63 protein-coding genes (1 of these 63 cut by a window edge) are annotated in these 57,671 nt (G+C 42.5%); 28 read left to right on the top strand and 35 right to left on the bottom strand.

All coding sequences use genetic code 11. The features are described 5' to 3' along the window. Positions 1-31: 31 nt before the first annotated feature. Together J7E57_RS08710 and J7E57_RS08715 are read left to right on the top strand one after the other, a co-directional pair. Entirely contained in the window at positions 32-1,342 is a 1,311-nt protein-coding gene (locus tag J7E57_RS08710; protein WP_215127092.1) for a site-specific integrase, read from the top strand. Positions 1,343-1,439: 97 nt separating this feature from the next. Then, positions 1,440-2,210: a metallophosphoesterase gene (locus tag J7E57_RS08715; RefSeq protein WP_215127094.1), complete on the top strand. Its 771-nt coding sequence runs from the start codon at positions 1,440-1,442 to the stop codon at positions 2,208-2,210. Between the two features lie 70 nt (positions 2,211-2,280). Here J7E57_RS08715 and J7E57_RS08720 read toward each other — a convergent pair whose 3' ends face one another. The 20 genes from J7E57_RS08720 to J7E57_RS08815 all read right to left on the bottom strand — a co-directional run bounded on the left by J7E57_RS08720 (position 2,281) and on the right by J7E57_RS08815 (position 18,810). Next, positions 2,281-2,487: a hypothetical protein gene (locus J7E57_RS08720; RefSeq protein WP_215127096.1), complete on the bottom strand. Its 207-nt coding sequence runs from the start codon at positions 2,485-2,487 to the stop codon at positions 2,281-2,283. After that, the gene (locus J7E57_RS08725) at positions 2,484-2,795 is read right to left on the bottom strand and encodes a helix-turn-helix domain-containing protein (protein ID WP_215127098.1); all 312 of its coding nucleotides are present in this window, start codon (positions 2,793-2,795) and stop codon (positions 2,484-2,486) included. Before J7E57_RS08725 ends, J7E57_RS08720 begins: the two co-directional genes overlap by 4 nt. A gap of 320 nt (positions 2,796-3,115) precedes the next feature. After that, positions 3,116-4,126 (bottom strand): hypothetical protein, encoded by a 1,011-nt coding sequence (locus tag J7E57_RS08730; protein WP_215127102.1) that lies wholly within the window; start codon positions 4,124-4,126, stop codon positions 3,116-3,118. A gap of 37 nt (positions 4,127-4,163) precedes the next feature. Then, a complete protein-coding gene (locus J7E57_RS08735; RefSeq protein ID WP_215127104.1) occupies positions 4,164-5,036 on the bottom strand; it encodes a hypothetical protein in 873 nt (290 codons plus the stop codon). Positions 5,037-5,106: 70 nt separating this feature from the next. Further along, positions 5,107-5,949, bottom strand: a complete 843-nt coding sequence (traN, locus tag J7E57_RS08740; protein ID WP_215127106.1) for a conjugative transposon protein TraN — start codon at positions 5,947-5,949, stop codon at positions 5,107-5,109. Between the two features lie 34 nt (positions 5,950-5,983). After that, on the bottom strand, positions 5,984-7,240 hold the full coding sequence (gene traM / locus J7E57_RS08745) for a conjugative transposon protein TraM (RefSeq protein ID WP_215127108.1): 1,257 nt from the start codon (positions 7,238-7,240) through the stop codon (positions 5,984-5,986). Positions 7,241-7,268: 28 nt separating this feature from the next. Beyond that, positions 7,269-8,081 (bottom strand): DNA-methyltransferase, encoded by an 813-nt coding sequence (locus tag J7E57_RS08750; protein ID WP_215127110.1) that lies wholly within the window; start codon positions 8,079-8,081, stop codon positions 7,269-7,271. Positions 8,082-8,102: 21 nt separating this feature from the next. Next, the gene (locus J7E57_RS08755; protein WP_215127113.1) at positions 8,103-8,558 is read right to left on the bottom strand and encodes a hypothetical protein; all 456 of its coding nucleotides are present in this window, start codon (positions 8,556-8,558) and stop codon (positions 8,103-8,105) included. Positions 8,559-8,561: 3 nt separating this feature from the next. Continuing rightward, a complete protein-coding gene (gene traK, locus J7E57_RS08760; RefSeq protein ID WP_215127115.1) occupies positions 8,562-9,179 on the bottom strand; it encodes a conjugative transposon protein TraK in 618 nt (205 codons plus the stop codon). 11 nt (positions 9,180-9,190) lie between these two features. Further along, complete coding sequence (gene traJ, locus J7E57_RS08765; RefSeq protein WP_215127117.1) at positions 9,191-10,435, bottom strand: conjugative transposon protein TraJ; 1,245 nt, start codon at positions 10,433-10,435, stop codon at positions 9,191-9,193. 10 nt (positions 10,436-10,445) lie between these two features. Beyond that, entirely contained in the window at positions 10,446-11,084 is a 639-nt protein-coding gene (locus J7E57_RS08770; protein ID WP_215127119.1) for a TerB family tellurite resistance protein, read from the bottom strand. A 22-nt stretch (positions 11,085-11,106) separates the two neighbouring features. Further along, positions 11,107-11,748: a hypothetical protein gene (locus tag J7E57_RS08775; RefSeq protein WP_215127121.1), complete on the bottom strand. Its 642-nt coding sequence runs from the start codon at positions 11,746-11,748 to the stop codon at positions 11,107-11,109. Positions 11,749-11,775: 27 nt separating this feature from the next. Further along, positions 11,776-12,453, bottom strand: coding sequence for a conjugal transfer protein TraI (locus J7E57_RS08780; protein WP_251029863.1), 678 nt, complete (start codon positions 12,451-12,453; stop codon positions 11,776-11,778). Between the two features lie 10 nt (positions 12,454-12,463). Next, positions 12,464-14,920 carry a TraG family conjugative transposon ATPase gene (locus J7E57_RS08785; protein ID WP_215127123.1) on the bottom strand — a complete coding sequence of 819 codons (2,457 nt, stop codon included), beginning with the start codon at positions 14,918-14,920 and terminating at the stop codon, positions 12,464-12,466. A 22-nt stretch (positions 14,921-14,942) separates the two neighbouring features. Next, positions 14,943-15,701: a hypothetical protein gene (locus tag J7E57_RS08790; RefSeq protein WP_215127125.1), complete on the bottom strand. Its 759-nt coding sequence runs from the start codon at positions 15,699-15,701 to the stop codon at positions 14,943-14,945. A gap of 1 nt (position 15,702) precedes the next feature. Next, a complete protein-coding gene (locus J7E57_RS08795) occupies positions 15,703-16,023 on the bottom strand; it encodes a DUF4133 domain-containing protein (protein ID WP_215127127.1) in 321 nt (106 codons plus the stop codon). An 18-nt stretch (positions 16,024-16,041) separates the two neighbouring features. After that, entirely contained in the window at positions 16,042-16,491 is a 450-nt protein-coding gene (locus tag J7E57_RS08800) for a hypothetical protein (protein ID WP_215127129.1), read from the bottom strand. An 8-nt stretch (positions 16,492-16,499) separates the two neighbouring features. Then, a complete protein-coding gene (locus J7E57_RS08805; RefSeq protein WP_215127131.1) occupies positions 16,500-16,835 on the bottom strand; it encodes a DUF4134 domain-containing protein in 336 nt (111 codons plus the stop codon). Between the two features lie 279 nt (positions 16,836-17,114). After that, positions 17,115-18,251 carry a hypothetical protein gene (locus tag J7E57_RS08810; protein WP_215127133.1) on the bottom strand — a complete coding sequence of 379 codons (1,137 nt, stop codon included), beginning with the start codon at positions 18,249-18,251 and terminating at the stop codon, positions 17,115-17,117. A 70-nt stretch (positions 18,252-18,321) separates the two neighbouring features. Continuing rightward, on the bottom strand, positions 18,322-18,810 hold the full coding sequence (locus J7E57_RS08815) for a hypothetical protein (protein ID WP_215127135.1): 489 nt from the start codon (positions 18,808-18,810) through the stop codon (positions 18,322-18,324). 76 nt (positions 18,811-18,886) lie between these two features. Between J7E57_RS08815 and J7E57_RS08820 the strand changes: the two genes are divergently transcribed. Continuing rightward, positions 18,887-19,048, top strand: a complete 162-nt coding sequence (locus J7E57_RS08820) for a hypothetical protein (RefSeq protein ID WP_215164958.1) — start codon at positions 18,887-18,889, stop codon at positions 19,046-19,048. 125 nt (positions 19,049-19,173) lie between these two features. Here J7E57_RS08820 and J7E57_RS08825 read toward each other — a convergent pair whose 3' ends face one another. The 3 genes from J7E57_RS08825 to J7E57_RS08835 all read right to left on the bottom strand — a co-directional run bounded on the left by J7E57_RS08825 (position 19,174) and on the right by J7E57_RS08835 (position 21,892). Next, the gene (locus tag J7E57_RS08825) at positions 19,174-20,007 is read right to left on the bottom strand and encodes an RteC domain-containing protein (protein WP_215127137.1); all 834 of its coding nucleotides are present in this window, start codon (positions 20,005-20,007) and stop codon (positions 19,174-19,176) included. A gap of 298 nt (positions 20,008-20,305) precedes the next feature. Next, positions 20,306-20,956, bottom strand: a complete 651-nt coding sequence (locus J7E57_RS08830; protein ID WP_215127139.1) for a Crp/Fnr family transcriptional regulator — start codon at positions 20,954-20,956, stop codon at positions 20,306-20,308. Positions 20,957-21,061: 105 nt separating this feature from the next. Next, positions 21,062-21,892, bottom strand: coding sequence for a hypothetical protein (locus J7E57_RS08835; protein ID WP_215127141.1), 831 nt, complete (start codon positions 21,890-21,892; stop codon positions 21,062-21,064). Between the two features lie 277 nt (positions 21,893-22,169). Between J7E57_RS08835 and J7E57_RS08840 the strand changes: the two genes are divergently transcribed. Both J7E57_RS08840 and J7E57_RS08845 read left to right on the top strand, forming a co-directional pair. Then, on the top strand, positions 22,170-23,213 hold the full coding sequence (locus J7E57_RS08840) for a Fic family protein (RefSeq protein ID WP_215127143.1): 1,044 nt from the start codon (positions 22,170-22,172) through the stop codon (positions 23,211-23,213). Between the two features lie 167 nt (positions 23,214-23,380). After that, positions 23,381-26,152 (top strand): lantibiotic dehydratase, encoded by a 2,772-nt coding sequence (locus J7E57_RS08845; protein WP_215127145.1) that lies wholly within the window; start codon positions 23,381-23,383, stop codon positions 26,150-26,152. 14 nt (positions 26,153-26,166) lie between these two features. Here J7E57_RS08845 and J7E57_RS08850 read toward each other — a convergent pair whose 3' ends face one another. Continuing rightward, on the bottom strand, positions 26,167-26,865 hold the full coding sequence (locus J7E57_RS08850; RefSeq protein WP_215127147.1) for a LytR/AlgR family response regulator transcription factor: 699 nt from the start codon (positions 26,863-26,865) through the stop codon (positions 26,167-26,169). Further along, positions 26,862-27,881: a histidine kinase gene (locus J7E57_RS08855; RefSeq protein WP_215127149.1), complete on the bottom strand. Its 1,020-nt coding sequence runs from the start codon at positions 27,879-27,881 to the stop codon at positions 26,862-26,864. Before J7E57_RS08855 ends, J7E57_RS08850 begins: the two co-directional genes overlap by 4 nt. A 138-nt stretch (positions 27,882-28,019) precedes the next feature. Between J7E57_RS08855 and J7E57_RS08860 the strand changes: the two genes are divergently transcribed. Further along, entirely contained in the window at positions 28,020-28,157 is a 138-nt protein-coding gene (locus J7E57_RS08860; RefSeq protein ID WP_215127151.1) for a hypothetical protein, read from the top strand. A 260-nt stretch (positions 28,158-28,417) separates the two neighbouring features. After that, positions 28,418-28,768, top strand: coding sequence for a hypothetical protein (locus J7E57_RS08865; protein WP_215127153.1), 351 nt, complete (start codon positions 28,418-28,420; stop codon positions 28,766-28,768). 47 nt (positions 28,769-28,815) lie between these two features. On the opposite strand, the gene J7E57_RS08870 is transcribed toward J7E57_RS08865, so the two are convergent. The 6 genes from J7E57_RS08870 to J7E57_RS08895 all read right to left on the bottom strand — a co-directional run bounded on the left by J7E57_RS08870 (position 28,816) and on the right by J7E57_RS08895 (position 36,876). After that, a complete protein-coding gene (locus tag J7E57_RS08870) occupies positions 28,816-29,406 on the bottom strand; it encodes a TlpA family protein disulfide reductase (protein WP_215127155.1) in 591 nt (196 codons plus the stop codon). A 9-nt stretch (positions 29,407-29,415) separates the two neighbouring features. After that, positions 29,416-30,810, bottom strand: coding sequence for a RagB/SusD family nutrient uptake outer membrane protein (locus J7E57_RS08875; protein WP_215127158.1), 1,395 nt, complete (start codon positions 30,808-30,810; stop codon positions 29,416-29,418). 4 nt (positions 30,811-30,814) lie between these two features. Then, positions 30,815-34,207: a SusC/RagA family TonB-linked outer membrane protein gene (locus J7E57_RS08880; RefSeq protein ID WP_215127160.1), complete on the bottom strand. Its 3,393-nt coding sequence runs from the start codon at positions 34,205-34,207 to the stop codon at positions 30,815-30,817. A 180-nt stretch (positions 34,208-34,387) separates the two neighbouring features. After that, positions 34,388-35,581 carry a FecR family protein gene (locus J7E57_RS08885; protein ID WP_215127162.1) on the bottom strand — a complete coding sequence of 398 codons (1,194 nt, stop codon included), beginning with the start codon at positions 35,579-35,581 and terminating at the stop codon, positions 34,388-34,390. Positions 35,582-35,798: 217 nt separating this feature from the next. Then, the gene (locus J7E57_RS08890; protein ID WP_215127164.1) at positions 35,799-36,398 is read right to left on the bottom strand and encodes an RNA polymerase sigma-70 factor; all 600 of its coding nucleotides are present in this window, start codon (positions 36,396-36,398) and stop codon (positions 35,799-35,801) included. 106 nt (positions 36,399-36,504) lie between these two features. After that, entirely contained in the window at positions 36,505-36,876 is a 372-nt protein-coding gene (locus tag J7E57_RS08895) for a hypothetical protein (RefSeq protein ID WP_215127166.1), read from the bottom strand. Between the two features lie 84 nt (positions 36,877-36,960). On the opposite strand from J7E57_RS08895, the gene J7E57_RS08900 reads away from it, so the two are divergent. Continuing rightward, positions 36,961-37,830 carry a LytTR family DNA-binding domain-containing protein gene (locus tag J7E57_RS08900; protein WP_215127168.1) on the top strand — a complete coding sequence of 290 codons (870 nt, stop codon included), beginning with the start codon at positions 36,961-36,963 and terminating at the stop codon, positions 37,828-37,830. A 2-nt stretch (positions 37,831-37,832) separates the two neighbouring features. On the opposite strand, the gene J7E57_RS08905 is transcribed toward J7E57_RS08900, so the two are convergent. Continuing rightward, positions 37,833-37,997, bottom strand: a complete 165-nt coding sequence (locus J7E57_RS08905; protein ID WP_215127170.1) for a hypothetical protein — start codon at positions 37,995-37,997, stop codon at positions 37,833-37,835. Between the two features lie 405 nt (positions 37,998-38,402). On the opposite strand from J7E57_RS08905, the gene J7E57_RS08910 reads away from it, so the two are divergent. The 12 genes from J7E57_RS08910 (at position 38,403) to J7E57_RS08965 (ending at position 45,463) form a co-directional block, all read left to right on the top strand. Then, complete coding sequence (locus J7E57_RS08910) at positions 38,403-38,870, top strand: JAB domain-containing protein (protein WP_215127172.1); 468 nt, start codon at positions 38,403-38,405, stop codon at positions 38,868-38,870. Positions 38,871-39,250: 380 nt separating this feature from the next. Next, positions 39,251-39,667 carry a single-stranded DNA-binding protein gene (locus J7E57_RS08915; RefSeq protein WP_215127173.1) on the top strand — a complete coding sequence of 139 codons (417 nt, stop codon included), beginning with the start codon at positions 39,251-39,253 and terminating at the stop codon, positions 39,665-39,667. An 18-nt stretch (positions 39,668-39,685) separates the two neighbouring features. Beyond that, positions 39,686-40,177: a J domain-containing protein gene (locus J7E57_RS08920; protein ID WP_215127175.1), complete on the top strand. Its 492-nt coding sequence runs from the start codon at positions 39,686-39,688 to the stop codon at positions 40,175-40,177. Between the two features lie 264 nt (positions 40,178-40,441). Further along, the gene (locus J7E57_RS08925) at positions 40,442-40,753 is read left to right on the top strand and encodes a J domain-containing protein (RefSeq protein WP_215127177.1); all 312 of its coding nucleotides are present in this window, start codon (positions 40,442-40,444) and stop codon (positions 40,751-40,753) included. Positions 40,754-40,785: 32 nt separating this feature from the next. Next, on the top strand, positions 40,786-41,574 hold the full coding sequence (locus J7E57_RS08930; protein WP_215127179.1) for a DUF3560 domain-containing protein: 789 nt from the start codon (positions 40,786-40,788) through the stop codon (positions 41,572-41,574). A 71-nt stretch (positions 41,575-41,645) separates the two neighbouring features. Beyond that, complete coding sequence (locus tag J7E57_RS08935; RefSeq protein ID WP_215127181.1) at positions 41,646-42,062, top strand: hypothetical protein; 417 nt, start codon at positions 41,646-41,648, stop codon at positions 42,060-42,062. Between the two features lie 45 nt (positions 42,063-42,107). Next, on the top strand, positions 42,108-42,548 hold the full coding sequence (locus J7E57_RS08940; protein WP_215127183.1) for a DUF6908 domain-containing protein: 441 nt from the start codon (positions 42,108-42,110) through the stop codon (positions 42,546-42,548). Between the two features lie 2 nt (positions 42,549-42,550). Beyond that, a complete protein-coding gene (locus J7E57_RS08945; protein ID WP_215127185.1) occupies positions 42,551-42,763 on the top strand; it encodes a hypothetical protein in 213 nt (70 codons plus the stop codon). A gap of 72 nt (positions 42,764-42,835) precedes the next feature. After that, the gene (locus J7E57_RS08950; protein ID WP_215127187.1) at positions 42,836-44,662 is read left to right on the top strand and encodes a ParB/RepB/Spo0J family partition protein; all 1,827 of its coding nucleotides are present in this window, start codon (positions 42,836-42,838) and stop codon (positions 44,660-44,662) included. 65 nt (positions 44,663-44,727) lie between these two features. Beyond that, positions 44,728-44,925, top strand: a complete 198-nt coding sequence (locus tag J7E57_RS08955; RefSeq protein ID WP_215127189.1) for a hypothetical protein — start codon at positions 44,728-44,730, stop codon at positions 44,923-44,925. A 10-nt stretch (positions 44,926-44,935) separates the two neighbouring features. After that, positions 44,936-45,223 (top strand): molybdenum ABC transporter permease, encoded by a 288-nt coding sequence (locus J7E57_RS08960; protein WP_215127190.1) that lies wholly within the window; start codon positions 44,936-44,938, stop codon positions 45,221-45,223. Between the two features lie 69 nt (positions 45,224-45,292). Further along, positions 45,293-45,463 carry a hypothetical protein gene (locus J7E57_RS08965; protein WP_215127192.1) on the top strand — a complete coding sequence of 57 codons (171 nt, stop codon included), beginning with the start codon at positions 45,293-45,295 and terminating at the stop codon, positions 45,461-45,463. Between the two features lie 92 nt (positions 45,464-45,555). Here the strand turns inward: J7E57_RS08965 and J7E57_RS08970 are convergent, their stop codons facing one another. Next, the gene (locus J7E57_RS08970; protein ID WP_215127194.1) at positions 45,556-45,816 is read right to left on the bottom strand and encodes a DUF6965 family protein; all 261 of its coding nucleotides are present in this window, start codon (positions 45,814-45,816) and stop codon (positions 45,556-45,558) included. A gap of 61 nt (positions 45,817-45,877) precedes the next feature. Beyond that, positions 45,878-46,162, bottom strand: coding sequence for a hypothetical protein (locus tag J7E57_RS08975; protein ID WP_215127196.1), 285 nt, complete (start codon positions 46,160-46,162; stop codon positions 45,878-45,880). A 147-nt stretch (positions 46,163-46,309) separates the two neighbouring features. Here J7E57_RS08975 and J7E57_RS08980 point away from each other — a divergent pair, with 147 nt between their 5' ends. From J7E57_RS08980 to mobC, 4 genes are all read left to right on the top strand, one after another. Continuing rightward, positions 46,310-47,218: a toprim domain-containing protein gene (locus tag J7E57_RS08980; protein ID WP_215127198.1), complete on the top strand. Its 909-nt coding sequence runs from the start codon at positions 46,310-46,312 to the stop codon at positions 47,216-47,218. A gap of 187 nt (positions 47,219-47,405) precedes the next feature. Further along, positions 47,406-47,795: a plasmid mobilization protein gene (locus tag J7E57_RS08985; RefSeq protein ID WP_215127200.1), complete on the top strand. Its 390-nt coding sequence runs from the start codon at positions 47,406-47,408 to the stop codon at positions 47,793-47,795. Further along, positions 47,783-49,069, top strand: a complete 1,287-nt coding sequence (locus tag J7E57_RS08990; RefSeq protein ID WP_215127202.1) for a relaxase/mobilization nuclease domain-containing protein — start codon at positions 47,783-47,785, stop codon at positions 49,067-49,069. Before J7E57_RS08985 ends, J7E57_RS08990 begins: the two co-directional genes overlap by 13 nt. A 17-nt stretch (positions 49,070-49,086) precedes the next feature. Further along, positions 49,087-51,090 (top strand): conjugal transfer protein MobC, encoded by a 2,004-nt coding sequence (gene mobC, locus J7E57_RS08995; RefSeq protein ID WP_251029864.1) that lies wholly within the window; start codon positions 49,087-49,089, stop codon positions 51,088-51,090. Between the two features lie 118 nt (positions 51,091-51,208). Here the strand turns inward: mobC and J7E57_RS09000 are convergent, their stop codons facing one another. Next, a complete protein-coding gene (locus J7E57_RS09000; protein ID WP_215127204.1) occupies positions 51,209-51,505 on the bottom strand; it encodes a transcriptional regulator in 297 nt (98 codons plus the stop codon). Positions 51,506-51,554: 49 nt separating this feature from the next. Between J7E57_RS09000 and J7E57_RS09005 the strand changes: the two genes are divergently transcribed. The 4 genes from J7E57_RS09005 to J7E57_RS09020 form a co-directional block, all read left to right on the top strand. Beyond that, complete coding sequence (locus J7E57_RS09005; RefSeq protein WP_215127206.1) at positions 51,555-51,974, top strand: hypothetical protein; 420 nt, start codon at positions 51,555-51,557, stop codon at positions 51,972-51,974. A 5-nt stretch (positions 51,975-51,979) separates the two neighbouring features. Continuing rightward, entirely contained in the window at positions 51,980-52,900 is a 921-nt protein-coding gene (locus tag J7E57_RS09010) for an IS3 family transposase (protein ID WP_215127208.1), read from the top strand. Between the two features lie 301 nt (positions 52,901-53,201). After that, entirely contained in the window at positions 53,202-54,656 is a 1,455-nt protein-coding gene (locus tag J7E57_RS09015) for a hypothetical protein (protein WP_215127210.1), read from the top strand. 107 nt (positions 54,657-54,763) lie between these two features. Then, positions 54,764-57,671 carry the 5' portion of a hypothetical protein gene (locus J7E57_RS09020; RefSeq protein ID WP_215127212.1) on the top strand. The gene runs 509 nt beyond the window's last position, so the window shows 2,908 of its 3,417 coding nt (coding positions 1-2,908); it begins with the start codon at positions 54,764-54,766; its stop codon lies beyond the right edge, outside the window.

Consider the following 57,671-nt stretch of genomic DNA (forward strand, 5'->3'; position numbering starts at 1 on the left):
AGAGAATTTTGATCACTTAAAAGTGCAGGAAATGAAAAGCAATCAAAAACTTTTAATCATGTTTTGGCTTAAAAAGTCCAAAACAACCAAAGATGGACAGGCTCCACTTTATGCTAGAATTACAATTGATGGCAAGGACGAAGAAATTGCAGTCAGCCGAAAATGTAAACCTCAATTCTGGGATACCGATATCAAGCGGGTAACTGAATCTTCAGCGGACGCCCGGATAACGAACCTCAGAATTGCCGAGATTGAACTTAATCTCCAAAGGCAATTCATAGTACTTCAAAGCCAACATGATGCAATTACACCATTAATGCTCAAAAACGCATTTCTGGGTCTGCCAGTCAATTTTGATAAGAGCATTGATCCGGTATGTGAGAAGGTTGAGCGAAAGCTATTAGAAGTTTTATCTGACTTCATTGAAAAGTTTGAGAAGCAAGTAGAAAAAAAGAAGCGTTCATACGAAACACTCAAACACTGGCGGTCAACTAAAACGAAAATAGCCGCTTTTATTTCATTTCAATATGCTGTTGAAGATATTCTACTATCTGAAATAAAATATTCATTTGCAGAGAAGTACTATGATTACATGACACTGGAGGTAAACAAACCACTTTCTGAACTTTCAGCTAAAGGCCAAATTAAGAAGTTGAAGCAAATACTTACTGGTTGTGTTACAAAAGAGTATATAAGCAAAAATCCCATCCAAGGGTTTAAATGCAGTGGTGGTGACAAGGACGTTATGCCATTGGAAATGGAACAAATTCAAAGAATTTATTTTAAAGAGTTTTCTGTGAAGAGACTGGAAGAGGTAAAGGACGCGTTTATATTCCAGTGTTTTACAGGCTTTGCATATCAGGATGTTTATGCTTTATCCAAAGATAATATTATAAAAGTAGGCAATAATGGAGAGCTATGGCTGATTAAGGACCGAGGCAAAACGGACGTTTCAGAAATGGTGCCTATACTGCCAATAGCAAAAGAAATTATCGACAAATATGCTGATCATCCATATTGTATAGAAAATAATTGTCTGCTACCTATTAATAGCAACGCGAGATATAACGGTTATTTAAAAGAAATCGCAGATATATGCGGTATTGTTCCCATCAACAAAGATGATCGTGAACTTGGCAGCCATAAAGCACGTCACACATTTGCAGATATGATGTTAAATAATGGTGTTCCATTGGAGGACGTAAGTAAAATGCTCGGCCATAAAAGTATCCGTACAACACAACGATATTGCAGGGTAAGAAAGAATAGAATTAGCGAAAACATGGCAAAAGTTAAGTCAATTTTGTTCACTGTGGACGGTCAATTAAAAGAGGTTAGCTAATTTGAAAATGATAATTAGCCTGTTTCAAAGAGACTTTGGATCTAGTATTCAAAGTCTCAATTGTTAAAACGAGTGATTGATAATTAAGAGAAAAAGTATGAAACGAATAATGGTTATGGGCGATATCCACGGTGCTTTCAATGCACTTGCCCAATGCCTGGAAAGGTCAGGATTTGATTATGAAAATGATATATTAATTCAACTAGGCGATATTACTGATGGATATCCCCATGTGTATGAGTGCGTAGAGGAACTATTGAAGATTAAAAATCTTATTGCGATTATAGGCAATCACGATGCCTGGTTTATGGAATTTATAAATTCAGACTTCCATCCATATTATTGGGGGTATGGGGGCAAAGGAACACTTATATCATACCTGAAAAATTGCTGCAAAGAAGGAATCTATTTTGCCACAGGTAGCGGGTTCAAAACTTCTCTGGTTTCTAAGGATATTCCCCAAACGCATAAGGACTTTTTCAATAATCAAATGCTTTACCATATTGATAAAAAGAGGCGGTGCTTTGTACATGCTGGTTTCAATCGATACCTGTCATTTGGGGAGCAAAGAGAGGCAGATTATTACTGGGACAGAAGTTTATGGAATCAGGCACTGGAACATAAAGCAACCAGCAACAAAAAAGAGCACTTTGAGATAGCCACAAATTTTAGGGAAATTTATATTGGACACTCACCTACAACCCGCTGGGGGCAAAACAAGCCAATGAAAGCATATAACATTATCAACATGGACACAGGGGCAGGTCATTCCGGCCGGTTGACCATTTTAGATGTTGACAGCAAAGAATTCTGGCAATCAGACTCGGTTGAAGAGCTTTACATCGAAATTTCAGGACATGATTATTAATAAATCATATAGCGATTGTTTAAAGAAGCTATTAAGGTATGCAATGTATATATAAAAAGGCCGCCTTAATCTATCTCCAAACCCATTCCCAGGCAGTCATCTTCCAATCCTTAATCGTATTGCCATTCTGGCTTTTCCAAAACCGTTGTGTGTAAAAGCAATAGAATTCTAAAGCCTTTTGCTCAGTTAGTCCCTTCTGTAAAAACCAAATTATAACATGGCTCCGGGCAGGTGGAATGTCCTTTCCGAAGCCATTTTCTTTAACATCCTCTATCATTTAGAATTACTTTTACGCTTTTCAAACATAGTATGTATATCATCGCGGTCATAATAGATTGCACCGCCTACCTTCATAAAGGTAACAACTTTACTATTTCGCAATGTTTGTAAAGTGCCAGGTGATATATCCAGCAATTTCATGACCTCCCTGGATTTCATCCATTTTTTTATAGGTTCGCCTGAAAACTCTTTTATTATTTGTCTGAATTCAAAAACTAATTGTAGCCTGAATTTTTCAAGGTCATCTGCTGTTACCAACCCGTCCTTAAGGAGCCTCCTGTTCTCGCTGTTTTCTTCTTGTCTCATACACTTTCGCTTTCACCTCGTCACCAATTAATTAAAGATTACCCTGCTGCCTTTTCTTTTGAACGAAGGCTCATAAAGTAAATAACCGTACTCACTCAATTCAATGATCGTTCTATAGTAAGTCCTGTTTGAAACTTTAGCAATACTTGTTATGTCATTTGGGAACACCTTCAATTCATCATCAAAAGACGATTTGATCCATAATGAATATACTGCTGTAAACACAGCAATATGTGCCATGCCTATACGCGCATCTGTCTGTATCCTTTCAAAAAAAAATTCATATTTATCACTTTCAACCATCTTACGTTCGATTACTATTAATGGATTTTCATTCCGTTCCTAACTTCATTTTTCTGTTCCTGTACCACCTCATATTTGAATGCTGTAGCAGTCATTGGGAACTGAATGACATTGTTAGCCCCGCCAAACACGCTAAGGGACTGGGTTTGAGGATTTGCTTGTAACTCAATCTTCTTTCTGTTTGTATGAACCTCAACTTTCTCACCGTTCTTCAAATCCTCTATAATTTTATGTTTTACCTGTGGGGATTGAAGTTCATCAATATTCAATTCAGAAAGTTTTCTTTCAATATCAAAACCATAGTCCGGGGGAAAAACTTTCGCACGGAAACTGCCATCCGGATATTTATCATTGAAATCAAGTTGCACCCAATCCTGCCCGTTACAAACTGCCCGCCCGCAAAGTAAATGATACGCCTGTTTAGCTGTCACCTGTTCCAGAGGTCCATCTTTCTTTACTGTTAAGTACCGGTGTTCTATACTATTATCCTCTGTCTTACAGGAGGCATGATAACTATCCATCGTGTACTGTCCTGAGTGGTCCATCTTGAAACTAAGATCGAAGTCCATCCGGTCAGTGGGATTGATGTAATAGGTAGCAGGGATTGTAAACTCCCTGCTACCTTTCTGGATCGCCCGCTCGACAAGATGGAAACTTTTAGCAAAACCGGCAGCGGACACATCTGATCGCAGTTGGTTCATATTATTGCTGATCCCGGCACTGGCCTGTTTATATACTCTTTCCGACATGATACTTCTCATAAACCTATTCAATAGCCTCGAAATAAAACGTGGGTATAGCTGGAGTTCCAAATCATTCCGGTTTTTTCTCAAAACGTTCAAGCCTATCCTTTCGTCCGGATTGGAAGTATGCCTGTATTTTAATAAAAGGCCGTCGTAGTAATCGAGCTTGTCTTTTAGAAATGGCCTACTCTCAATTACTGAAGGCTTGAATAGTCTTGAAAAATTCTGCTCACGGTTTTCCCATCTCAATAAATCCTGTTCAATCCTGCTTAGCTCATGTTCCATATCAGTATGCCTTTTATTGCTTCATTTAATTCACAAGCTATGCCCGAAGGCCCCTGCTATGATTTTGCTTCGTATCTTCTTCCGCTACATCGCCGCCCTTCTTACCTTTCTTTTTACCCACAGTCACCGGATCACTTTGTTTTTGGTCATTTTCCTGCTTCAGTCCTTCAGCAGTTCCTTGCTGCCTTTTCAAGGAAAGAAGAACAGGCTTCATATCCTTGTCATACTGATTGACCATATTGTGCTTTGGATTAGCTTCAAAATACATTTTATCAGTTGTTCCATCAGGCTTGGTATAATCAGCTATCTGAATATTGCCTCTTTTCATAGAATCAAAGAACTGTTTCGCTGTATCTTCATTGTCAAGAACAGGCAATGGAATTCCTTCAAACTTTTTCTCCAGGTCAAAATTGTACTCCTTCACAGCCGGGCATATCCCGTTTGCATCAGGTTTAGTGAAATCTATGTACTCCCATGCATTATACTTCCGATTATTCCTGGGCTCTTTTTCATCAACATACACGTAGTCCTTATTAATCGCCCTTCCTTCCATCTGGTTAAAAGCTTCCTTAAAAGTCAGTGTGCTGTTTATCCACTGTTTATTCTCTTCGCCAGCCTCATTTTTTGTGATTACAGGGTCAGCTCTTTTAAATTTATAATTCCTGCTGTATTCCGGCTTCCCCTCATGTTTTACGGTCAGATCATAATGGTTGGCGAAATAGTTTTTCTGCTTCGACAGGCCGCAGTTTATATTCGCTGTTGCGGTGGCCGTCCCAATGGTTTTTGTTAGCTGAAGGGAAAAAGCATCCTTGCCTTCATTCATATTCCTGATCAATTCTTCACGCGAAATATCTTTCATGTCACTGTAAAAAAACTGCTGCTCCAGGGCCTTCAAATTCTCTTCTTTCATAACCTTTGTTTTTAATTATTCATTTAATAATTGTTATTAACTACTGTACTTAAACTTCAACAGATAAAAATCACCTGATCACTTTTGCCCCTATAATTGACCTGTTCTTAATCTTCAGTTCAAGGTGCCTGCCTCCCTGTTTCTCCATGAGTTGGACAATGAGTATCTTTTTGTCCGGAATCGTAAATTTTGGAATGCTGGCAACAACTGTCTGCCTGCTTTGTCCCCTTATGATCCTGGCATTACCGGTAACCTGCTGTGGCAGCAGTTCGCTCTCCTGCGTTGCAGTACGCTTTGCTTTCTTCTGATCGCGGATATAGAACCGAAGCTGGTCAATATCATAGGCAATATTGGAATTGTTCGCTAATTGCAATTGGAAGTATAACATCTGCCCTTTGATGTAAATCCCTTCGAGCTGCAAACTGATATCATACTTAGCATCCTTAATGCCATTTAACACCGGTGACCTGGTGGACACCTGTTCGGCCAGATCCTGTATGCTCGCTTCATTGTCGGTAGTAACTGAGAACATCGCCTGGCCTGCGGTTGATCCGGCTTTCAATCCGGCCTGAACATTCAGGGCGATGGGCCTGTCTGTATAATTTACGATATAAGAATAAAGCTTTCCATCAGCCGTAATCACAGTAAGGTTCGTTTCCTTGAACCCCTGTACGGCTGCCTTTAGCTGCAAGATGTTTTCTACGCCTTTGGCGATCTGTACCATGATGTCTTTGCTGCCCTTATCCACACTTTTAACCGCATAAGGAAAAATGAGGTTGGTGGTTTTCAAAAAGGTAACTGAAAGCGCCTCCGGCTGTATAACAGCGGATTGAGGTACATTATTCTGTGCATGGGTTAGCACACTTGTTAAAAGGATAATCCCAGTTATCCATACTGCTCTGATCTTTTTCACACTCAGGAATTTTAAATTGTTAATCGGTTATTTATTATTCGTCTTTCTGTTTGTCATCGCGGAGAAGCACTTTGTACCCCGCCTTTACCATAACTTTTATCAGCTTTATTTTTTTACTGAATAAGGTCTTCGCTGCCTCAATGCCTGCACCGGCCGCCTGTGCGCCAAGAGATTGGTCGAAAGTATTCAACCCGATGCCCTGTATCGTCTGTTCGGTTGATTGTTTGGCAACATCCCTGGCTATAGCGCCGGGAATATATATGCCATCCATCCCATCTATATCAAATACCGAAAGCTGGACAGGGAACAAAGACTTTTTATATCTCAGGCTGGTAATTTTAATGATCAGCCTTTCTCCATCGAGTGATACCGTACCGTAGACAAAATTGTCTTTTGGCACCAGGGTGCCTTTAACATGGATGGTATCCAACAGCCTTAACTTTACGGTAGAACCATTAACCAGTGTTTGGTTTTCGTGTACTACTGCTTCAATCGCGTTTTGGGCATCCTCATCGGATAGGCTACTTTCTACCCCGTAAAAGCCAATGCCAGGAAATCCGGAACCGGCAAGCCCATCACTATTTTCCAAAAATGATATGCGGTCTTTTTTCACCCCTGTTAACACAGAATATACCTGTCCCTTCCTGCTGTCTTCGGACTGTTTTATTTTCTCCCTCACCCGTTCCGGGTGTTGTATATCCAGTATCTTTTCGAGCATATTATTGAGCTGCTTTGTCTCCGGATCATCAACACCGCCGTTATCCTGCATACTGTGCATCATCTGTTCGAGGCGATCAATATCGCCCGGATCAATGGCACGCTTTCCATTTGTGGAATTATAATGCTGCCCATCTTGCGTGTTATCATTGATGGGCTGGTTAAGTGCTTTGTTTAACGCTCCGAGCTTTTGATAAATCCTCGCTTCATTGTCAGCGCCATAATTTGGATTTGAACCGTCAGGATAAGCGTTCGAAAAACCTTGCAGGCCAGTGCTGCTTAATTGTCCACCTGTTAACTGCGGATTTTGAGCATAAGGATCATTTACATTCTCTTTCCTGTTTTGCATGGAATCGGAGGATGCCTTATCGTAATAAGCCATCTTATCCATTTCTTTGTTTTCAATATGGGCATCCGGCAGCTCCTGGTTGAGCCCTTTACCTATAACTTCCGTGGCCGGTTTACTTTGTCCACCACCCAGGGCATAAAAACCCATCGTGAGGAATGGAACAACCAAAACCGGCAGTATCAAAAGGAACTTCTGCTTTTTGGTGTAATTTGTTTTTCGTCTCATCTTTTTACTTTTTTGTTTGTTTTAAATATTACCAGTTACCAATATTGCTTGTAGCCTTTTCGGCTGCAGCAATCCTTTCCCTCGCTATTGCTATATAATCAGTTGCTCGTCCCATATGCTGTGACCGATCATTCTTTTCAATTCCTATATACCTACGTTGTTCTAATGCAGCAGCGACAAGGAAGCTTCCACTTCCGCAGGCATTGTCCAAAATAATTTCACCAGGCCGTGAATAGGTACGTATGAGCCATCGCCCAAGAGCAACAGGCTTCTGTGTTGGATGAAAGGTGCCATCTACTTCCGCAGTCGTACAATAAATCCAATCCTGCAAATTTTCTTCAAAGAATAATACGTCTGAGGGAAAGCGTTTACCATCCATATTTTTACAATGAAATGTTCCAAAATTGCCATACGACCCTGATTTATTATCTTTTCGGATTCCTCTGTTATAGGACTTGCCCTGTATTTTCTGAGGATAATAAGTAGCTTGTTTATTGTAGAAAATGCATATATCCTCGTGCCTGCGTAAGGGCTGTTTGTTGGCATTTAAGAAATTGCCTGCCTTTGACTTTATCCAAACAATTTTATACTTAAACCAGGAAGGATTGCTATTAATTAATGTCCCTGTAAACCTGTGCTGACCAGTAAGGGCAATTACTCCATGAGGTTTGATAATCCGCTTATATTGCATCCATAGTTTCTCGAGGTTTATCTCCGTATCCCAATTGTTCTGTGTTATTCCATAGGGCAAATCACAAAGAATCATATCGACACTATGTTCTGGAAGTGATGGCAATACAGTAATGCAGTCCCCTTCAATTATCTTGTTCACAAATTCCATTTCAATTTTTTTATTTAACATCTACTTCAGCAACTCTTCAAGATGGTGCAGACTATCCAATAGCCCGGGTCTTTGTTGCAGGAAACTATCCCTTGCCTTCCTTCCTGACTCCGACTTACCCATGCTATCAAGATATCTATGAAAATTTTTCATCCGCAGTAACATCAGCGTATCATCCTGCTTTTTATAATCATTTTTCCCTACCGGCATTAGCGGCTTCTGTATGCTTTCTATTTTGGGAAACAAATTATCCGACTGCCATAATGCGGCATAAATAATGAACGCAGAGTAGCATGTGGCCAGCACTGCTATATTAATTACCCATACTTTCAATGCCCTGGTGCTTAAACCGGAAGTGAGCCTTTGCATGCCTCCGGCCCATTTGCTCTGTACTTTCAGGACTATAAATGCAATGCATTCAGCCGGTCCTTTCTTTTTCTGTTCCTTCTCCCGCACCTGATCTTTATTCTTCATCATCTTCTATCTGGTTTTAATGTCGATGTCCTTATTCTCTATAATATTCCAGCGTTCAATTAAGAACCCATGCGGGTTGTTATCAGACCTTGAAACCGTTCTGAGTAAACCTTCCGTGATAAGGCTCCTTGTAGCAATGGAAGTTGTGCGGGTTATGACCTGTTTCCCATAGAACCGGAAGGAATAAGGCTGCTGGTCGAGGTTGAGGGTAATGCTGTCCATGCTGACTACCTGGCTTAAGTTACCGCTGATGATGTTGTCGTAATAGTTGCTTTCTTTAAGGTTGTCGTATTGCTTTTTCGCTGATCCATCTGCGAGGTATAAAGCCCTGGTTACATTGGCCTGTATCAGTTTTTCATCAGGCGAAAGGGTGAAAAAGAACTCATGGAAAGTCCGGATATGATCCTTAGCCTCTACCGGGATATTATCTTTTCTTTCAGCAGCATAAGCCTCCAGCACCTTGCCGTTTGCCACCACATACACCTTACTCTGCAATACACTGATCGTTTGAAATGCCTTAAATATGGTAAGCGCACTAAGCAGTACAGAAATGGAAATAACTATAATGGAAAATCTTTTAATGTGCCTGAATGCTGTGTCGATATTTTTTGTTTTAGTGAACATGTGCTCTTTTTTTATCCGTTTGATTTACCTTTTAGTTTGTCTGCCAGGTACGCACCCGACCTTCCGATTCCCGCACCAATACTGCCCGTTGCACCCTGGCCAGCTTCACCATTGTACCCTCTTTGAATATCGTTGGGAATATTTGCAATCGCACCGGCGGTACCTAAAGCCTTATTTACCGCTGCCTTCCCCGTTGATGCGCCAAAGCTGCCTGCGCCGCTGGCCGATGATGAGGTAAGGCTGGTTACTTTCTGTAGCATTGCGCCACCACCACCGGCATTTACAATAGAGTTTGCAACAGAGGGCACCGTGAAATACCCGACGATCCCGATCAGCATAAATATTAAGTATCCTGCATCGCTGGAGCTGAAGAAAGTGTCACCGGTCTGCTGTACCTGCTTCAAATCAAGTTTAAGCATGTGCTCCTGTACCTTGCCGATTATTGCCCCGAAAATATTTGCAACCGGTAGCCATAAAAAGACATTTATGTACTTTGCGATCCATGCGGTAAGGGTGTGTTGAAAGCCGTCAAAGACTGCAATGCCAAAGACAAGAGGCCCCAGGATCGCTAACACGATGAGCTGAAATGTCCTCAGGGTATTTATACATAAGGCCGCAGCCTGGAAGATGACCTGCAAAATCTCGGACATCCATTGCTTAATAGAATTGCGGAACTTATAGTATGCTTTCTCCATTGCAAACTGCATCTCAGCACCAATGCTTCCAAACATACTTGCATCATCGAAATCAGCATTGTTATGCGTGTAACGGTACCAGCGGTCAATATCGCCTTGCTCATTTCCGCCGACAAACATTTTCCATGCCTCAGATTCCTTAACCTTTTTTTCCTTTTCCTTTAATAATTCCGCTACTGCTTTATCAGAGTTTTTAACCATAATAGCGGTACCGGTAACCGTAGGCTGCATAATTCCGTTGATCATCCCAAGCACTGCGGGGAACCACATAACACAGAACCCAAGCACGAACGGACGGAATAAAGGATAAAAATCAATTGGCTCTGCATTTGCAATGTGCCTCCAGACCCTTGATGCGATATACCACGTCGCAGCAAAACCAGCTATTCCCCGTCCGACATCAACAAGGTCGCCGCACATGGGTAACATTTCGTTATATAGATTGTCAAGGACTGATTGAAGGCTTCCTATATCTTCAGCAAGGCCGCTTTGAGCGTGGCTTATTGCAGGGAATAGTATTCCCGTTACCGCAATGATTGCGGCAGCTAAATATTTTTTCATAATAGTAGGATTACTGTTTAATTCCTGATAAGGTCTTTACGGCTTCGATATCGTGCAGTTCACGATCACGTTGCAGGGCCAGCATGGATGTGTTATTATTAAAATGCCGTAGAAAAGACAACTTGTCTTCCATATCCTCGTATATCCGGTCTATGGCTTTTATCCGCTCATCATCACTCATGCGTAACTTGCCCGCCGTTACCACTGTAGTGAGTTCTTCGAGGTTGTCTACGCTCTGCTTAAACAGCTTTTCATAAATGTTTGCCATATACCTGATCTCTGATGCGCTGAAAGCCTTTGAGGACTTGAACCGGCCAAAGGCAGCTTTATATTCTTTTACAAGCCTGAGCTGGTAATTAATAATATCCGGTATCCGTTGGTATTTGCGGACTTCGGGGCTAACGGCAAGCAGCCCGTCAAGGAACAGCTCGTGCATCTGGAAATTCCCTTCTGATATATCTTTAATCTTTCCGTAGCCACTGCTCACAATGGTATAGCCTTTTTTAAGGTCGCTAAGGATTGACTTTAGCTGTGCTAGTTTTTCTATATTAAGTGCTAACTGGGCAATCTCGTCGGCTTGCGCAAAAACCCTTTGCTGCCCTCCGGCCATACAGATTAGCAATGTCATTATTGCAAGTATCTTTTTCATACAGTCTCTTATTGGTAAACTATTAATTGATTTGGTATAACTTTTTCTGTAATTCTATTTCCTTGGCTTCAGCGGTTTTTTCGTTGATAAGGACTGAGATCCCTGAACTGAAATCCTTTATAAAACGGTACTGGTTTTGGGATTGGGCAAAGAGTTTGTCTATACGTTCTATGCGCTCATCATCCTTCATTTCCCGTTTGCCGCTGGTGATCACCGCTTCCAGTTCATCAAGCGTTAACAGGCAATCTCTCTCCAACTTTGCATAAACCCCGTTGAGGTAATTTTTTTCCTCGTTACTTAGCACTTCAGTCTTTGATACTACTTTCCTGCTGTTTTCAGTTTCCCTTCGGATATCGTTCTGAATAGTAATAATGTCCCCGGTTCTTTTGTAGTTCCTGACCGATGGGTTTATATCCTTTAAAGAATTGAAATAAATGCGGTGCAGGTTTATATCCCCGTCTTTTATTTGCCCGATCGTGTTAAGCCCCTTCTGTGCTATCTTGTAGCCCTTTTGAACGTAGCTGCCGTATACCCGGAGCGCGGCAATCTGCTCCAAAAGATATTTCCGCTGCGTGCTTTTCTGCCGGAACCATTCATCAAATGTTTGTGCCTTTGTGGCCGGTACTATGGCCAACGCCAGTATTAATAATATTATCTTTTTCATCCCTGCTGTATTAATTAAAGCCATCACTTACTTAATCCCGTACATTGCTTTGACCACATTTATTTCGTGTTCGCTTTTCGCCCTTTTCAGGCTGAGCAGGGCATTCTGATTATTGAAAATTAAAAGGTCAGTATAGTTTTGCTGTGTCTTCTGCTCTGCTGAGGCGATGATCTCCATCCGCTTTGCATCGGTCATCTGTGTCTTAAAAGAATTGGCGACCATAAGCATCTGGTCAACGTTCTTTACCGTTTCACCAAGGATACCGGCATAAACTTTTCCCATGTACTCAATTTCTTTTACGGTAAAGTGCTTGTCCTTCCTGAGCAGGTTCCATGCGCGGTTATAAGCTTCCACTAACCTGATTTGCTGCTGTGTGATACTTCTTATCTTTTGATAATAACCGATCACAGTCTTTACTTTGCTGAGTTCTTCAAAGTAATTTTTATAGATGTCCCTCTGCTTTTGTGTCCAGTCCGATATATCCTCCAGCCTTGCTTTTGACATCGCGTTTTCCAAAGTTTTTTGTGCATTCTGCAACCAGATCACTTTGTTTTGCTGGCGCTGGATCTTCAGGTCAATGGCTTTGATCACTTTTTTAATCGCTGCCTTTGCGGCATCTATTATAGGTATCTGCGCATGTGACCCTGTTGAGGATACCAACAGTGAAACAAATACCAATGCCATAATTATTCTGCTCGTTTTCATACTATCACTCTTATTTTAATTCATTGACCAATGCGGCGATACCTTTTTGTATGCTGCCGTAGCGGCTTGCGTACTCCGCGACTTTTACTTTTTCTGTTTGCTCAGTGGTATAGGCGTAATATTCTTCTGGTGATACTTCTGTCCGGTAAACCTTGCTTGACATCCCGCCCAGGCTAATGAATACTTCTTTATATTTTCTGAAAGGATCGTTTGCCTTGTTCACCGAAAGCACCAATGCTTTTTCCTTTTCCGTTAAACCTAAAAGCTCCTGTATGGCATCGAACTTATTCTGGTACTTGCTCTGGTCTAAAAGGATTTTGCAATCGGCGTTATTGATGATCGCTTGTTTTACTATAGTTGAACTGATAATATCTTCGATCTCCTGTGTTACCACGATCGCTTCACCAAAGAACTTCCTTACTGTTTTAAACAGGTACTTGATGTATTCCGCAAAGCCCTCTTTCATCAGTGCCTTCCACGCTTCCTCGATCAGGATCATCTTACGGATGCCTTTCAGCTTCCTCATTTTGTTGATGAAGACTTCCATGATAATGATCGTCACCACAGGGAACAAAATCGGGTGGTCTTTTATATTATCCAGCTCGAATACGATCAGCCGTTCCCGGAGCAGGTCCAGGTTCTCCGTTGCATTCAGGAGGTAATCAAATTCACCGCCTTTGTAGTAAGGGCGCAGGACATACAGGAAGTTGTTGATGTCAAAATCCTTTTCCTTTACGTTATCAGCAGCCAGGATTTGCAGGTATTCTTCCTTAAGAAATTCGTAGAATGAATTAAAACACGCAAACACATTCGTGTTCTTTTCCAGAAAGGCGAAATACCCTGATATTGCATTTGATAAGGCAACATATTCGCTACGCTTAAACTGCTCATCGTCTTTTTTCCATAATGCCAGCAGCAAGGTTTTGATACTTTCCTTTTTCTCAGTATCCAGGCTGTCCCCTTTGCCGATATAAAAAGGATTGAAACGGATGGGGTTATTTTCTTCATAAGTGAAGTAGTACCCGCCGACCATATCACACAAGCCTTTGTAGCTATGCCCGACATCGACAAGGACAATATGGGTTCCCTGTTCATAATAGCTACGGACCATATGATTCGTAAAGAATGATTTTCCGCTGCCGGATGGCCCCAGGATAAATTTGTTGCGGTTTGTACAGATGCCCTTTAGTATGGGTTCATCACTGATATCAACATGAACGGGCTTACCGGTAAGCCGGTCACCGAGCCGGATACCGACAGGGCTTAGGGAACTCCTGTAACCTGTTTCCATATTGAAAAAGCAACTGGCCTGTTCTGAAAAAGTATCGAAGGTGTCATTCATCGGGAAATCGGCTTCATTGCCCGGAATACCGCCCCAAAATATCTGTGCCGCACCTGCCGTTTCCTGTTTGGCTACCGCATCCATTTGGGCAAGCGCAGAACTCACCTGGTTTTTCAGGTCTTTTAATTCCTGCTTATCATGGGTCCAGACCAAAAGGTTGTAATGCGCCTTTACCGGTAGCCGTTGCTCCCCAATGGCTTCATTTAAAAAATCATTTGTTGCATCCCTTGATATACTGTTCTCACGGCTGTAGGCCGAAAGCGACTGAAGGCGAAGCCTTTTGCTTTCCAGTTTCTTCAGTGTCTTTTGCGCATCGTCGATAAACACATATTGGTTGTAGATATGATTACAGGGCAGCAACTGGCCAAGGCTTCCGGCAAAACCAATAGAGAATTTTGTCCTGTCCGTACTGTATTTATCGTAATTGATCCTGCTCCCGCATAGGGCAGGCAGGTCCGCCGCATCCCCGAGGGTATATAACTGGCAATGCTGTGCCCCAATCTGTATGTTGTCCCCGAACCGGATATCTTTTACTAAAAAGGTATCCTGCTCTTCTGCGAGGAAGCAATACTGTTCAATGATCCCCATCTTCCTTTTATGGCTGTACAGGTCATTATCATTTAGACGGGTAAGTTTTAGGAACCCGCTGTCTTCAAGTATCTGGCGGAACTGTCCGCAGCAATCCAGAAAATCCTGCAACATACCTGCATTGATTGTCTGCTGCGGTACGATGCTCCTTCTGAGTAAATTGGAGAACAATGAACTTCCGGCTTTTCTGCCGTCCGGTTTCTTTGTCAGGAACAGGTAACAGGAGTGGTCAAGGAATGGCCGTTCATTAAAGAACCGTTCACTGCTCCTTGATAAAAAGCTGTTATCCTTTCCGGAGAAATCCGGCTTGTACTGCGTATCCCTGAACCAATCCTGCTTATGAAGGATACTATGTTTTGGCAGGACTTTAATTGCTTTGACCCATGCCTGGTGAAACGCCTCATATTCATGATCCGATAGGGTAAAAATCTCCGGAAGCTCTGCCTTAAAGGCAACCGTAATATCGCCTTGCTTACTTAATATACAATCGTGTTCTACCCCCATTACAGGTATCAGATCATCCAACCACTTTTCCATCTGCACATTTATTATTAGAAAATTAATTCAAACCCATCCCTTTGCCCATTACGCTCTTTTGCTTCAATAAATTTTCCTCGATCCGTTTGGGTATCCCGGTCACGGATAATGGGTATAATGGTACTTCGACCTTTTGCTGTACCGGATAAAAATTTACGAAAGTCCGCTCATCCAGATCGTGTTCCCTGGCAACTGCTACCGGATCAATGTGAAGTTCGAAGGGCAGTGCTACCAGGATTACATCCAGGGGCATCTGAGTAATGTCCTCCGTCAGGTCCACCTTTGATTTTGAAGGCGGATGATAGAAGAAGAGGTATTTGTCCCCGGTCCTGTTCATATCCAGATCGCGCAGGCTAATGTTTTTCCAGGGTTCTTTAAACAGCCTGATTTCTTTCAGGCGCCAATCAACGGTGTAATCATCCGCCCCGATCTTAACCAGCGGCAGCCTCCCTTGTATCCTTTCCTGGAACAGGGCTTCAGAACACCTTAAGTCCCTGTCAAACTCCGGCAGGTCTGCTACTGCCATGTTATACTTTAAGGCGATGCCTTCCGGGTCTGCATGAACCATTTGCGGAACATGGATCAGGATCGTGTCTTCTCCATACTCTGAAATGCATTTGTGGGCCGGGCTATACTTCGCCTCATAATGCGAACCCATGTTTTTCATATCGTAGAATGATATTGTATTTAACGGATCATCCTTTTGCCTTAATTCTGCGAATGCAACATCAAATAAAAAGATTGTCGCCCCCAGCTCGATTTCCGGTAGTTTCCTTGCCATGTTATGCTCCTCCTTTTCTGAATACTTTACGGCTGTTAACTTTCACAATTTTGGGGACACTGCGCCGGGCCAGTGCCTTCATCATTCCATGCTCCCCGTATTTTCGGCTAAGGCCATAAACTTGATACACAAGCCCTGAGCCTGCGGAGAGTACTACGGCCATGCAGATGTACTGGCTGATGCCGATGATGTACAGCACTGAGAAGAGAATGAGCAATATCAAAATCCCCGCACCGAGGTACCATATATATTGCGCCTTCAAACCTTTGAATTCAATGCTTTTATTAATTCCCTTATTTACCTGGTAAATGCTGATTGCCATGTCCTGATTTTTAAATCGTTATCGTATTCTTATGTTTACCTCTTTTCCTTCTTCCAATGAATCCTCATCCCCGTTTTTGACAACCTTTCTAAGTGACGTCAGTACCAGATCACCACGATTGCGTAAAGCGGTAAAATGATCCTCCCGATATCCGTACCGCCTTGCCAGGCCAACAGGGTCTATGTCTTTAACCGGCGGCACGAGAATGATATCTACATGCTCAGGAATGTTCCCCTTCGGATCGCCTGTATAGATATTCTTTGTCCGGCGGTCAAACAGAAAATGGCTGAAGCCAAATTGCTCTTTAATGCCACCCATTGAGATGCGGTTTGAAGGATTGGAAACCTGGCGGAATTCATGCTTAATGATGTCTGCGTAAAATTGAACCCCTGATATGTCTACAGTTGGCAATACCCCGTCCTGACTGACTACTTTGGCTTCGGCCTTATAGCCCATGTACTTTCCCATGCCCATAACTATACAGCGAAGAAGCTTTTAATTACGGTAACCACAACCACGAGGAACACGCAGCTTCCGAACCACGCAGCGGCCACCTTGCTCGTGTCCGGGTCGCCTGCATTCCATTTCTGGTAGACCTTCACCGCTCCTATCAGCCCAAGCAATGCGCCGACAGCATACATCAGGTTAGTACCCTGAACAAAGTAGCTGCGTACCTGATCGTTGGCTGCTTTAATTCCCGCATTGCCATCCTGGGCGGATGCATATAAACTGAGCGCCGACAGCAGCAGTGTTGCAACAGCGCATTTGATTTCAATTGAGCCTCTGCCCAATACCTTTCTCACAATTCCCATCTTCACGTTTTTAATCTTACACACTATGTTTTATAAATACCGGAAGCAACAGTTCCAACCTCTCCTTTTCACCCGCTACCTGTGCCCCCGGTATATTCTTTTTTCTTTCCCGGGCCCCTGTCTGCTCAGGACAAGGGGCGGGGAAAGCCGCCACCAAAGGAACCATCAACCAAAACCAAACTCACGCTTTGGTGGCAAAAACCTGGCGGGGCAACCGCCTACCTAAAACACCATCTCCCTTACTCAAATCCTGGCTGCCCCGCAATATTTTTATACTGCTTACTGCCTGATATATCTTTCAGCAATCCTGCCCCTGTAATTGACTTTGAAATGGAAGTTGAAATGCTCCAGTATGATTTCGTTGAAAACCCCGCTTGCAGTCCACTTCATCGTCTTTTCAAAATTGTTCTCTGCGTACCTTGCAAAGTTTGGCCAGCCGGGGCTTACCTGCTCATTGAAAGGAATTAAAGGCAATCCTGGTATGAACACCTTACCCTTGCAACATGCATCCATCACCATTTCATCAGCATAGGTGACACTTTGCCATCCTGCAAATCGCGTGTGCTTCAGCATTTTCAGCCTGATACCGGCACTGGCGTAAAAAATGTAACCGACTCTCCAGCGATGATAGTTTAACTTAACCGTCCTGCCATTGTGCTCCGGAAAGTTGGTGCCATCATTGCCTTCGTAAATATCACCTCCGCTTTGCCCCCACCAGTTAGGCATATTGCCTGAAGGGTACTGGCATATCGGAAGGTTTGGTATCACAATAGGATCTCCTGGCTGTGGTACATGCCATTCGTCCGGCCACTGCCATTGTGGAAATTCCAAAAAGTCAAAAGAGATACGGTGAAGTTTCGCACCAGGAATCTGCATAGGCTCCACACCTCTTACCAGCTCAACGGCGTACTTTGCAGGTATAGCATAACCCTCCTGGTTCTTTGGCGTAGCCCGGAAACTATATATAGTATCCGCAATCTGAATATTGCCATCCTTATTCAATACCGCTGCGAACCATGAATCAGGGCAATAAAATAATTGATTGCTTTTGACCAGGGAATCAACGGTAGGCGCCCTCCGGTCTTCGGAGGTATCCGCGTCGATCTGCTCATACAATTTTCTTAGAGACAAAAACCCCTGCCGGTTATACAACTGCTCCCATTCCGCAAGTTGTTTTGGTGCCTCGTATTTACCATGCAAAATGTTCATAGTATTATTAAAGCTTTCCAGTGAAGGGAAGCGGAGCCAGCCGTTATACACATCCGGGCCTCCCTTTTCAATATTCGGGACGGTACTGCTTATGTTTCCAACCAGTTTCTGGTCCGGCTCCATTCCGTCACTTCGTTTACAGGCGTACATCAGGCCCATAGTTGTCGCCAGTACGGCCAACATCATCAGATAAAATTTTCTTTTCATCACGTTTTCTAAAAATTTGAAATAGGTTACTCTTTTTTCTACAGGTTCGGATCATCTCCTGTTGGTTACATTAGCGGGGAAGTGTCGCCCAAGCCTCCTCCAGATCGTCCTCACTGAACACGACCCCGCAAATACTTTCTGCATGCTGTATGATGAAATTGTTCAGGGCAACCCGGTAGGCAGGCTGGCGCAACCCGCCATAGTCTGCCACCCTGGATTTAAGCTGCTCCAGCAGCATATCCTTGTCGGCCCCTTTGCCTGCCCCCTCCAGGATGCTGTGACGTATATCGGTCACGATCTCTTCGAGTTCATCAAATAAATTTTCTGATTTGTCTTCTTCGCCAGCGTCCTTATCTTCGTCTCCATCAGGTGAAATGAAGTATTGTTCTTCATAAGATGGAGCGGAGCCATCCTTTTTCAGACTATCGGAGTCCGGGCTTTTTTTCACCGTAATATTGATCCCGTTCCTGTGGATTAAAAAGCCGATGATAGCATAATAGCCAATGAGAACTATTGCCAATCCTGCGAGGTATTCCTTCCATGTAATTGCTTCCAACATTGCTTTCAATTTTTATTGTTTTTTAAATCAGGGAAACCATTTTCCCCTTTGTTTCTGAAGCAAAATTGCAACGGAAATGAAGGCTGTATTGACAGCATGCAGCAACGTTGCTGAAATTTATTTTTGTAAAAACATTGATAATTTTTTAGGCGTACAAGGTTCTCTTTGTCGCCCGGGACAGCATTTTGTTGGAGATTTCGGAAGTGCCGACAGGAACGATAAGGTATATCGCCCGTAGTGGCAACAACCTTTAGCAAGGTTGCTGTTTACGTTTTTTAGAAATATTTGGCTTAGCAGCAGGGCCTCATCCCGCTGGGGCAAAAAAAAACCGGCGGTCAGCCGGGCTTTTCAAAAATTTTATGATCACAAATCTCTTTCGTCAAAGGTTCGTTCAGTCACTTCTACCAGGGACCGTAAAAACGGTGTCCTTCCTTTTTTGCGATAGCTCATACCCAATACAACCCTGGATACATTACCGACCTTGACATTGAAAAAGTCGCCAAGGTCCAGCATAAACTGCTGAAATCCGCCCGGGCCTTGTGTTACTGCGCCACTTTTCCAGATACCGAGGCCAACCTCAAATAAAGAAACGACCGCTGCCTTCCATACCCTGTTTGGCTTCTTCCGGTTTTCTGCGGGCGAGGACTGCTGCGGCTCATCGCTAAGGGCTTGATTGAGAAAATTATTTAATTCTGCAAAGGCCAGGATTTTACCGAGACGGTTACTGTGGGGCGTGCAAAAACCTGGATCAAGGTCAAGGGTGTATACCGGCTGTTGCGGTGGCAGCGAAACCCGCCGCAGGAAATATATTTCATCCATGTCCGATTTATCGGAACGGTAATAATTGTACAAAAGCCTGTTCTTTTCAAAAAATGCGGCCAACGATTCCAGGATTTTGCTATAGTACCGCTTGACCGAATCGGTGCTGCCTACAGGTTTATTGGATTCAATATAATACAGCTCAGTATAATAAACGAGTTCTTTGAGAAACATAGGTTTGATCTCCTTAAAGAACCTGATCTCCTCTGCTTCGTCTTTAAAATCGTGCGTTGCAACATGGCCTTTTAAATCCCTGATAGCTGATTCCACAGCATAGTAAGATTGTTCTGCCTGTTGCAGATCATTGTCTGTATCTGCTGCGATCCTTTGAAGTTCGGCGTACATACGGCTCAGTAGGTCTTTCGATAATTGATCCATAATTAATTTGGTATTTGGTTCGATAATGTAACTTATACTTATTGTCTCCGGATGATGGACGAAACTAGATATTGAACTGCATCCTTTATAGCATCAGGATATCAAAATACTGCCAGGCAGGAAAATTTGGCCATGAAGTACTTCGCGCAGAAACGGAGTAGAAATATTCATGAGTTTATTGGCAATTTGTGAACTTATACTTTCACAAAAATAGAGGCGGCACTCAAGACGCATGATGATTTAAGTCATCTTTTTAGGGACAAACTGTTAAGGAAAAACGAAAAAAGGGTATGCCAATTCAGGGTTTCCTTCTTTTGCGGGAAATGCGGTTGCGGATGCGGCTGAGCGTTTCGGGGGCAATTCCGAGATAACTGGCGAGTTCCTTAACTGATACATGCTGCACCAGTTTTGGATAGGCGGTAAGTACGTGCCCATACCGCACCTGCGGGCTTTCGTAAAACCAGGTCGCGCGTTCCAGGGCCTGCAGATAATATTGTTCCGTAAGAAGCCTGACCACAACGTTGGCTTCAATGAAATCCCGATATAAAATTTGAAGCTCTTCCCAGGGTAATGCAATGCAGAAAGTATCCATTAAGGCGGTGAGTTTTTCAACGCTCATGGTTTGTTTGTAGAAACTCTTCGGAGAGACCAGTATGTCCCCCTCCGTTAAAAACATGACAGTAGTCTCCCCGCGACCTGTCAGAATCCTTGTCAATCGCACAAGCCCTGAAATTGCGAAGTAGGCATGTTTGCAGATTTCCCCGTAGTCAAGGATTACCTGGTCCTTAGCGAAGCTGATAGGAAAGGTAACCTTCCTGAACCGGTCGTACAAAGCGGCAGGCAGGTCAGGCACAAGAGTAGAGAACATGGTAAATATCCCGTCATAAGCGGCATTGATATCCGTATTCCCCCCGGGTTCAAACGGCTTGTCAAATAATTCGCCTTCCATGAGAATATTATTAATGAAAATAGCAATACGCCAACAAAATCAAGCCATTGAAAAGCATTGGATATTGCCAATGTTCAAAATGCGATGCTACACTTAAGTTTTTCACTAATTACTTAAAAAGATACGGTTGTCTTCCAGGCATTCATTCCTTATTCCGGAAGTATAGCGCTCATCTGTAGACCTGAAAAATTTGTTCCATTTTAATATCTCTGCCTGGGAGTCTATGAACCCAGGCCGGATATAGTCCTCCCAGAATGATAATCGAAAGCGTTTTCCAACTTGATAGTCCTCTCCGTTAGCCATTCTGACAATATCCATACAAAATCCGTCACAATGCCTCATATTGACAACCACTTCCTCCGATATCTGAATGTAATTATCGTCCCTGTAGAGCATGAACAGTTCTGCGAAAGTATGGCTGGAAAGTATAGTTCTATCCAGTAAACCGATATAACATATCCCCCCATGATTCGCAACAGTTACGATGTCCTCCACGGATATGTTTATGAGCGCGTTCTTTTTTAAACCCGCAACCCTTTCAACTCTTTTGGTAAATTTAGGTATGTGGTATATTGAACTTTCAAATGTTGTTATGAAAAGGCTAATCCATTTACAAAAACCTTTATTATTGGTTACAAAAGGAATACTAAAATCCACGTCCTCCAACTGCTCTATTAGCGTTTGCTGCTCATGCCTAAGCAAAACAACCATACTACTTTTTTTGATCAATGTGAATAAGCGGTCGTAATGATTGCGGAAGGTATGATACTCAATAAAGGTAATGTCCGGGCTAAATTCAGTGGGGAACGTCCTGCACGAAATTGCGTTTATGTTTTTTTCAACAGGCATCAGCTTCAGGCGGGGATGCCTGTCGATCAATGATGCGATTTTTAAAAAGGCAGGATCGGAGTGTAGAATAAAACAATTGAACTTCATACTTACTCATTTAGAACCAGAAAAATTCTCTTTAAAAGTAAAATAAATATCGATATTGAATTATAAGTAATATTTATCGTTGCTATAGACGAACATGTATCCGGACAGGGGTACTTTAAGGTTATGGCCGTTCATCAATCTGGGATAATGTGATTTTCATCTTTGATGGCCAACTTATACATTGTTTAATGGCCTACATCAAGCACTTATGGGTGTTTATGGATATCTTTTTGGGTATTTATGTTTTTATGGGTATTTTTGGGTATATTTTTGGATAATGAACATCAACTCACTTAGAATAACACCTGAAATTTTAAGCATAATTTCTGGTATAGATGAATTTAAAGGTACATGGAAGGTATTAGGTAATCTCGCGCCTGAACAATTAACCTCTTTAAGAAGAGTCGCTACTATCGAAAGTATAGGATCGTCAACCCGCATAGAAGGTAGTAAGTTAAATGACAGACAAGTAGAAGTGCTGCTCTCTAATTTGCAGATTCAAAAATTTGAAAATCGCGACGAACAGGAAGTTGCGGGTTATGCCGCAGTAATGAATACCGTTTTTGAGAATTACGAGGAAATTCCTCTTACTGAAAATTATATACGTCAGTTTCACAGAGACTTATTGAAATATAGTGATAAAGACTCCCGTCATCGTGGTGAATATAAAAAACATAGTAATCAGGTAGAGGCGTTTAATGCCAGTGGTAAAAGTGTGGGGGTTATTTTTGTTACAGCGAGCCCTTTTGATACACCATTAAGAATGCAACATTTAATGGAATGGACAAATGAAACTCTGGCTAATAAATCATTACATCCAATATTGATTACGGCTATTTTTGTTGTAGAATTTTTAGCCATACATCCGTTTCAAGATGGCAATGGCAGACTTTCAAGGGTATTGACTACTTATTTATTGTTATCAGCAGGATATGCGTATGTGCCATATAGTTCACTTGAATCAATCATTGAGCATAGCAAAGAAGGATATTATCTGGCACTTCGACAAACTCAGGGAACATTGGAAAACGACGCCCCTGATTGGCAACCTTGGGTATTGTTTTTTTTGAAAGCCTTATTGAAGCAAAAACAAAGATTGGAGACAAAACTGGAGAAGGAATATTTACTCTTGGGGCAACTTCCACAATTGTCAGTAGACATTTTAGAACTGGTAAAATCCAGGGGACAAGTAACTATTAGTAATATTGTTACGATTACCGGGGCTAATAGGAATACGATCAAAAAGCATTTGGAAAATTTGGCCTTACAAAAACAGCTTCAAAAACATGGAGTAGGCAAAGGAACCTTCTATACCCGGTAAAATTCTTTTTAGGAGACCATTCCATTGTCTTTAAATAAATTAATGTAAAAAAATAGGCCCATCATACGATGTAAATGCGGGCCATTAAAAGATGTAAATCACAGATAAATTAAAGAAAAAGGGCTATGGCTAAGGGTTCGTTTCATTTTTACTGACTAAGTATATATATGAAAATAGCCATCCATCCAACCATAATCTACCGTATACCCCGTTTCCCCCTGAATGCTGATCTAAAAAGCAGTTGGCCTGAACTTAAAGAAGCAATTCGCTTATCTTCTACGGATTTCTATGAGGTTATTAAAGACATAACGGCGGATCAATTAGAAAAGTTACCGCAGCCGGTAAAGCAAACGATATGGAAATATTTTAACCGCGCAAAATTCAGGGCTACACCCTATGGTACATTTGCGGCCTTTGGCTGCGCACATCTTGGCAAGCAATCCGTTCCATCAGTTTTAACGATAGATAAAAACCTTATCATCCATCGTTTTCCCGATTGGAGCACTAAGGATAAACTGACAATGGCTTTTAACGAAACACTTGAACAGGATAAATTGCTTTTTGTCAACAGCACATTTTACAGGCTTGGCAGCAACATCAGGTATGTCTACTTTGAAGATGGCGTTTTCCAATTATCGGAAATCCAATACAGCCAGGAACGGACAGCTATTTTGCTGCAATGTTTGAAGCCTGTAAAAATATCCTCATTACTAACAGCCATAGCAACTGAAGACCGGCAGCAGTTCCTTTCCCAAATCGAGTACCTCCTGTCTGTTCAACTGTTATTGCACTCCGGCCAATCCAATATTATTGGCCAGGATTATTTCGAAAGGCAGGGCATCAACCATAGCCTTGCAGCAAATGATTATATTCTTTCAGAACGCAAGCCCATTGCAGGATGCATCGACGCCAGTATATTCCGCCACGTCCCGGCATTGGTAGAACAGCTAAAGTATTTCCTGCCCCCTGCGGAAGATACAGTATTAAGTACTTTTATCTCCCGCTTTGTTAAGCGGTTTGAACAGCAGGAAATCCCGCTCATGCTTGCCCTAGACCCCGAAGCCGGGGTAGGGTACGATGAGCTGGAACAGGCCGGAACAGGTGGGGGACTCATTACAGCCCAGGGCAGGTCTGCACAGCCAAAGACTGAGAACAATTTAGAAAAGCTACTGATCAGATCTGTTGCAGGTGGCGGCAAATCCCGCAGCCCTTCTATAGACCTCGAACAGCTTGACCTTCCATATCCGCAACCACAAATGTCCATTGCCAACACGATAAGCCTGATGTGCACGGTTAGCGGCGGAAAAGTCCGGATAGAAAATTTAGGCGGGGCCACGGCGAACAGTTTAAATGGCAGGTTCACATTAGCAAGTAACCAGGTGCATTGCCTTTGCCGGGAGCTGGCAGATTTAGAGCAACAGGCCAATGCTGAAGTGATATTCTTTGACGTTGGATATACGGCAGAAAATAAAGTAGACAACATCAACCGCAGGGAATCCATTTATCCCTACCAGCTAAATTTATTGAACTATGATACTTCTGAAAACCCCCTGGCACTAACTGATCTTTTAATTTCGGTACGGGGCAAAGATCTTATACTACGGTCAAAACAGATGGGCAAGCGGCTGATGCCAAGGTTATCTTCCGCTTATAATTATCAACGTTCAGATCTACCTGTTTTCCGCCTGCTTTGTGACCTGCAACGCCAGGGATTGCAAGTAAACCTCAATCTGTCCCTGGATTCCCTGTTACCCGATCTGGACTATTACCCCGAACTTCGGTTCCGCAATATCATTTTGTCCCCCAGGAAATGGAAACTACAGGCTAAGCAATTTGGCAGCTATTCAAATTTCAAGCAGTATACAACCGGGTTAGAGGTTTACCGTTATGCCCGGACCGGTACCGGTGACCAGACGCTTTGCTTTGATCTTAGAAGTGAAAACGACCTGGAAATTTTATACCAGCTTCTTGGTAAGGAAAAGTATTTGATAATAGAGGAAACGCCAATTCCAAAACAGAGTATTATCGGCGATATTGAAGGCAACCCTTACCTGGGACAATTCATACTGAACCTAACGCACAAACAAAACATATACCATGCCGTAGTGCCAACACCAAATGCCGCAAACAATGAAATTACCCAGCTATTCCCGCCAGGGGGAGAGTGGCTCTATTATGAGATTTTCTGCCATCCCCACAGGGCAGATGAATTGTTGCAGGAAAAAATACAGCCATTTTTGGATACCAATAAGGCAAACATAAGAACTTGGTTTTTTATACGCTATAATGAAGGAGGCTACCATATCCGCCTGCGCCTGAGATTGAATGATCCCAAATCAGGGCACTCCTTAACCGCTGGCTTATCCGAAGCCCTCAAAGAAGAGATAGAAAGCGGTATAGTTGCTGATGTAAGGATCAATATATACCGCCGGGAAGTTGGCCGGTACGGACCGGCAAATATGGAAGATATCGAAGCGCATTTTGGGCGTGACAGCAGCTTTGTTATGGCGCTGCTTTCTTATGATCCTGATGCACTCACTAAATACAGGCTGTGCATTCAATTATTGGAGATGATTGCTGGTAGCGGCGTATTTGAAGATGAAACGCTGCATCGCATAGTAAGGCATAATTCCGAGTCCTTTAATAAGGAACATCATTTACAGGCGGAAGATTTTAAAAAACTTAACAAGGAATACAACCTGTACCGGGACAATAATTTTGAACCGCTGAATACTGTACTATTAATAGCGAGAAAAGCATTTGAAAATTCTTTCCTGAATGTTTTAAGGAACTGCCCTGAATTTAAAAAAGCCTCGATCTTTACCGACCTGGTGCATATGCATATCAACCGGCTGTTTTGTGACCATCAAAGAAGCCACGAAATGGTGTTTTATTATTTCCTGGTAAAGGACCTGCAACGGCAAAAGGCAATGCAGTAAGTGCACATCTTTTACTACAATAAACTGAGAAAATCATCCTTGAAAGTACTGCCCAGATCTACCTTCGATCCGTCGCTGAGGTGAATGGTATTGTCTTTTAGTTCTACTACCTTTTCAACATTGACGGCAAAGGATTTATGTACCCGGACAAAAGGCAGTCCGCCAAGTTCATCCAGAAGCGCATTCATGGACCTATGGGTGATGTAATTTTTACTGGTAGTGTGTACCTCAACATAGTGCTGGGCGGACTCCAGGTATATGACTTCATCAGTCTTTAACCTGATAAACCCGCTTTTTCCGTGACCCGGAATCTTAATATATTCCTTTCGGGGCTTGGCCTGGCTTTCCTTCGCAGCAATGTTCTCCCTCAATTTATCAACGCTTTTTTTGAAATCATTGTAGGTTATTGGCTTTACCAAATAATAAACAGCATCGAGCTTATAAGATTCCGCTGCATAGTGCCGGTGGGCAGTCGTGAAAATGATCGGTGCAATATCTTCCAGCTTTTCGGCCATTTCCAACCCGTTCATTCCAGGCATAGAAATATCCATGAAAACGACATCAGGCTTGACGGCCATAGCTTTTATCTTCTCAAAGGCAACCGTCGAATCCGTTTCGACATCCAAAACGGTAAGGCCAGCCCTCTTAGCGTATTCCGCTATTTTTTCACCGTTGGCCCTATGGTCATCTACAATAAAACAGGTTAAGCTCATAAGTCAATAGAAAGGTTAACAGCGTAAATATTATTTTCAACTGTAATAGCCAGTTCGGAACGATCAGCATAATAAAAAGCAAGGCAGTTGCGGACAAACGCCAATCCGAGGCCATGTGATCCCCTTTCACGTTTTGCTATTGCGTTGCTTTGGTGTAAGGAAAGCTTATTGTTGTTACATGCCAGTATGATCGTTGCCGGGCATTCTTTATCCGTAAGATAACCATGCATGAAAATGTTATCAACGAGTGTTGCCAGGATGAGCGGAGGAACCCTTAACTGCTTGTCATCATCAGAGACTTCAATAGTAAACTGTACCGGATATAAATTCAGGTTCAGAAACTGGTATAAAGCAATTATCTTTTTGACGTGCTCTATTTCTTCGCCAAGTGTAACCTTCCCGTCATCTCCTATACCAGCTATTGCATAGTCCATTGTATCAGTCAGCAGCTTGACTACAGTAGCTTCATCAGGCATCTTTTTTTCAAGGTTCCCATACAGCACGTCCAGGACATTGAAGGTTAAATGAGGATTGGCTTTCGAACGGAGGTAAGCATTTTCAAGGACCACCTGCCGGTTCTGTAATTCCAATGCCTGTAGCCTGAGATCGTATATTTCCTGTGCCTGCTTTTTATTGCGCATGACAAGCCAGTAAGTCAGGCTTATGCCGAATACATAAATGCTCCTGTAGCTGATCCTTATATAATCATTCGTTTTGGTTTCAATAAGCAGGCGGTGGTTAACCATGTTATCAACCGCCAGGTATATCCCGAAATGACAAAGCAGCTCCAATAAGATTAAAAGTATAGCAACGCTTTTATTTCCTCGTCGCCAGAGGTGCATAATCAACAATGCGTTGACATAAAACAACAACAGGTCCGGGACATAGTACGGAAGGAAATATTGCACACCGATCACCGATAATCGCATAAATAACACTACTGAGATTTCATAGCAAACAAAGAGGCTGATAATCAACAGATGTAGCGCAATTGGTTTAAGAGATTTTACTTTCATAGGTATCTAATTTTTTATAATATGAAATTAATCGGCACTTTCATGCATAGAAAAGGCAGCTTCAGGAAATAAATAAAAATGAGGCCCCATCGCTTGCTATTTTTACTATAGAATTAATCACCAAACATATTTAACAACATGAAAAAACAAAATCAACCAGTAAGAGCAGATAGAAAAACTGTTTTTACATTCCAAAAGAAAAAGGGTGCAGTAGACCAGATGTCGGCAGGAACTACCGTTTATACATTACCTACGGTAAGTAAAACCTGCGGATAGACGCAATTGGATTTGTATGCCGGTGGATACCGGCATACTTAAAGATTCCTGCTATAAAAATATAAAATCTCTTATATCAAAGGTAAAACCTAAATTCTTACTAAGGTAAATTTATATCCACATAATTTCAAACCAAACCCTTAACTGCTAGTAAAAGCACTTCTTTGAAGCCGCAATAGCGTCCTTATCCATTCCTTTAGTACAATTCTATCATCTTGATTTTTGTGTAATTATTTGTTAACCAAATTCAAATCTTAATTATGAAACGCTTATTATTAACAGGAAGCCTGATAATGGCTGCTGCAACATTGTCATTTGCCGGTAATCCAAAAGGTGAGTCCAAAACTGAAACGCCAACTGAAGCAAAATCTACAGCCGGTCAAACGCTCCAGTGGTATATTGTTTCTTATGACAATCCATCTGTATATCCGAATGGATATATCAAAAGCGGCTCTGCTGCAATCTTAACCGGTGATAAAAACGACGCTGAACAATTGGATGAATGCCCTAATGGTGCTAATTATGATTGCCTTCGCGGATTTGCCTCTGCACCGTCACTGCCGACTGGAAATGCCGGTACGGATCAGGTAAAGACTGATGTGCAACCATAGATAATAAAAGGGTATAACCGGCGATGGCCGGTTATACCCTTTTATACTTAGTTCATCTTATCAGGCCTGGCCGTTAAAGCTTTTTGTCGTTCTCCCCGCAGGTAAGCCTGCGGTAGCGTTACACGCCTTCCGGCCATCAGATCATTTATATTTTCTTCGGTTACTACCGTTGTAATTCCCTGAACAATCCCCCTGGGATCAATAATGATCAAATAAGGTGTTGCGCGTATATTATACCGGTGCATCAACGTGGAATCGTAAGCAATTGCGAGCGATAGTTTTTCTCTTAGTCTTTGTCGCTCATATAACCGTCGGATTGATGTATCATTTGAAACCTTTATGTATTGCGAACCTGTATATCCAACTAATAAAAACTGAACCTTTCCCTTGAATTTCTTCTGGAGATTATTAATTCTTGGTTGGCTTGACAGGCAAACGCCACAATATTGATTCCAGAAATCCAAAATCAACCATTGCCCTTTGAAATCATTTAAGGAAACTTTTTTCCTGGGATAGTATTTAACATCATTTAGGTGAAAATCCGGCATCGGTTTTCCGACTGTTGGAAATTCGTTGGTGTTTTGCGCATAACTCTGAGTAAAAGCAAAAAACATTATTGCGTAAATTAAATTCTTCATTTTTTTCTTTTAATTAGTATAACCATCATTTTGACTCAAGGAAGGGTTCTTAAGTATCTCAGCTAAAGGGATTGGATATAAGGCGTCGGCAGGCTGCCAGTTCGGAGCTTTGACCGGCCCCAATACTGCGTTGATAGTGCCTGTTCTTTTTAAGTCCAGCCATCTGTGCCCCCATTCGGCAAACAATTCGACCCGCCGTTCTTTTAGAATTGCAATCAGCAGATCGTTTTTACCAATAGCCGGGTTGCTTGTTTTAATTTTAATAAGCCCGGCCCTTGCCCGCACCAGGTCAATATCATCAATTGCGGCAGAAAGATTATTAAGTTCTGCCCTTGCCTCAGCCCTGATAAGGTAGAGTTCAGCGAGCCTTTGTACGATATACCATTCTGTGATGGGGGTTGCCGTCCTGGCTTTATATTTAAAGGGATAAAAATATGGTGTTCCGCTAACCGTATTGCTTTTCAGCCAGATCGCTTTTCGGTTATCTCCAGTTTCAAACGCCTGCAGGAGATGGCTGGTAACAGAGAACGTCGGCCTCACCGTTGCTGAAGAAGGAATGAAGGTTGCACCCTCACTGACATTTCCTGAAACCTTGGTAATTGAAAATATGGATTCCTTTGAGCCTGACAAAAAAACATTGTTAAGGGGTTCCAATGAATACCTGCCGGATAAGATCACTTCCGACGCCATGATTTCAGCATCCTGCCATCGGCCCAGGAAAAGGTATACACGCGCCAAAAGCGCAGCAGCAGCATCCTTGTTAGGCCGTGTATTGGTTGATGCAGCATAGCTGTCAGATAAAAGCAGCCTGGCTTCCAGCAGGTCAGCGACCACCTGGTCATAAACTTTTGCGGATGGAGTACGCGGCATAAGGCCGTTAACCTCGTAATCCGTACCCGTTTGAAGAGGTATATCACCAAATAAGTTCACGAGGAAAAAGTAATGCAACGCCCTGACATAGAGCATTTCTCCACGAAGCTGTTTCTTCACTGAAGGTGTAAGGGCTGCCGAATTATTTAAACCCTCAAGGACGGCATTGGCATGGTAAATATTTTTGAACGGATTTGACCAAAAAGTTGAGTTAATAGTCGTGTTATTTGTCAGTATGGAGTTGTCCCTGAAAAACTCATGGCTGGGGCTTGGATTACTATTGGTAATTTCATCAGCAGACAAACCAGCATATAGGGTAATGCCACCGTTACAAAATGAAAGGCTGCTGGCAGCCATTTGGTAATATAGCCCAACGGTGGCCGATGTGGCGGATTGGTCATCTGCAAAGACTTTACTCAGTTCTGCCTGATTTTCCGGTGGTTCGATATCAAGGAACTTATTACAGGAAACACAGGTCAGGGCGGCCAAAATAAGGGGCATAAAAATATGCGTAAGATAAATTTTCATTTTCATGACATTAAAGGTTTATTTGAATACCAGCAACCATTGTCCTTAAAGGTGGAAGCACATAAAAATCCTGAACTTCAGGGTCAGCACCTTTATAACCGGTAATCGTTAAAAGGTTTTGTAACTCGACATATAGCCGGCAGCCTCCTATCCGGTAACGGTTAAGCCAGTCTTTCGGCAACCCATAGGAAAAGGATACGTTCTTTAATTTAATAAAAGAAGCATCAGTATATCTTCCATTAGAGAGATTGAGATTCCCCAAAGCTCCCGATACACTGCTGGCTATGGATGTGAACTTCTGGATTTCGGAATTATCACCTGGCTTTTGCCACCTGTGCAATACAATTTCCGGCTGGTTATAAATCTGCCCGGGCGCAGCATCCGATAACTGCTGGATATAATTCGATCCTGTTTGTTTTGTAAACTGAAAGAAAAAAGTCACGTCAAAGCCTTTGTAGCTGATATTATTTTGAAGGCCGCCGTAGAACTTTGGGTCCCGATTACCAAAAACCTGAAAATCTGCCGCCCTCGTTAACTGCCCGTCGCCATTGAAATCCTCATAAGCATAGATACCTGTTTGAGGATCGACTCCCAGGAATCTATAGCCCCTTATCACGCTCAGTGATTTTCCTTCCACGTAAGTATTGTTATAACTGGTTGCAGCAATATTTGGAAAGGAGATAAGCTTATTCCTTGGTACGGTAATATTAAGTGATGTTGTCCATTTCAAATTCGCAGTAGAAATATTTTTTGTCCTTACCAGCACCTCTATCCCCGAATTTTCAACCAGGCCGGGAAAGTTCCGGACAACGTTTCCAAATCCTGTCTGGCTGGCCAGGACGTAGTTGATCAGCTGATTATCGCTCCGGTTATTATAATACGCGCCGGACAGGAAAACAGCGTCTTTCAGCAAGCCAAGCTCCAGAGCAGCCTCGAATTTCCTGCTACGTTCCCAATTGAAATTGGGGTTATACAAGCTTCTTGGAAAAAGTCCCGACAAGCCATTATAGTTATTCGTAGTGCTGCTCCATAGATTAAGATATTTGTAGTCACCGATCTGGTCATTTCCGGTTGATCCGTAGCTAGTTCTTATTTTACCATAACTTAAAAACGGGACAGCCTCTTTTATAAAGGATTCATTGGAAAATACCCATGCTGCACCAATAGCACCAAAATTTGCCCATCGCTGCTTTGGCCCGAACCGGCTAGAACCATCACGGCGCCCTGTCAGATTAATAATATACCTGTCCAGGTAGTTATAATTGATCCTTCCGAATAACGCCGTATAGCGATACACAGCCCGGTCATTTGAAGCATTGATCGTTCCTGCTGCTGCAATAGAATTCAGCAGTAAGTCAGAACTATAATTGAGGCCGCTCATGAGATTTGATGAACCGCTTTTATCCTGTAAGGTATTGCCTAATAATATATTCAGTTTACCCCTGGAACCGGTAAGATTATACTCCAGCTGCGGTTCTATAATCCAGCTGCGATTTACTGAATTAGCAAAATACGCTGAGGGAAGCTGCGATACATTAGGGTCTATGGATACTTTAGGTTTCGCAGACGATTCATCGGTCCTGAATACATTGTAACCAAGGTTAGCCCTGGCTACAAGCCCGGGCAACAGGCTATAGCTTAGATTGAGGTTACCATTTAAATTCTCGTTTATGGATTCATATTTTTCTTCCAGGAAAGACAATGGATTAGTGTGGCCCAGCGACCAATAGCTGACCCCGGCTTCGTCCCAGCTTAAGTTTCCGGCATCATCATATAAACGAAGGTTGGGAGGCGAGTTAAGATATCTTGTCATATCATAGGCAGGCAGCTTGTTTTTGTCATTTGAATACATGCCCGAAAATTGGATGTTGAACTTCTGGTCAGCAGTTTTATGGTTTATGCTGAAATTAAACGAAGTAATATTGTCTGAAAATTTTTTGGAATACACTGTGGTTTCCCTATGATAGCCCGCCCCGACAAGGAATTGGGTCAGGTTATTGCCACCTGAAACAGAGGCTTGTAAATTTTGAGAATACGCATTATTGCCAATGAGTAAATCTTTAAAATCAGTGTACCGGGACGCATCCCAGAGCATAATATCAGGTGCGTAACCTTGATTAAGCGGGTTAGCACTTAGAGTAAAGCCATCATTGGCTATCCCTTCTTTGCGCATGGCAATATATTGCTCAGTATTCAAGATGTCCATTGTTCTGCCAACCTTGTTATAGCCGAAATAACTATTGACATTAACCCTTGTTGCTCCCGTTTTACCCTTTTTAGTAGTGATCAATATAACTCCGTTGGCACCCCGGCTACCGTAGATCGAAGTAGCATCAGCATCTTTAAGTACATCTATGCTTTCAATGTCCTGCGGGTTGATCAGGTTGAGCGGACTTAATCCCCCTGTGCTGATTGAGGTCGGGTTATTTGCTGCCGATGAAACCCGGTTTGTTGCTGTTATTCCCGCTTCAAAAGGGACACCATCAATAATAAACAGGGGGTTGTTTTGCGACAATGCAGGGTCCAGTGAACTTTGCCCCCTGATCTGCACCTTGAAAGAGGAACCGGCCACGCCGCTTGTTTGCGTGATCACCATTCCCGGCACCCTTCCCTGCAATGCTGCCAATGGATTGGAAACAGGCTGGCTTTCTATATCTGCTGCCTTCACAGTGCTGACACTGCCGGTATTCAACCGTTGCGTAGTGGTCCCGTAAGCTATGACCTGAACCTCATCCAGGTCGGAAATCTTTCTTGTAAGGCTGATGGTTATGTTTTCTTTGGCCCTGACCTCCCTGGTTTCAAAACCTATAAACGATATCCGCAGGACCACGTTTTCATTTATACCGTTGAGGACAAAGGCCCCGACACTATTGGTCATTGCATATTGGTTTGTGCCTTTGACAGCCACGGTAGCACCAACCAGAGGCTCTCCCTTTTCATCCGTAACCGTTCCGGTAATATCCCGGGCAGCACTTTTGCTATTGTTTTCTTCCTTCTGCTTTTCCGTCTTTTCTTTAATGACAATGGTTTTGTCCAGTATCTGATAACTGAGCGGCTGATCTTTAAACACCTGGTCCAGCGCATCTTTCAGGGTCGCATTTTTAATCGTTACGGACACATCTTTTGCCCGTTTTATTTCCGAGTTATTATAGAGGAATTGATAACCGCTTTGCTTCTTTATTGTGGCAAGTACCTCGGTTAATGCCGCTTGTTTAAAGCTCAGGGATATGCTCTGCGCACGTACGGAAGCACATACATTCATAATGGTAATGGAGATTAAGCATGCGACAAGGTTTATCCGCATAATGATGGTCCGCTTGATGGCAGGGTCAAGCCCCTTTAGCCAGGATATGCTCCACGCTCTTTTAAGGGCGCAGGGATTCCCGTATGTAAAAAATTTCATACTTTTATTGCTTGGGTTAGTTCATTGAGTTGTTACAAATTTTTTCGACCCCGAACATGGCCGGAAGTGTTCTAGTAAAACACATCCGGCTTTTTTATGCCGGGGGATTATTAACTACCTGATTCTTTTTTTTATTTCATACGCTTATAGGTTTAGTTAAACACTCGGTTACTTATTGTTTCATGGATTGGTGATGATCAGTTTTTTGCCATGTTCAGTTTGTACGATCCTGCCCCTGATCTTGATCAGCTCCAGCATTTTCAGTACGGTACTCAAATTGGACTGCCGCGAGATACCACCGGTAAACAGGTCTTTGGGAATAGCGCCGCTATATTCCACTTCTATATTATACCACCTTGAAAGTTGCCGCATTACAGTTGGTACATCCGCATCATGAAAAACGAACAAGCCTTCTTTCCAGCCCATTACGGATTCAAGGTCTGCATCTGAGATACTTATGGAGTTTGCGGTTAATACGGATTGCTCGCCCGGCTTCAGTATTATATCTCTGGCCGCCGGGGACAAAGTATGTATGCGCACAGAGCCTTCCAGCAGCGTAGTCCGGATTGCTTTTTCATCTGTATAGGCATTGACATTAAAATGAGTGCCTAAAACCTCTATTTCCTGTTTGCTGGTTGTGACGACGACAAAGGGGTGTGCCTTATCCCTGGCTATTTCAAAGTAGGCTTCGCCGCTCAAAATGACCCTGCGGTTTTTCTCTCCACGCTCTCTCAGAGAGGCCGCAAAAGTTAGTGTTGAAGCGGCGTTAAGCCGTACCTTGCTGCCATCAGGCAGGTTCACTTGATAGGTTCCGCCATTGGGTGTACTTATGGTGTTGTACTTGCCCAAAGGCCCTTTATTGTTATCGCTACTGATGTTATATACTACCTGGCCATCCGTAGTTTTTGTAATAATAACACCGGCCTCCGAAAGGACTGTCCCGTTTTTCTGTTCATCCAGGCGTATAACCTTTCCGTTGGCTAACGTCAGTGTCGCCTTATTTCCACCGGGCGCTATATCCTTAGCAATGGCCTGGTTCTTTATATGCTGCCCGTCCGGCCAGAGATAGAAATATGTGGCCGTCCCTACAATCATGAAAATACAAGCCGCTGCAATAATGCGTTGCCATTGGGGAATAGGGAAATACTTTCTGCGCTGCAAGTGCGTTGCCCTGATCTGCGCCTTAATACCCATATGCATCCGGTCACGGATCTCTGAAGGGCTTGAAGCATAGCCGTGGGGCAGTACCAGCTTTTGATCCTGATGGCTATTGTACCATGCGTCAAATATTTCCTGCTCCGCATCAGTCAGTGTGCCATCTTTCCATTTGCCGGCAAGTGATTCTATATATTCATCGGTATATTCCTGGTCCATATCGGGTGGTTTATTCTATAGTCAGAATAATGCACGCCAACCCTTAGCCTGTAGCTTAAAAATTTATACCTGCCCGGATAATCAGTGTTGGTAAGAAGATGCCTTAAATATCAAAATGATTATTTCAGAAATTATTAAGGGTATTTATCAACGATTGGGCTATACAAGACATAGTTTCACTTGGTCGGGTAAATGCGTTTCGTGTCTTTTGTTGCGCTTACAGATGAAATTTATTTTGCTCTAAAATAGCAAGCAGGACAGGCGGTACAAATGTTGTAAGGTTTCCCCTGATGTGCCGGAGCGCCTTCGACATATGGGCTTCTACAGTCTTTTCGGCAATGTCAAGTTCTTTTGAAATCTCCCTGTTGGACAACCCGTCTTCCCGGCTCATCCTGAATACGATCTGGCATTTGTCCGGCAGGCTTTTAACTGTTGCTTCTATCCTTAACCGCAGCTCATTTTCAAAAATATACTCTTCAGCAGAAGGCTGTAATTGGGAATTGAGGTCCGGGAGCCTGGATTCTTTCACACGCTTGCGGCCTCTCTGGTCAAGGAAATTGATGACACGGTACTTAACGGCTACCGCCAGGTATGTAGCTAACGAATGGGTAAGTTCGAGCCCGTCCCTTCGCTGCCATAATTTAATAAAAATGTCCTGGACAATTTCTTCTGCTTCTTCCGGTTCATGGAGGCGGTGGCAGGCCACAGATAACAGCTTGTCCCAAAAGCGAAGGTATAAAGCAGACAAAGCCTGCTCATCATCCTGCCGTAGCAGATGTACCAACTCACTGTCAGAAAGAGCTTTATAACTGTTCACTTTACTCCCTTGCGTTCAATGCCGCAACAATACTAATATACAAATTATTCAGGGTGATAAAAAATACCGGAACAATTATATTGACGTTAGACTCTACAACACTGTACTATCTGTACCCGATCTCAATTGTCAGCTCACCCGTAACCGTATACCCTTTTATCGGATCAATATGGCGGACCAGCGTACTGATAGGCTGTACAAACTTACTTCCTATAGTATGCAACGGCCATAGGAAAGACAGCGGGAGGCGGAACCCTATGCAATCCGAAAGGTCTTCAGCCAATACCTGGATAAATGGATATTCCATTGATTCCAGGAAAATCCTTTGCTTTTCATCCAGGTCAAAATGCCAGTGCATCCATGTTCTGAAGTCTACTCTTAAACTTTCTGTTTCTGCGCGAAGGGCATCGTCCGGGAGTTGGTATAGCTCCTGCTTTTTGATGCGCACGCCCTCGTCGGTGAAGGGTTGTTTTGACATGGGTTGTTTTTTTAGTTATAATATTTACTATTTGCCGTCGTTTAATTAGCAATAAAATAATTGCGATAACAAGCCACAAAATCAATGCCTGATCCGCAAAGCACAGATAGGGCTTCTTTCAGGAGCAGCTTTATTATTGAATATAACGACATCTATTTCAGGGTTATTGCCTGCCTGCTTGCTGCACATATCCTTGTTGCCTACGGGGAAACGTTAACCCTCTTCGAAATGCTGCTGATGCCGCATTATTATTATGCGCTCATCCCAAGTTTCCTTATTGCGTTTATCCTCTTCAATATCATCAGGGCAATTAATATCCGGCTCGATAAAAAATTTGACTGGACAGCGCAGACCATACAGCGTGCAGGCACCCAGGTATTCTTCGCTTTTATTATCCCGGCTGTCTGCGCCTTCCTGATGGCTTCCCTCTACTTCGCCATCCGGGGCCTGAACATTTTTAAGACAACCTATCTGAAATATGACTTCCAGTTTATTCTATTGCAGTTGCTGCTGATCAATGTTTACTACATCGCCTACCATTTTTATCTCAAATGGTCACAGGCAGAAAAAATAATCTCCCAACTTGCGGTGCAGCATGTTGGCCCCAATAGGCCGAAAGAAACGTTTACAGTAAGCAAAGGTGCCGCTAACTTATTATTGGCGATAAATGAAATTGCCTACTTCTTTAGGGAGGGGGATAATAACTATTTAAGGACAGTTAATGGCGAAGATTATTTTGTCAATACAGCACTTGACGAAGTACAGCAACAATTACCGGAAGATATTTTTTTCCGTGCCAACAGGCAATTGATCGTTCATAGAGAGGCTTGTAAAGCTTACGGCTTACTTACTTATGGGAAACTGAGCATAAAATTACACCCACCTTTGGCTACTGATGCGGTGGTCAGCCAGAAGCGTGCGAAAGATTTTAAGAGCTGGATGGATTACTTATGACCTTACCTGATATCGGTATCAATAAATATCTGCGTTATTGAAAGTACATTTTTAAATTTTGTTGTACCCGAAATGATATAACCATCGGATATGCCGGAGTTTTCGATCTTACCTGTATTTAGTAATATTTCGAGGTAGGCACCAGCAGCCATCTTTATCTGATCCATTAGGTGCGCAGCCTGTCTGCGTAGTTATAATTATTTCTAAAAAAGCTTTCTTTTCGTTTAACGATCAAAAGGGGCATCCCTTCGGCCGGGCTTTCCGCTGCAATCTTTTCTTGCAGAAAAGGATTTCCACTTCAATCCCTGATGCATATTGACCCTGCTCTGTTTTATACGTTAGGCTTTTTGTCCATCTTCCTGATCCACACCTATTATATTGAGACTAAAATATAGTGAGGGAGAAGTGTCGCATGAATGAAACCACAAAGGTAGGCCATGCGCTGCTGAAGCGGCCCAAAGACTACGGATAAACCGCTCATGCTTCGCTATTGATTCCGTTTCCTTTTGGCCTCGATTGCGCATAGCCTGAATGGGTTCCATAATTCATTTTAAAACTTTAAATCAGCAATTATGGAAATGCGCATCACTCCACCGTTTACGGCTGTAGCAGAAATTGAACTCGTTTACCGCACAAAGGTAAAGCCCTCTTTAAGGCTATCAGTTTGTTCAACCAAACAGGCTTACGACGTTTTTCGTAACCATTGGGATATGGATAAAATAGAGCTTCAGGAACAGTTTAAGATTATGCTGCTAAACGCCTCCAATAAAGTGGTTGGCCTTTATGAATGTTCATGCGGCGGCACAATGGGTACCGTTGTTGATGTCCGTCTCGTGTTCTGCTGTGCGCTGAAGATCAATGCCAAAAGGGTAATCCTTTGTCATAACCACCCCAGCGGCAACCTTGCTGCAAGCCAGGCTGACCGCCAACTGACAACCCGAATGGTTGCGGCCGGAAAGATCCTCGATATTGGGGTTATTGACCACCTGATCATTACCAGCGAAGGCTTTATATCCTTAGCTGAAGAAGGGCTTTTATAGCCCTTTTTTTTGCTCCGTTTTTACCACAGCTAAAGTTCATTACTGTTCCTTCCCTTACGCGGGATGCCCTGCTCCTCTTCATTCTGAAGTTCACCGAAGAGAGGGGGAAGACCTCCTCCCTGGGCCTTTTTCATACAACAGACAAAAAGTGCAGCTAATCTAGGGTGCCCAAGCCCCCGCGCAAAGCAGCCAAAAAAAGAATTGGATGAACGGTTTCCCCCCTAAAGGGGCCCCCCATTAAACCATTTTTTTTTTGGCTTTCGCCTTTGGGCACCCTGCCGATTGCTTTCTTTTTTTCCGTTTGAAAAAGGCCCATTGAGGCAGGCGGCTGAAAAGAAAAAGAAACGAACAAAATTTTTAATCATTAAAAAACAAATGTTATGCAACACATTTCAGGAACAGTAACCGCAGATGCCACCATCAAACAACTAGAGGATGGCAGGAAATTTATCACGTTCAGCATTGCCGACAATGATTCGTACAAACCCAAAGACAGCAATGAACGGGTTGATCTGACCACCTTTTTTAATTGTACCTACTGGCTCGGAACAGGCGTAGCCAAAGTATTGCGCAAAGGCGCAGCCGTAGACCTCATCGGCAGGGCTTGGGCAAAACCATACAAAGACAGGAACGACAATTGGAACGCCGCATTAAATTTTAATGCAAGCCAGATCAGGTTTACCAAATATGCACCAAAAGACGAAGAGGAGGCCGTAACCGCTACACAAGGCAAGGCTACAGGTAAAAGCAGGAAAGCCAAAGCAGAAGAAGCTAAAAAAGACGACCTGCCATTTTAAACCTTAACCCCAACCGTTATGAAATTCTTTAAAGATTGTAAAACACTGGATGAAGTAAAAGCCCGCTATAAAAAACTGGCCTTACAATACCATCCCGATAAAGGCGGTGATACCGCCACCATGCAGGCGATCAATTCTGAATATGCCTTTGCCTCCGCTAAACTCGTGAAGGGTGCTAACCTTTCCGAGGAAGAGACAGAACAGGAAATGAAGTTTTCCGAAGAATACCGCAAGGTAATCGAGCAGATCATACACCTGCCATCTATAAAAGTCGAGGCCATCGGCTTATGGATTTGGGTAACGGGAGAAACGTATCCTGTACGCTCCGAACTGAAAGCAGCGGGTTTATTCTTTGCGCCTAAGAAACAGGCTTGGTATTACCGCAGTGAATTATACAAAGCCACAAGGGGCGGAAAAAAAACACTCGATCAGATCAGGGATAAATACGGCAGCGAAATTATCCGTACCGAAAAACGCAAAACCCTTAACACCGCTTTTTCTAACCATTAAATTTTAAACAAAATGTTACCCGTACTTAGAATTGATACCGCCGTTATGCTGCCTGACACCGACCAGTGGCAGCACCGATTTAACATCGAAAGCCAAAGTTCAAACAGGCTTTATGTGATCTCCCAACACAAACAGAAAAAGCATTGGGGTTGCAGTTGCCCCGCATGGAAAAGATACCGCAAATGCAAGCACCTGCAAATCCTTGGCATTCCTTGTAATGAGCAGCCCTATGAAGTCAACATCATCCATAACTAAACTAAAAACATGGCAAAAGGATTTTTAGACGGTTACAAAACCTACAATACGGCCGCAGGGTTCGGCAGCCCCAAAGCTTGGCAAAAAGCGTTTAAACAGCGCATGGGTAAGGAAGAAGCAGAGGCCATTTTGCAGGGTCAGCAGCAAACCCCTTACGGGATTTTAGGCATCGAACAAGGCGCAACATCCGCAGCAATAAAAAAGGCATACCGCAAAATGATGATGCTTTGGCATCCCGATAAAAACCCCGACAGGATAAGCGAAGCCGAGGAAATGAGCAAAAAGATCATTGCGGCCTACAGCATTTTAACCCATTCATAAACAGGCATCATAGCCAATCAACAAATAAAATTATGAGACACGATTTTGAAGAACGCAAGCAAAACCGCATCGAAAATGCGAGAAATCAGGCAGCCAAAAATAAAAAACAATCCAACGAACTATATAACAACGCTAACAAAATGGCGGCTGCTATTCCTTTCGGTCAACCCATATTGGTTGGGCATCATTCCGAAAAAGCTGATCGAAGCTACAGGAATAAAATACATAACACGTATGGTAAAGCTTTTGAAAAAATGGATAAGGCAGGGTATTACGAGGATAAAGCCGAAGCCATCGAAAACAACACCGCTATTTTTTCTGATGATCCAAACGCATTGGAACAGCTACAGGATAAGTTAAAAGAGTTGGAAGCCATGCAGGAATTTATGAAGTCTGCCAACAAATGTGTAAAGAAGAAAGATAAGGAAGCTTTTTTAAAACTGCCTTTTGCAACAGAACAGCTTTGGGTAGAAATCAATACGCCCGATTGTTTCAGGCAAATCGGTTGCCCTGCCTACAGGCTGAAAAATAACAATGCCAATATCAGACGGATAAAAGAGCGTATCAAGGGACTGGAAAGGCTTGAAGCGAGTGAAGAAAAAGAATATATCATTAACGGGGTGCGGATTAAAGAGAATACCGAAGCCAATAGGGTGCAAATATTTTTCCCTTCGCGCTTATCCAAAGAAGCCTATAAAAAAGTACGGGGTCACGGTTTTGTTTGGTGCAGGTCTGAATCCGCATTCCAAAGGCAGCTAAACAACCACGCGGTATGGCTTGCCAAAAATTTAGCAAACCAATATCCAACCCTTAATCAATAGCATTCATAAAACATTAAGCGGGGCGCAGCCGCACAAGGGGCGCAATTTTTAAACTTTTAAACATAATGAACATGGAATTTAAAACAGGTAGCCGTTATACGATTATTAAAATATCTGAATGGCTTGCAACAACAGAAAAGGACGAGATTATTATCAGCGGCTTTTTACCAAGCAGGCAACAATATTATTTCAAACACAAGCGCAGCAAAAAGGAATGGCTGCTCCCTAAAGAAGACTTGAAGTGGCTTGTTTTTGAAGGTCATAACCTTCCGTTACGCCTTGATTCGGAAACTAACCGATATATGGGGAACGCCTGTATCAATTTCGTTTCTGATAATCCCGAAGAACTAAGGGGATATATTGAAAAACACTGCATCAATACCGACCGCTCCCTATTCAGTAAGATATATATCACTCCTGAAAAGGACAGGGAAACGATAATAAACCCTCCATACGACCAACTATTTAAAGATGAAGACAACGATTAAAAGACCTTAAAGCGGGGCGCAGCCGTACAAGGGGCGCAGAACAATATGAAATTTTTAAATCTTAAAGCGACAATTGTATTTACACAATTGGTAGATACACTTAAAGAGGGGCAATACCGAAAGATTTTAAACGAGCCTTATATGCCGTTGACAATAGAAAAGGTCGGAGAGCGCATCAATACGCCCTGGGGATTGGCCTCCCTATACAGTTTTTGCCACTACTATGAGCAAAACGGTGACCTGATGCAAGACCCTGAAATGTGCTTCTTTATGCTTGACAACAGGGAGGGTTTTTCGGCAGACTTTGCCAAAGTGCTGATTGCTCCTTATATATTCCGACAGGCCAACCTTGCTATTTACGAAGAAAGCGTATTGATGGAATCAGATAGCCTGACCAAGTTTCACAGGCCGATGCAAAAGGGGCACACTGATTTTGCCAATCAATGGCTTGCCAATATTCAACAACAGGGATTTTTAAACAGGTAGCTATGAACTTTCAATTTAATTTCCAGATCAACCCTGACCATGACCGCAAAAATTGGGATGCCATCCCACCACATAAAAAGCTGATGGCCGACAGGGTTAGTGCAGTTATGCTTGCTAAAAAAACAGCAAGGTTATTTAAGGCAGAAGTGAGACTTACAGAAGGTGATTATCCTTTCACTACAAGTGGCTCTTACTTCAGGTACAAGGAACAATAAAAATCAATAAGGCAGCCGCAGGGTTGTGGCTGCCTTTTACCATCCACTTATTTTTTACTTAAATCTAATATTATGACAACGATAGCAAAACGGAAAAACCGTAAATCAATAAAACAAACTCCCAAAGAAATCGCACCTGCAATTGCCGAAGCTGAAATGCCAACGGGGGAACATTTAGAAATAGAAGTTTCCTTGATTGACTTTAGTCCTAAGAATTACCGCAAAATCTTTAAGCAGGGGGAGATTGAAGAATTAGCGGACAGTATTAAAACTTACGGCTTAATACATGCCCTGACCGTACGGCAAACAGGCGAGCGGTATGAACTCGTGAGCGGGGAACGCAGGTTAAGGGCGGCAGGATTGGCAGGGGTTATAAAACTTCCCGTTGTTGTGCGGGAACTCACAGACGAACAGGCCAACGAAATCCGTTTGGCCGAAAATCTTAAAAGGGTTGACCCGCATCCATTAGAGGAAGCCCTCCTTATTGCAGAAATGCAGGGAGAGGGTAAATCTTTGGAAGAGGTTGCCCTCCGTATCGGAAAATCCAAAGCCTTTGTATACAACCGCATCAAACTGGCAGGGCTTATTGAGCCGATACAGGAAATGTTTATTGAAAATAAAATCAACATTCTGGAAGCGACAGATATAGCCGCCCTTGCCGCCGAATCACAACAGCAATTTTTTAATGACTATTGCAAAAAATGGAAACAAAAGGATTTCGGTATCCATAACCTGCGAAATATTTTGTCCCGCTATAAATACGACCTTAGAAAAGCGCCATTTGACACTAAGGACAAACACTTGAAGCCCGCAATGGGAGCCTGTACAAATTGCCCGTTCAACTCTGCAACGCTTAAATCTTTATTCCCTGAATTTGCCAAAGAAGCAGTATGTAATAACAAGGCATGTTATAAAGATAAGTGCATAGAGAATACAGTGAGAAATGTCCGCAAGGCCATTGCAGACAAACAGCCCGATGCCTTGCTTGTTAACTATGCATTGTCCGAAGAAGCGGAGCTTGTTTTGCAATCCCTGCCTGAAACCGACAGCTTACCGCGTGTTAACTTTTCTGATGTAACTATTATTCAAACACCAACCTTACCCGATAAGGAGGATTATTTAGACACATGGAATTGCGAAGAAGGGGAAGAGCCTGAATTTGACGAGGATAGTTATAATCATGACATGCAGGAATATAAAAATGATCTTGCAGAATTTGAGGCAGAGGCAACAAAGGAAACAACAAAAAAAGGGCTGACCTTTTCCTTTGACGAATGGAAAGTTATCTTTTACAGTACAGAGCAAAAGAAATCTTCTTACAACGCAAATGCACCTGTGACCGCAAAAGAAGTACAGGAAGCCATAAAAGCAGGGACGGTCACCATAGAACTGTTAACCGCAGAAATAGCCCGTATTAACGCAAGGGAGGAAAGAGCAAAAGAAATAGACAGGGATAAAATCCAGTCGCAGGTACACGAGCAATTTCTCAATCAGCAGGAAACCGACGAGCAGGCACAAAAGCCTACAGCCGCAGATTTGGTATGCGCAAGATTGGTCATTTATCAATCGCTTGATTATTCGGTAAGGAATGCGGTCAACAGGGTATTGTTTGCCGACACCGATTTTTCAAATAACGGGCAGTTTTATGAAGCACTGGCAAACATGCCGGAGCAGCAATACGCTTTCCTGATCCGTATGGCCGTTGCAAGAAAATCCGAAAGTAAATACCCGACCAATGTTACTGCATACGCATTGTACGAGATGGCCAAAGCATCCGGTCTTGATGTGGCCGCTATTGAGCAGGCACAGGAGGAGAAAGCAAAAGAGCGTCAGGATAAAATGGAGTTAAGGATTAAGGAACTGGAAAAGCGCATTGGAAGATTGGAGATGATAGCATAATCAGGGTACGGGGGCGCAGCCGTACAAGGGGCGCAATTTTTATTTCATAAAAATAATATAATATTATGAACATTATAGATTTGGAAGGAAGAAAAATCGAAATTACACAGCTTGCCGAAACGATTAAGGAGGTTGAAAAATATTTAGCGTTCAAACCTGAACACCGTTTTAAATCCCTTCAGATATTTGAACAGCGAAGGGCGGCATACTGGAATGACATCCTGCAAAAACTATTGCAGTTACAACAACGTTTAACTAAATAAAATTACAGTCATGGATATTACAAGTGTACAGGTGTACGGAACGGTCATTTTAATTATCGGCCTCGTACTCCGTTATTTTATGCGGCGCAGAAGGTTTAACCGTAACAATGCTTTCGGGGTACAGGAGTTTAAAAGTTTTGAACACAAGTCGGTTGTACAGCCGTTGGAAAGGTTGGTAAGAATTATTGCTGCGGCGTTAATCCTTTTTGGTGCTTTACTCCTCATTGTGGAATGGTACAACCACAAGGATATTGACAAAAAGCCTAAGCAGGAATCTGCCCCCGCAGTTCAGAAATAGTCGGATGCGGCATTTAAAGGCTGCAATAGCGGCCTTTGTGCCTTTAAACAAAGAAAAATGCCCGTTGATATGAAAGTAGCCGAAAACGGGCGCAAAAACGGCAAACGCTTCCATCCTCACGGATGGGCGTTTGCGGGAAGCGGTGCAACCCCTTATCTCAAAGAAGATTTATCGTTTCCGATTGTCTTTGAGATAAGGGGTTGCGGCGTTTTTTGTTTGTTATGCTTTCAGCTTTGCTAAGAATCTTTGCGCTTCTTTCAAGAACATTACCAGATGCTTTCTTTTATGTCTAATGCTATGCTTAGGAGCGAAACTTATGGTATCTTATCAATCTAAACAACAGGGACGGCGTTTAATTGATTGCGTATGCTTTGTTCAAGTTGCTGTAGCCGTCTAAGTGGTGGATTGAACGGATGTTTGGGGTTAAATGTCGCAGCGGCGTTTAGTTCCAGCTTAATAAATTCGGGAATATCTTTTACGACCATACATCCCTGCCGCCACTCTTTTATGAGGATCGGCGTTGTATCAAAATATTCTTTTAGCCTGGCTACCTCCTGAAGTACTTCGGGATGTTGTGGCGTGTCTTTTTGCATAATGTAAAATTAAAAAAAAAGCACCATCTAAAGATGATGCTTTACTTTAAATGCCGTCAGGCTACTTCCCTGCGAAAGCCTGCAGCTTTTGGAACAGTTCAGCCAGTCCAGCCTTTTGTAAAAACTCATCCGCGATTTCACAAAGTTCATTACTGCTTTCTTTCGGCAGCACCGAGACAAGATCCTTTACCATTCCTGTTTCCTGCTTTACTCCCTGCCTGATGGCCTGGCTCAGTAGCAGGATTTGCGCCCTGCTGATCTTCAGATCAACCTTCACATTTTTTTCATTCATGCCGGGGACGCTTAACAAAGCATCATACATCACGGCCACATCGTTTGTTGTCATACCATTTCACATTTTCTTTTCACTTAGCAAAAGTAACGACCCTTGACGGATTTAACCTGCGCAGAATTTGCGCAGGTAGTGATGCATCTGCCGGTGCCCCCTATTTTTGTATCACTAAAATTCTTTGTGCAGTAGAAAACGTGAATTATGGAAAAGAAGAAAGCATTGCTGTCGTGCGACGAAGCAAAACAAATGGATATGGTGGGGTACCTGTCCAAATTAGGCCATGAGCCAATCAAGGTAACCGGTGCCGATCATTGGTACCGGTCACCGCTAAGGGATGAGAAAAGCCCGTCATTTAAAATCAACAGGACCCGTAACCGCTGGTTTGACTTCGGGTCAGGCCAGGGCGGTAACCTGGTTGATTTCGGTGTGCAGTATTTTAAGTGCTCTGTCGGTGAATTTTTACACAGGCTTGAGGATACCTTCCCTGCCATCCCACAGCAGGATGTCAGGCATGCAGGCAAGTCTGCTCAACAAACCATAGCGGTAGTCGCCGAACATGAGCTGAACAGTCCTGCGTTAATCCAATACCTTACAGGCAGGTGTATCCCCGCTGAAATTGCAAAACAGTATTGCAGGGAAGTCCGCTACAAGATAGCGGAGAAAACTTTTTACGGGATAGGCTTTAAGAACAATTCCGGAGGGTATGAAATCCGCAACCCTTTCTTTAAGTCTGCCAGTTCACCGAAGGACATAACAACTATTACGAATGGCGGCAATAGCATCGCTGTCTTTGAAGGCTTCTTTGACTTCCTGTCCTACCTCGTAATTTCAAAGGACAATAAAATCAATAAGCCTGATTTTCTTATCCTCAACAGCCTTGCATTCTTTGAAAAGGCCAAACCTGTAATGGAGCAATATGATTCAGCTCATCTGTACCTGGACAATGATGCCGCCGGGCAAAATTACAGTAAGCGTGCCTTGTCTGCCGGTAAACCTTACGTAGATGAAAGCAGCCTCTATACCGGCTGCGGGGACTTAAACGATTACCTGTGTAAAAGCAAATCCCTCCAGGATAAAAGCAACGACCTGGGCCAGGGGCTCCGGAGATAACAATCCCCTTTAGATTCTAACAAAAGAGCTTCCGATATATACGGAAAGCTGTACGATTACCTGGGGCGCCCGTAATCGGCCAGATGTACAGTTGTTTCACAACCGGATCTGGCTGCCCTTACTCCGAAGTCGTGGGCAGTGCTCTTGGTAACTATGCAGCTTTTTTAAAACGTGAACATAATAAGTGATGAAAGAACAAAAAAACAACCGCAACAAATGGCTGCATGTCCGGGTGACAGAGGCCGAACTCGAAGCCATATTAAAGGCTTACAGCAAGACGACAAGCCCGAAATTCAGCGACTTCCTGCGCAGGCAAGTGCTCGCCAAACCCCATATCGGGAAGTACCGGAATGAATCCCTCAATGATTTTGTGACCGTGCTTGCAGGGTTGAAAATGGAGCTTAAAGCAGCAGGCAATAACCTCAACCAGGCAGTAAAGAAGCTGCATACCCTCAACCACCGCAGTGAACTGGAACGGTGGCTGGTCACATGGGAACTGGATAAAAGGAGCTTCCAGAAAAGCGTTGAATCCATAACCAGGCACATGGATAAAATCAATGACCAATGGTTGCGGTGATCCGTCCGAGCGGCAACATCAGGAAGGTTCTGAACTACAATGAGCATAAGGTAAAAGAGGGTGTTGCCACATGCCTGGAGGCAGCCTATTACCTCAAAGATGTAGATAAATTAACCTTTACGGATAAGCTTCGCCGCTTGCAGAATCTGGCTGAGTTAAGAGAATCAACAAAGGTAAATACGCTTCATATTTCCCTGAATTTCGATCCATCTGAGCACCATTCCCCTGAAAAATTAAAGGAGATTTCAGCCTCTTATTTAGAGAAGATCGGCTTCGGCGGACAGCCGTATTTGCTATACCAGCACTTCGATGCAGGGCATCCTCATGTCCATATTCTAACGACGAATATTAAGCCCGACGGCAAGGCAATTAACCTGCATAATATCGGTAAAAACCAATCAGAAAAAGCCAGGAAAGAAATTGAAATTGCCTTTGGGCTGGTTAAAGCGGAAGATAGTGAGCAGCGGAAACGCTATGACATTAACCCAGTAAATGCAGCCGTAGAATATGGCAGGTCAGCTACGAAAAGGGCGATAACAAATGTGCTGAACCATGTCCTTTCTACCTATAAATTCAGCTCCTTACCTGAACTCAATGCTGTGTTGAACCGGTATAATGTCAGCGCCGAAAGGGGGACTGAGCAGTCCCGCGTGTACCGGAGCGGCGGCCTGTTATACCGGATTCGTACCCCTGATGGAACAATGAAAGGTGTACCCATTAAGGCCAGCGATTTTTATAACAAGCCTACTTTGAAACACCTCGAACAAAAGTTTATCGAGCACTCCAAAGAGAAGCCTAAACATAAAATCCGTGTTAAAAATACAATAGACCTATTCTTTGCAAGGAACCCGGGAAGCAACCTGCAACAAATGATCTTAGGGCTGCATAGAGAGGGGATGGATGCCATCGTAAGGCAGAACAAAGACGGGATAGTGTATGGCATTACCTATGTGGACCACACAACAAAGTGTGTATTCAATGGCAGTGATCTTGGTAAAAGCTACAGCGCAAAAGGCATTCTGGAACGTTGCGGCAGTCTGGTTCCTATACAAGATACTCCGGCCCATTCCCTATCCGCAGACAAACAAGGCAGCCAGGAAAACGGGCAGCAAAATGATAAGCACCCTTCTGAAATCAACCACGAACAACAGTCCTGGCAACCGCCCCAGACTACTGTACTGGAAGAGCTTCTACAGTACGAAAACGCATCGGCATACCTGCCTTATGAGCTGAGCGGAAAAAAGAAGAAGCGTAAAAATTCAATCAAAAGATAAACTAATAACAAACGATTATGGCTATGCAGACCGGCGAAAACGAACAGGCGATGAGGAAAATCCTGGATATGACCAGGTTTATCAGTATCACATTACTACTCTTTCATTGTTACTATTTTTTATACGCTGCCTTTGACCAGTGGCAGCTTACATCATCCTTTACAGACCGGTTGTTAGGTAACATCCGCAACACCGGGCTGTTCAGCAACTTTCATAAATCAAAGCTCATTGCCCTGGGCTTCCTGTGTATTTCGCTGATGGGCGCAAAGGGAAGGAAGAACGAAAAGATAAATTACAGGACAGCATTTTGCTATTTAGTAACGGGCTTACTCTTATATTTCCTAAGCTCCTTAACGCTGCTGCTTCAATGGAATAATATTACTGTGGCAGTAATTTACATCGGCATTCTTTCCCTGGGATACCTGCTGATGCTCTCCGGCGGGACGCTCCTTTCCAGGATCATCAAGCAAAAGCTGAGTGATGATCCGTTTAACCTGGAGAACGAAACTTTCCCCCAGGAGACACGATTAATTACTAATGAATTTTCTATCAACCTGCCAACCCGTTTCCGCTACAAAGGAAAAATACATGCTGGTTATTTGAACGTCATATCACCACAAAGGGGCGTGATTTGCCAGGGATCGGCTGGTTCAGGTAAGACAGCATTCTTTTTACGGCACGTCATAACACAATGTCTTGGTAAAGAAGAACCATTCTCTGCCCTGATCTATGATTTCAAATTCCCCGATTTATCTATCATCGCTTACAACCATTGGCTACTGAATAAACATCGGTATAAAGCTAAATCTGATTGCTTCTTTATCAATTTTGATGACCTGTCCCGCTCCCATCGCGCCAATGTATTTGACCCGCTTGGGATGACCGATATCACTGATGCCAGTGAATCGGCAAGGACGATCTTACTTGGCCTCAATAAAGAGTGGTCGAAAAAACAAGGTGATTTTTTCGTCGAGTCACCAATCAATTTTGTTACCGCTGTTATCTGGTTTTTGAGAAAATATAAACATGGTATGTATTGCACCTTGCCGCATGTACTTGAATTGATCCAGATTAATTACGACGATTTATTCAGCGTATTGAGGTTGGAACCGGAAATTTCTGTTTTATTAAACCCATTCATCAGTGCCTACCTGTCAAATGCTAAGGAGCAGTTGGAAGGCCAGATTGCCAGTGCAAAAATTGCGCTGGCAAGGCTTACGTCACCCCAATTGTATTATGTCCTGTCAGGTGATGATTTCAGTCTTGACATAAACAATCCAAAGCATCCGGTGGTGCTTTGTATGGGCAATAATCCGCAAAAGATTATGACCTATGGTGCGGTATTATCCTTATATACCAACAGGATATTAAAGATCATAAACCAAAAAGACAAACATAAATGTGCGCTTGTGCTCGATGAGGAACCCACTTTAACCGTTGATCTCAATACTGTGGTCAGTACCGGAAGGCAAAACAAAATCTGCACTTTTATCGGCCTTCAGGAAGTAGCGCAGCTACGGAAAGAATACGGCAAGGATTCTGCCGAGGTACTCATTAATATGGTGGGAAACCTGATCTCAGGGCAGGTTACAGGAGATAGCGCCAAACAAGTTAGTGAACGTATCGGTAAGATCAACCAGAATAAAACGAGCCTTTCTATAAATAGCGGCGACACCTCCATCAGTAAAAGTTTACAGCTTGATTACGCTGTCCCTGCTTCAAAGATGGCCAACCTTTCCAGCGGTGAATTTGCCGGAACGGTTGCCGATACCCCGCAACAAAAAATAGAATACAAAGCTTTCCATTGCCAGATCGTCAATGACTTTGATGCCATCAACAGGGAAGAAAAGAACTATAAACCAATTCCTGTTATTCGCAAAGTTGATAGCCAAATGGTGCAGCGAAACTATGAACAGATCAGGCAGGATGTACAGGACATAGTAAATTCAGAATTATTTAGATTGATGAATGATCCGGCCCTTATGCATTTGATCATAAAAAAAAATAGTCCCGTCAAATGATACTTTTCAATTATTATGTTAGTAAGAGCCAGTCAAAAACGACACGCAGGATATTTGGTCATTAAGAAATAATCATTGTAATCGTATAAGCAAAGGAAGCATCTGCGGATTGCTTCCTTTATTTTTTATCGAGTAATTTCTGAAGCATTTCAACTTTTTCGCGTTCGCTTTGGATCAGTTGATTATAGAGATTTTTATTTTCTTCAACCAGTTCCATACACTTGTCAAGAGGATTAAAATTATAATTATAAACACCGGACGTATCGTTCATATTCTGAATGTTGATCACAACAGATTCTTCATTATAGTTTCTTATCGCCTCGACAGGAACGCCTAAAGCTTCGGCGATAACCGCTAATTTCTCATCATCTATATGATCGCTTTGTTCAATTTTAGATAGGCCCTGACGGGTCATCCCTAAAGATGTCTTGTCCTAAAATAGGTTTACACTAAAAAGTGTAAAAATGGACGCAAAACAGAAGCGCAAACCTTCGAAAACGTACACGAAGGATCAAAAGTATTTGATTGTTCAGGACTATCTGACAAGTGGTTGGTCAAAGCAGGCAATTTGGGAAAAACATACCGGAGAGCTTAAAGAACACGGAAAAATAGTTCTGTGGATGCGCAAGTTGGGCTATGATGTTTCTCGATTAGCTAGAACAAATAGATTTGCCGATCAATGTGCATTAATGGAACAAAAAAAATCTGAGCCTCTTGTTTGGGGGGAATCGGTTGAGCAGCATCAAATGCAGAAACGGATTGAATTTTTGGAAGGTCAATTAAAGGATGAGGAACTTAAAGCAATTGCATTTTCAAGAATGGTAGATATTGCTGAAAGGGAGTTTAAGATCCCGATCAGAAAAAAGTTCAATACCAAGCCATAGAAAGTATGAAAATTGATTTTTCGCACATAGGCCTTGCCAAACTATGTGGTTGGTTTGGTATTACCAGGCAGGCTTACTATCAAAATCGCTGGGAAGGCGTTTCGACAAGTATCGAAGAAGAGTTGGTATTACAGGAAGTGATAAGCATAAGAAGGTCTCACCCCAGGATGGGTGCGCGTAAGCTATATGATCTATTGGAAGGTTTTATGTTGGAGCATAGTATAAAAATGGGAAGAGATGCCTTGTTTGCCTTGCTTGCAGCCAATAACCTTTTAGTTAGGAAAAGAAAAAGAGGCGTGTACACGACCAACTCACATCATTGGCTTAGAAAGTACCCCAACCTTATCAGGGGCTTTGTGCCAACAAGTATAAACCAGTTGTGGGTGAGCGATATCACTTATTGGAAGGTAGATAAGGTCAATCTGTATATCAGCTTTATCACAGATGCTTACTCTCGAAAAATAGTAGGTTATCAACTGGCCAAAACATTGGCTGCTATTGAAAGTGTACAAGCTTTGCAAATGGCGCTCTCTGCCTTGGGGGCAGAGCACCATTCGCAGCTCGTACACCACAGCGACCGAGGTATTCAATATTGCAGTCATGAGTATGTAAAGCTATTGCAGGATTATGGAATACGAATTAGTATGACCGAAAATGGCGATCCACTTGAAAATGCGATAGCAGAACGGTTAAATGGTATCATGAAGGATGAATACTTGCATAATTATAAGGTTAGGACTTTTAAAGAGGCAGCTGTTGTATTAAAAAGAGCTGTTACATTGTACAATAACGAACGTCCTCACATGAGTATAAGCAATTTCACACCTAATTTTTTGCATCTCTCAGGTAGACAATTAGACACTGGAAAATTATGGAGGAATTATTACCAGAAACAGATTACGTTTGTAAACAAGGAGCAGGACTAAGCAATTACTGTAAACCAGGATTAGGATTATTTATCTCAAACTGTAAACTTTTTTCAGGACTATACACACACAGTGTCTTCGTTGATGCATGGGGAAAATTCCCCACCCTAAAAAAGGGGAAATCTACCTATTGCATTCCTAAGCTTGTTTTACAACTTTTGTGGCCTGATGACCCAATATTATTATTTGTGAATTATTTTTTTACGCAGTTTAAACCCAGTCACTGAAAACCATTTTCAGACATATTTTTGCAATCACATACTTGTTTTGCCCTTCCCTGTACGCCCAGCAAGCGGAAACAGTGGAAAGTATAGGATATGCGAAGCAGTACATGGATAGCAGGAGTTCTGCATTGGACAAATACCTTGACAAATCAGATAAAATACAGCAGCGTTTATTAAAACGATTAATGCGCAAGGAAGAAAAGATCCTTAAACGGCTTGCTGCAAAAGATTCCGCGCTATACAAACAATACCTGAACCAGGGTATCAGCTATGATTCTATAGCAACACTTTCAAAAGATAGCACTTACCAGCAACAACATATATCAAAGGCCGGCATTATTGACAGCCTTAAAGGAGTGCAAAGCTTTATACAAAAACAAAGTGCCAAACTAAACACACTTACCGGCGTCGCCGGCAAAGCCGGTATAGAAAGCAAAGAGCTCACCGAACTGCAACAAAAACTAAATACCCAACAGCATATAGATGCACTGATAGGCCAGCGCACCAGCGCACTGGAAAGCCTTACAGGCAAAGCGGGTATAAGCGGCTTACAGGATATACAGAAGAAAGTTTATTACGCAAAAGAGAAAATAAAAGCCTGGAAAGAACTGGCCGATGAGCCTGATGAAGCAGAAACAGCAGCACTCGAATATCTTCAAGGTACAGAAGGCTTTGGTGAAAGCCTGACCAGCAATAACAGCGGGGCATTCGGAGGTTTAGGAAACAACGCAACAGCCGAAAATCTGCAACGTTTAGGATTCCAGACGAAAAGTCAAGTTAATGGCTTGTTGCAGCAAAAGTTTGGTAGTAGTCTGGGATCAGTACAGCAACAAATGGCTGACCAGGTAAAAGACTACAGTGAAAAACTCAAAGGCATTACCGATAAAGTAAAAGAGGCCAAAGACGGCATCAACAATGCAAAGCAAACACTTAACGAAGCAAAGCAGGCAAAGAACAAACTGAAAAATATAGAAAAACCAACCTTCAAAAAGAACCCTGAGCGCGGAAAGCCGTTCTTAAAACGTCTTGAACCAGTCTATAATTTTCAAACAACAAGAGATACACCGGACGGATTAAGGCCAGCCATGCTGGAATTAGGTGCTGGTGTTGCATTCAAACATAGCCCGAAACTCAGCTACGGTATAGGCATAGCCCTGAGCACAGGACTGGGCCAGAACTGGCAGAATATTAAACTGACTTATGAAGGGGTAAGTGCAAGGGCATTCGCCGATTGGAAGCTGATATACGGCTTCAGTGCACAGGCGGGGTATGAAAGGATTTTCCGGCCTGCCAATAGGCCCTACCTGCCGGAAACTCAAAACCAATCAACCAACCCTTCCAACCCTGATGCCCATAATAACATCCTTAAAGAAAGCTTTGGTGGTCAGCAGCAAGCAGCCTATATCGGGATCATGAAACGTTACCGGATCAATAGTAACTGGAGCGGCACTTTCCTGGCAGGCTATAACTTTTTATGGCAGCAGGAGGAATTGAGAAGCCCGTTCGTGCTGAGGTTTGGCTGGGGGAGATAAAGTCAATAATCAAAAGTTAATCACGCCACGTATTGGCGTACTTCTAAAATAGCTTTGCTGAAAATATATTAAACAGGAATCAAAATTAAAAACACAATACCACCATTATGAACAAACAACTATTAAGGGCTCAACTACTGATAGTATTATCACTGAGCTTTATTCAAACATTTGCGCAACCGGGAGGTACGCAACCCGATCCAAACATGTTGTCGGCTGCTGGGAATTCATTTGGGATTAACAACTTCTATAATAGCAATCTCTTTGACGGCACAGTAGATGTTCGCATTCCGATCTATACTTACAGCAAAGATGAGATGGATTTCAGCGTATCATTTAACTATAACACTAAAGGAGTCCTTGTGGATGAGGTGGAGAATCCTGAAGGTTTGCATTGGAATCTCTCAGCACAGAATAGTATTCAAAGAATAGTTAAAGATATCCCTGATGAAATAAACTACAATTCAAATGCTGACTCTCTGTACGAAGGCGATACAGCATTGTGGAATATAAACAAATATGTAAAAGGGAAACTATTTACTTATTGGGAAACCCCCGCGCAGAAGGCTATGACAAACGTGTACCGTGACGGTGAAAGTGATGATTTCATCGTTAATTTGAATGGAAAAACATTCACATTCAATTTGGGAAATGAACTTACAACTTTTACACATCCGAAAAGAAATGTAAAAATACAGTTGCTTTTGAATGGTGCTCCAGTTTACAGTTTTACCAATCAGATAATCGGCCCCGGCCCCGGCGACAATGATCTTAGCTTTCAAATAACAGACGAAATAGGAACAGTATATCTGTTTGAACCAGGAGAGCATGAGCATAAAACCTTTTATGATAACATCTATTGGGATGATGGACAGTTAGGACATTTCTTCCATACACTAAAATGGAACGTAAAAAAGGTCACGTTCGCGGATGGTAGTGAAATCACTTATAATTATACTTACTCGTGGTTATGGGGTTACGGTTTAGGATCGTATACGAGATACAAAAATCATCTCGTTCGTGAGAACAGTAATGGGACTAGGGAATATCGCGGTGTTAAATGGGAAGGGCCTTCTACTCCTATGTTCTCGCAACTTGTTGACATTAATTATCCAAATGGAAACTCAGTAAAATTTGTATATGACGGAACCAATGTGACTACCGGGCTGAAGAAACAATTAAAAGAAATACAAGTTTTATCAAGACGGGAACCTCAAAATTGTTTCCGGTATAAATTGTTCCAATCTAAACCTATTGACAGATGGTATCTTGACTCTATAAAGATTGTGAGCTGTGATAATAGCTTTGAGGAAAAGTACTTTTCTTTTGAATACAATGCGGTAAAGCTTCCGAATAGGCTCAATACCGGCCAAGATCTTTTTGGATATTTTAACGCTGATTCAATTGCCACAGAAGTTAATGGAAGCGGTAATAAAATTAATATTCCAAAGCATAATTACAATACGCCAGGGTCGGCTAATTATGGCTTAGGCAAATCATATCTTCCTTACTATGCCCAGGCTGGCTTACTTATCAAAGTCAAAAACGCGTATGGTGGTGAAGTTAAATTTGTTTACAAAGCAAACTCCAATGACATCGCTTCGCCTTTTGTGGTACCTGGAGGAAGTAGTAATAATTTGTTTGTTGGAACTGGAACTCTGGGAATGGATGGTGTCGCAATCGATTCTATTATAGAGAAGGAAAGGTTTCATCTAAATGAAGCGAAAATAACCGTTATTGACTATCATAACAGCGGCAGGTTGTTTACTCCGGGCGGTTACGTGCATTATCCAGAGTATATAAACAGTCAGACAAATGTTTGGGAAAAAGTGATGTTTCAAGGACTATATTTGACTGCACATCAGTTTGTAAATGGTTCAAACCATGGTTACTCAAATGTTGGATTAAAAAAGTATAATTCTTCAGGACAGTTATTGTCCAGAACCGAGTACACCTTTACCAATATTGCCGATGCATTATCATCATCAAGATTCTACAAAGTAAACGGAAGTAAAGAGCTCTACGAATTTCCATACTCGAATAAACAATATATTAAAGATTGGGAAATCGGCCTTCCTTTAAGTGTAACAGTGTATGATAATAATAACCGTATTGTAACAAAAACGGAAAATATTTATGATTTCTCATCCGTTGACTTGTCCGCATCGTCATATATTACCAATACAAAAAAGTCGAAAGTTAATACTGGTGCTTTAGTGAATGTGCCTTTTGGTGATGACTACTATTCAAATAAAATCGTGTTTCCGGATACATACTATCCTTATACAGGCACCGCAAATTTGTCAAAAACAATCACCAAAAAGTACATTTCTGATATACGTTTCGTTTCAGATACGGCCGAATACTTTTATGACGAAAAGAATAACTTAAGCTCAATAATTACTAAGGACAGTAAGGGAGATAGATTTTCAACTAACCTTATTTATAATTATACTGTTGACGGGCCCAATTCCTCCTGGGCTGCAAATCCTAATACGGTGCTATACAATATGACTAGCATTGGACTTGAACGAGTAGTTGGTATAGAGCGCTGGAAAATGGCACCTGGAATCCTACCTTATTCAAACGCTCTAATTAATGCAAATATAACACGATATAGCTGGACGCCGGGAAAGCTTTGGGAGAAGGGCCGATTTGACTTCATCGCAAATGCACCTGTTACTTATACTCAATACACTGGTATTTCTATGGGCAGCCCAATTATGAATCCATATGGAAAAATACTCGCCGCTTACAATACAGCTGGACCTGTTCCCTATTTTCAGAAAACTCGTGAAATAACCTTGTTTGACGCAGAAGGTAAGCCATTGGAGATAAAATATCTTAATCTAAATAAGTATGCTTCGATGATCTGGGATACCGCGATAGATGCCAAGGTTGCAGAGGCTTCAAATTGCAGGCAAAATGAAATTGCTTATACCAGCTTCGAGGACATTGGAATCCAAACTGGAAATATTGTTCGTGGTAATTTGGTTTTAAATTCAACAAAAATTA

The sequence above is a fragment of the Pedobacter sp. ISL-64 genome (assembly GCF_018613605.1).
Taxonomy (GTDB): Bacteria; Bacteroidota; Bacteroidia; order Sphingobacteriales; family Sphingobacteriaceae; genus Pedobacter.

Coding starts and splice junctions, on each gene's coding strand:
- J7E57_RS08710 (WP_215127092.1), top strand. CDS start 32: ATGAAAAGCAATCAAAAACTTTTAATCATGTTTTGGCTTAAAAAGTCC.
- J7E57_RS08715 (WP_215127094.1), top strand. CDS start 1,440: ATGAAACGAATAATGGTTATGGGCGATATCCACGGTGCTTTCAATGCA.
- J7E57_RS08720 (WP_215127096.1), bottom strand. CDS start 2,487: ATGATAGAGGATGTTAAAGAAAATGGCTTCGGAAAGGACATTCCACCT.
- J7E57_RS08725 (WP_215127098.1), bottom strand. CDS start 2,795: ATGAGACAAGAAGAAAACAGCGAGAACAGGAGGCTCCTTAAGGACGGG.
- J7E57_RS08730 (WP_215127102.1), bottom strand. CDS start 4,126: ATGGAACATGAGCTAAGCAGGATTGAACAGGATTTATTGAGATGGGAA.
- J7E57_RS08735 (WP_215127104.1), bottom strand. CDS start 5,036: ATGAAAGAAGAGAATTTGAAGGCCCTGGAGCAGCAGTTTTTTTACAGT.
- traM (WP_215127108.1), bottom strand. CDS start 7,240: ATGAGACGAAAAACAAATTACACCAAAAAGCAGAAGTTCCTTTTGATA.
- J7E57_RS08750 (WP_215127110.1), bottom strand. CDS start 8,081: ATGGAATTTGTGAACAAGATAATTGAAGGGGACTGCATTACTGTATTG.
- J7E57_RS08755 (WP_215127113.1), bottom strand. CDS start 8,558: ATGATGAAGAATAAAGATCAGGTGCGGGAGAAGGAACAGAAAAAGAAA.
- traK (WP_215127115.1), bottom strand. CDS start 9,179: ATGTTCACTAAAACAAAAAATATCGACACAGCATTCAGGCACATTAAA.
- traJ (WP_215127117.1), bottom strand. CDS start 10,435: ATGAAAAAATATTTAGCTGCCGCAATCATTGCGGTAACGGGAATACTA.
- J7E57_RS08770 (WP_215127119.1), bottom strand. CDS start 11,084: ATGAAAAAGATACTTGCAATAATGACATTGCTAATCTGTATGGCCGGA.
- J7E57_RS08775 (WP_215127121.1), bottom strand. CDS start 11,748: ATGAAAAAGATAATATTATTAATACTGGCGTTGGCCATAGTACCGGCC.
- J7E57_RS08780 (WP_251029863.1), bottom strand. CDS start 12,453: ATGAAAACGAGCAGAATAATTATGGCATTGGTATTTGTTTCACTGTTG.
- J7E57_RS08785 (WP_215127123.1), bottom strand. CDS start 14,920: ATGGAAAAGTGGTTGGATGATCTGATACCTGTAATGGGGGTAGAACAC.
- J7E57_RS08790 (WP_215127125.1), bottom strand. CDS start 15,701: ATGGCAAGGAAACTACCGGAAATCGAGCTGGGGGCGACAATCTTTTTA.
- J7E57_RS08795 (WP_215127127.1), bottom strand. CDS start 16,023: ATGGCAATCAGCATTTACCAGGTAAATAAGGGAATTAATAAAAGCATT.
- J7E57_RS08800 (WP_215127129.1), bottom strand. CDS start 16,491: ATGGGAAAGTACATGGGCTATAAGGCCGAAGCCAAAGTAGTCAGTCAG.
- J7E57_RS08805 (WP_215127131.1), bottom strand. CDS start 16,835: ATGGGAATTGTGAGAAAGGTATTGGGCAGAGGCTCAATTGAAATCAAA.
- J7E57_RS08810 (WP_215127133.1), bottom strand. CDS start 18,251: ATGAAAAGAAAATTTTATCTGATGATGTTGGCCGTACTGGCGACAACT.
- J7E57_RS08815 (WP_215127135.1), bottom strand. CDS start 18,810: ATGTTGGAAGCAATTACATGGAAGGAATACCTCGCAGGATTGGCAATA.
- J7E57_RS08820 (WP_215164958.1), top strand. CDS start 18,887: ATGAAGGCTGTATTGACAGCATGCAGCAACGTTGCTGAAATTTATTTT.
- J7E57_RS08825 (WP_215127137.1), bottom strand. CDS start 20,007: ATGGATCAATTATCGAAAGACCTACTGAGCCGTATGTACGCCGAACTT.
- J7E57_RS08830 (WP_215127139.1), bottom strand. CDS start 20,956: ATGGAAGGCGAATTATTTGACAAGCCGTTTGAACCCGGGGGGAATACG.
- J7E57_RS08835 (WP_215127141.1), bottom strand. CDS start 21,892: ATGAAGTTCAATTGTTTTATTCTACACTCCGATCCTGCCTTTTTAAAA.
- J7E57_RS08840 (WP_215127143.1), top strand. CDS start 22,170: ATGAACATCAACTCACTTAGAATAACACCTGAAATTTTAAGCATAATT.
- J7E57_RS08845 (WP_215127145.1), top strand. CDS start 23,381: ATGAAAATAGCCATCCATCCAACCATAATCTACCGTATACCCCGTTTC.
- J7E57_RS08850 (WP_215127147.1), bottom strand. CDS start 26,865: ATGAGCTTAACCTGTTTTATTGTAGATGACCATAGGGCCAACGGTGAA.
- J7E57_RS08855 (WP_215127149.1), bottom strand. CDS start 27,881: ATGAAAGTAAAATCTCTTAAACCAATTGCGCTACATCTGTTGATTATC.
- J7E57_RS08860 (WP_215127151.1), top strand. CDS start 28,020: ATGAAAAAACAAAATCAACCAGTAAGAGCAGATAGAAAAACTGTTTTT.
- J7E57_RS08865 (WP_215127153.1), top strand. CDS start 28,418: ATGAAACGCTTATTATTAACAGGAAGCCTGATAATGGCTGCTGCAACA.
- J7E57_RS08870 (WP_215127155.1), bottom strand. CDS start 29,406: ATGAAGAATTTAATTTACGCAATAATGTTTTTTGCTTTTACTCAGAGT.
- J7E57_RS08875 (WP_215127158.1), bottom strand. CDS start 30,810: ATGAAAATGAAAATTTATCTTACGCATATTTTTATGCCCCTTATTTTG.
- J7E57_RS08880 (WP_215127160.1), bottom strand. CDS start 34,207: ATGAAATTTTTTACATACGGGAATCCCTGCGCCCTTAAAAGAGCGTGG.
- J7E57_RS08885 (WP_215127162.1), bottom strand. CDS start 35,581: ATGGACCAGGAATATACCGATGAATATATAGAATCACTTGCCGGCAAA.
- J7E57_RS08895 (WP_215127166.1), bottom strand. CDS start 36,876: ATGTCAAAACAACCCTTCACCGACGAGGGCGTGCGCATCAAAAAGCAG.
- J7E57_RS08900 (WP_215127168.1), top strand. CDS start 36,961: ATGCCTGATCCGCAAAGCACAGATAGGGCTTCTTTCAGGAGCAGCTTT.
- J7E57_RS08905 (WP_215127170.1), bottom strand. CDS start 37,997: ATGGATCAGATAAAGATGGCTGCTGGTGCCTACCTCGAAATATTACTA.
- J7E57_RS08910 (WP_215127172.1), top strand. CDS start 38,403: ATGGAAATGCGCATCACTCCACCGTTTACGGCTGTAGCAGAAATTGAA.
- J7E57_RS08915 (WP_215127173.1), top strand. CDS start 39,251: ATGCAACACATTTCAGGAACAGTAACCGCAGATGCCACCATCAAACAA.
- J7E57_RS08920 (WP_215127175.1), top strand. CDS start 39,686: ATGAAATTCTTTAAAGATTGTAAAACACTGGATGAAGTAAAAGCCCGC.
- J7E57_RS08925 (WP_215127177.1), top strand. CDS start 40,442: ATGGCAAAAGGATTTTTAGACGGTTACAAAACCTACAATACGGCCGCA.
- J7E57_RS08930 (WP_215127179.1), top strand. CDS start 40,786: ATGAGACACGATTTTGAAGAACGCAAGCAAAACCGCATCGAAAATGCG.
- J7E57_RS08935 (WP_215127181.1), top strand. CDS start 41,646: ATGGAATTTAAAACAGGTAGCCGTTATACGATTATTAAAATATCTGAA.
- J7E57_RS08940 (WP_215127183.1), top strand. CDS start 42,108: ATGAAATTTTTAAATCTTAAAGCGACAATTGTATTTACACAATTGGTA.
- J7E57_RS08945 (WP_215127185.1), top strand. CDS start 42,551: ATGAACTTTCAATTTAATTTCCAGATCAACCCTGACCATGACCGCAAA.
- J7E57_RS08950 (WP_215127187.1), top strand. CDS start 42,836: ATGACAACGATAGCAAAACGGAAAAACCGTAAATCAATAAAACAAACT.
- J7E57_RS08955 (WP_215127189.1), top strand. CDS start 44,728: ATGAACATTATAGATTTGGAAGGAAGAAAAATCGAAATTACACAGCTT.
- J7E57_RS08960 (WP_215127190.1), top strand. CDS start 44,936: ATGGATATTACAAGTGTACAGGTGTACGGAACGGTCATTTTAATTATC.
- J7E57_RS08965 (WP_215127192.1), top strand. CDS start 45,293: ATGAAAGTAGCCGAAAACGGGCGCAAAAACGGCAAACGCTTCCATCCT.
- J7E57_RS08970 (WP_215127194.1), bottom strand. CDS start 45,816: ATGCAAAAAGACACGCCACAACATCCCGAAGTACTTCAGGAGGTAGCC.
- J7E57_RS08975 (WP_215127196.1), bottom strand. CDS start 46,162: ATGACAACAAACGATGTGGCCGTGATGTATGATGCTTTGTTAAGCGTC.
- J7E57_RS08980 (WP_215127198.1), top strand. CDS start 46,310: ATGGAAAAGAAGAAAGCATTGCTGTCGTGCGACGAAGCAAAACAAATG.
- J7E57_RS08985 (WP_215127200.1), top strand. CDS start 47,406: ATGAAAGAACAAAAAAACAACCGCAACAAATGGCTGCATGTCCGGGTG.
- J7E57_RS08990 (WP_215127202.1), top strand. CDS start 47,783: ATGGTTGCGGTGATCCGTCCGAGCGGCAACATCAGGAAGGTTCTGAAC.
- mobC (WP_251029864.1), top strand. CDS start 49,087: ATGGCTATGCAGACCGGCGAAAACGAACAGGCGATGAGGAAAATCCTG.
- J7E57_RS09000 (WP_215127204.1), bottom strand. CDS start 51,505: ATGACCCGTCAGGGCCTATCTAAAATTGAACAAAGCGATCATATAGAT.
- J7E57_RS09005 (WP_215127206.1), top strand. CDS start 51,555: ATGGACGCAAAACAGAAGCGCAAACCTTCGAAAACGTACACGAAGGAT.
- J7E57_RS09010 (WP_215127208.1), top strand. CDS start 51,980: ATGAAAATTGATTTTTCGCACATAGGCCTTGCCAAACTATGTGGTTGG.